This window comes from Streptomyces sp. NPDC002537 (assembly GCF_053594975.1).
In genome coordinates this window covers 1-57,671 of record NZ_JBSFWT010000046.1, presented here as the reverse complement: position 1 = coordinate 57,671, position 57,671 = coordinate 1, and the positions used below count along the sequence as shown (strand labels likewise).

Below are 57,671 nucleotides of genomic sequence, written 5' to 3'. Positions count from 1 at the left end.
GTACGCCGGGAGGATCGCACCGCCGGGAATGCCGAACACGATCTCTGCCCCTACCTCCTCCAGCGAGCGGATGAGGGACTGCGCGCCCGTGACGTGCTCGACGGTGGCGGGCTGCTGCTGCGCGCCGCTACGGGCCCGCGGCTGCGGATGATGGGCCCCGGTGGCCTGCTCGGTCATCGACATTCTCTTCTCGAAGGAGTTCGACGGTAAGGATTCGACGGTTTCGACAGCTTCGGCGGATGGGAGGGTTTGGGTGGGTCTGCGGCGATCCGGTGCAATAAAAAACCCCTCGTGCCGTGAGGCAAGCGAGGGGAGCGCGCCGGAGTGGTCAGCAGGACTTCATGAGTGGCCTGCTTCAGCCGACGCGCTTTCCAAGTACGAGAATTCGGGTGCGCATGGGACCGACCCTCCACCCGCCACCCGGGGAGTGTCAAGCGGGTGGGACGGGCGTCTCATTATTTGAGCGCAATGGAGCATGTGCGAGGGAGCCCGCGCCGCCCGCCGCGCCGGACCGGATGCCCGACGGCATGATCGCCGGGGCCGGCGGGGCACCGCCGACGAGCACGCCTCCGCCGTCGCCGGGCGGGCGTGGCACGGGGTAGGCGCCGAGATCCAGAGCGTAGCGCAGCCGGTGTTCGTCGAGGGGGCCCGCGAAGGCCTTGCCCAGGCCGTGGGTGCAGCCCATGGCGCGCAGGGCGAGGGCCTGCTCGGGTCCGTCGACGCCCTCGGCCACGGACTGCATCCCGAGGTCGGTGGCGATCCTCAGCAGCCCGGCGGTGATCTTGTGCAGCCGGGCGGACTCCACCACGCCGTCGACCAGCCCGCGGTCGAGCTTGAGCGTGTCGATGGGGAGTCTGCGCAGGGCGCTGATCGCGGCGTAGCCGCTGCCGAAGCCGTCCAGGGCGATCCGCACGCCGAGCCGGCGCAGGGCGGAGAGCCGCCGCTCCAGCCCGTCCAGCGGGACGCGGGGATCGCTGCCGGACAGCTCCAGGACGAGCGCGCCGGACGGCAGGCCGTGGTGGATCAGCAGCCCTTCGAGGTACTTGGGCGGCAGCGACTTGTCCATCAGGCGGGTGGCGGACAACTGGACGTACACCGGCGCGGCATGGCCCGCGCGGCAGCGCTGGGCGGCCTGCTCGACGGCCTTCTCCAGCGTCCAGCGGCCGAGCTCCGCGGAGCGCGCGGCCTCGTCCCCGCGCTCGCTCTCGGCGACGCGCAGATACTCGGCGGGGGTGAACAGTATCCCCTGCGCGGACCGCCAACGGGCCTGCGCGGCCACGGCGGTGACCCGCCCGGTCGCCAGCTCCACGACGGGCTGGTGCAGCAGCGCGAACTCGCCGTCGTGCAGCGCGGTGCGCAGCCGGGTGGCCAGCTCGGCGCGGCGCACCACGTCGGCCTGCATCTGGGGCGCGTAGAGCTCGACGCGGCCCTTGCCCGCCTGCTTCGCGCGGTACATCGCGAGGTCGGCGTTGCGCATCAGCACACCGGGGGTGACGCCGGGCTCGGCGAAGGCCACGCCGATGCTGGCGGCCACCCGGACCTCGGTGCCTCCTTCCACCTTGTACGGCTGGGAGAGGGTGAGCCGGAGCCGGTCGGCGATCTCGTGGATGCGGTACTCCCGGGCCGCGGGGTCGCGGGTGCCGTCGCCGATGATGAGCGCGGCGAACTCGTCTCCTCCGAAGCGGGCGGTGCTGTCGCCCGCCCGCACCGAGTCCTGGAGGCGACGGGCCGCCTGGACCAGCAGCTCGTCGCCCGCTTGATGGCCGACGGTGTCGTTCACCGCCTTGAAGCCGTCGAGGTCGATGAAGAGCACGGCGGTCCCCGCGTCGGTCGCTCTGCGGCCGGTGAGGGCCTGCTGGACCTTCTTGGTGAACAGGGCGCGGTTGGGCAGGTCGGTGAGCGGGTCGTGCTCGGCGGTGTGCTGGAGCTGGGCCTGGAGCCGGACCCGCTCGGTGACGTCCCGGCTGTTGAAGATGAGGCCGCCGTGGTGGCGGTTGACGGTGGACTCCACGTTGAGCCACTCGCCGGAGCCGGAGCGGAAGCGGCATTCGATCCGGGTGGTGGGCTCCTCGGCGGGGGGCGCCGCGAGGAAGCGGCGCACTTCGTGGACGACTCTCCCCAGGTCCTCCGGGTGGATCAGCGAGGCCAGTTCGGAGCCGACGAGCTCCTCCGCCTCACGGCCGTAGACACCCGCGGCGGCGGGGCTGACGTAGCGCAGTATCCCGGTGGGCGCGGCGATCATGATGACGTCGCTGGAACCCTGGACGAGGGACCTGAAGTGGTTCTCCTTCTGGGCGAGTTCCTGGGTGAGCGAGATGTTGTCGAGCAGCATGATGCCCTGGCGGATGACGAGCGCCAGGACGACCGCGCAGCCGGTGAAGAGCACGACCCGGTCGACGCGGTGGCCGTCGAGCACGTTGTAGAGGATGCCCAACGTGCAGACGGCGGCGGCCAGATACGGGGTGAGGGCGGCGAGCGAACCGGCGATGGGCCGGCTGGGGTGGTGCGGGTGGTGGACGGTGCGGGAGCCGCTCGCCGCGGAGTCGTCGTCCTCCTCGCGGGCCACCCAGGGCGCGTACGCCATCAGCAGATAGCCCGCGAACCAGCCCGCGTCGAGGATCTGGCCGGAGCGGTAGTGCGAGCGCAGCAGTGGCGAGGTGAACAGGGCGTCGCACAGGACGGTCAGGGCGAGGGCCGCGATGGCGGTGTTGATCGCGGAGCGGTTGGCGGTGGAGCGCCGGAAGTGCAACGCGAGGACCATCGACACCAGGGCGATGTCCAGCAGCGGATAGGCCAGCGAGAGCGCCGCGTGGGCGACGGTCTCGCCCTGGAAGTGCGCGGTGTGCGCGAGGGCCAGGCTCCAGGACAGGGTGAGCAGGGAACCGCCCGTCAGCCAGGCGTCGAGCGCGAGGCAGACCCAGCCGGCGCGGGTGACCGGGCGCCTGGCGAGGACCAGCAGGCCGATGATGGCGGGCGGCGCGAAGAGCAGGAAGCAGAAGTCGGCCGCGGACGGGGTGGGCACGCGCACGTCGAGGACGACCTCGTACCACCCCCAGACGATGTTGCCCAGGCCCGCCATGGCGGAGGAGGCCGCGAACAGCAGCCAGGCGAGCCGGAAGCGGGTCTTGTGCGTCCTGCCGTACCAGAAGCAGGACACGGCGGCGAGGGCCGCGGCCCCGCCGAGCCCGAAGTCGCCCATGGCGGAGGCCAGCTCGCTCGATCCCCAGCCGAAGGCCGCGCCCGTGGCGTAGCCGCCGCAGACGAGCGCGAGGAGGAGCTGGGACGCCGGCCCGGACCCCCCGGCCGAACGCCGGGGCAGTGCCGCTCCGGGGGCGCTCACCGCGCCGCCGTCCCGCGCGAGACCCTGAGCCAGGCGAAGTGGGACCGGAGGGCGGAGCGGTGCGGGAGGCGGGCCGGGCCGGGCCGGCGGAGCGCCGGGGGCCGGGGGCGGAGCTGCCGGGGATGCCCTGCGGGCCGCGGTGGCGGAGCCGCAGTACAACCGTGCCGTGGTCGGTGCATGAGCCGCGTCGGGTTGATCGTCCAGTGGCCGCGCATCGCCCGTCGCCCCCCTCGTGTGCCGGTACTTCGCTGCGCCGTACGGTGCCCGGCGCAGCCCCCGGTCCGGACGATACACCAGACTCGTCACTCAGGGACATAGCTCATATACATAGCGTAATCAGCAACGGGATTATGAACACTGAGTGCAGTCGAACGGTACCTCTACGTGGTAGCTAGGGGGCGGTGACTACGACATTTTGCAGGGGTGCGTCCAGGGCGAATCTGGCCAGTTGATCGCGCAGCAGCCGCTCGGCCCGGGGCAGGAAGGCCGAGGAGGGCCCGCCCACATGAGGGGTGATCAGGGTGCCGGGAGCGGTCCACAAGGGGTGGCCCGGGGGCAGCGGTTCGGGGTCGGTGACGTCGAGCGCGGCCCGTAGCCTGCCGCTCTCCAGCTCGGCGAGGAGCGCCTCGGTGTCGACCACGGCGCCGCGCGCGATGTTGACCAGCAGGGCGCCGTCCTGCATCCGCGCCAGGAACTCGGCGCCCACCAGTCCGCGGGTGTCCTCCGTGAGCGGCGTCGCCAGGATCACGACGTCGGCGTCGGGGAGAAGATCCGGGAGCGCGGCGACGGGATGCACGGGACCGCGTACGGTTTCCCGCGGGGAGCGTGCGACGCGTGCGACCCGCGCGCATTCAAAGGGCACGAGCCGGTCCTCGATGGCGGAGCCGATGGAACCGTAGCCGACGATCAGCACCGACCTGTCCGCGAGCGCGGGCCGGTACCCCTGCGTCCACTCCCCCGCGTCCTGCGCGCGCACGAAGCCGGGGATGTCGCGCAGCGCGGCGAGGGTGAGCGCGAGCGCCAGCTCGGCGGTGCTGGTGTCGTGCAGCCCGCGGGCGTTGCACAGCAGGGTGCCGCGGGGCATCAGCGGCACGGCGGGCAGCATGTGGTCGACGCCCGCGGTGAGGGTCTGCACGACCTTCAGGCCGCGCATCGCGGGCAGCGGGCGTACGCAGACGTCGCCGCTCGTCACGTAGGGCGGGACGTAGAAGGCGCAGCGGGCGGGGTCGGTGGGGTAGTCGGGTTCGCCGTTCCAGTAGGCGTAGTCCAGGGCGCCGGGGAGGCCGTCGATCTTCTCGGGCCGGATCGGCAGCCAGGCCAGGGGGCGGGCGGAACCGCTGTCATCTGCGCTCATGCCTGGAGGCTATGCGAAGCGGCCGGGCCGGCAGAGGTTAGTTTGGGGGCGAGGAACGGGAGGGAACTGGCCGGTGGAGCGCAGGACAATCGGTGCGGCGGCGCTCGAAGTGGGCGCGATCGGCCTCGGGTGCATGCCGATGCACTGGGCGTACACCGCCTCTCAGCGGAGCGGCGAGGGCGCGCTGCGCACGGTGCACGCGGCGCTCGACGCGGGAACGACCCTGCTGGACACGGCGGACATGTACGGGCCGTTCACCAATGAGCTGCTCGTGGGGCGGGTGTTGCGGGAGCGGCGCAAGGAAGCCTTTGTGTCGACCAAGTGCGGGCTGCTGGTGGGCGATCAGCACATCGTCGCCAACGGTCGGCCCGGCTATGTGAAGCGGGCCTGCGACGCCTCGCTGCGGCGGCTGCAGACCGATGTGATCGACGTCTACCAGCTGCACCGGCCGGACCCGGAGATACCGGTCGAGGAGACCTGGGGGGCGATGGCGGAACTGGTCTCCGCGGGCAAAGTCCGGGCCCTGGGGTGGTGCGCGATCGGCGCGCGGGCGCAGCGCAGGTCGCGCGCCGGGATGTACGACGCGACGATCCGGCAGCTGGAGCGGATACAGCAGGTCTTCCCGGTGAGCTGTGTGCAGGCGGAGTTGTCGGTCTGGTCGCGGGAGGCGCTGGAGAAGCTGGTTCCGTGGTGCGCGTCGCGGGGCGTGGGGATGCTGGCGGCGATGCCTCTGGGGAACGGTTTCCTCAGCGGCACGCTCACCCCGGGCCAGGGCTTCGAGCCGGAGGACGTCCGGGCGCGGCACCCCCGGTTCACCGCGGAGATGATGGCCGCCAACCAGCCGATCGTGGCCGGGCTGCGGCGGGTGGCCGGGCGGCACGGCGCCACGGCCGCGCAGGTGGCCCTGGCCTGGGTGCTGGCGCAGGGGCGGCACGTGGTGCCGGTGCCGGGCACGAAGAAGGCCGCCTGGGCGGCGCAGAACGCGGTGGCGGCCCAACTGCGCCTCACCCCGGAGGACTTCGCGGAGATAGCGGCGTTGCCCAAGGCCATGGGGTCGTGGGAGTGAGCCCCCGCGACGTGTATAAGGAACTCGTGCCGCACCACCCCCGGTGAGAGGAACGAACCATGCGACGACGCGCGACGCGCGCCCGCCTCGCCGCCGTCACGGCCGCGCTGACCGGTTCCGCGCTGCTGCTCGCGGGCTGTTCGGACGGCGGGTCGCTGCCGGGCCGGGCGGCGCCGTCGTCGTGGGCGTCGGGCGCCGGGTCCCCGGGCGCGGGCGGGCCTTCGGGCGGCCCGGCCCCCTCCGCGGCGCCCGCCGAAGGGTCGGCGAAGGTCGTCCGTACGCTCACCGCCAAGCTGACCTCGCCCTGGGGGCTCGCGCCGCTGCCCGGCGGCGATCTGCTGGTGGGCTCCCGTGACACCGGGAAGATCATCCGGGTGGCCGCGAAGGACGGCGCGCAGAGCGAGGTGGGCTCGGTGCCGGGGGTCGCGGCGGCGGGCGAGGGCGGGCTGCTGGGCCTGGCGCTCTCCCCCGGCTACGCGACCGACCACCTGCTGTACGCCTACTTCACCACCGCCTCGGACAACCGGATCGCGCGGCTGCGCTACGACGAGGCGAAGCCCGACGGGCAGCGGCTGGGGCAGCCCGACACGGTGTTCCAGGGCATCCCCAAGGGGCAGATCCACAACGGCGGGCGGATCGCGTTCGGCCCGGACGGGATGCTCTACGCGGGCACGGGCGAGGGCGGCGACCGCGGTCTCGCCCAGGATCCCAAGTCCTTCGGCGGCAAGATCCTCCGGATGACCCCGGACGGCCGCCCCGCGCCCCGCAACCCGCGGGCCGACTCGGTGATCTACTCCTCCGGGCACCGCAATGTGCAGGGGCTCGCGTGGGACGCGGACAGGCGGCTGTGGGCGTCGGAGTTCGGCCAGGACACGTGGGACGAGCTCAATCTCGTCGAGCCGGGCGGCAATTACGGCTGGCCGGTGGTCGAGGGGAAGGCCGGGCGGCCCGGCTACCGCGACCCCGTCGAGCAGTGGAGGCCGGCGGACGCCTCGCCGAGCGGGCTCGCGTACGCGAAGGGTTCGCTGTGGATGGCCGCGCTCCGGGGGGAGCGCCTCTGGCGCGTCCCCCTGCGGGGTGCCGTTCCGGTGGCCGGGCCGCGGTCCTTCCTGAAGGGCGAGTACGGCCGCCTCCGCACGGTCGTCGCGACGGACGACGGCGGTCTGTGGCTGACCACGAGCAACACGGACGGCCGTGGCCGGCCGGGAGCCGACGACGACCGCATCCTGCGGGTGGAAGTGACGTGATCTCTCCCACGTCCGGGGATTCGTACACACGTCTGCGACACTGGACGGTCCAGGTCTGCGACGGGAGTTGAGATGTTCAACGTGTTCGAGGAACTGTTCGCGCCCGGCCGGAAGCACACCGAGGAGGAGCGCAACCGCCTCGAACTGGTCCGCGACGACACGGGCGACGCCGACCCGGGCAGCGGCCCGATAGACCTCGACTCGGGCCACGTCGTCATCCGCCCTCGTCAGGGCTGACCCGTGACCGGGGCTCTGCCCCAGACCCCGCAACACGGCTTCGCCGCGTTGTCCTCGAACGCCGGACGGGCTGAATTTCGCGGACCGTGGCTCTTTGGCCTGCGGCCCGCGCATTCAGCCCGTCCGGCGTTCGAGGACCGGGGTCCGGGGCGGAGCCCCGGTTACGGGAAGGGGCGGGACAGGGGAACGAGAACCGGTGCTTCCACCGGGCGGGGTGCGGGGATCGGGACCGGCGCCGAAGGCGCCTCCGGCGCCTCGATGCTCACGCGCGGCAGGACCCGGTCCAGCCACCCCGGCAGCCACCAATTAGCGCCCCCCAGCAGATGCATCAGCGCCGGCACCAGCAGCGTCCGCAGGACGAACGCGTCCAGGGCGACCGCCGACGCCAGGCCGATGCCGAACATCGCGATGATCCGGTCGCCGCTCAGCACGAAGGCCAGGAAGACCGCGATCATGATGACCGCGGCGGAGTTGATGACGCGGCTGGTCTCGGCGAGACCGACCCGTACCGCCCGGCAGTTGTCGCGGGTGGCCAGCCACTCCTCGTACATCCTGCTGACCAGGAAGACCTGGTAGTCCATGGAGAGGCCGAAGAGCACCGAGACCATGACGACCGGCAGGAAGGGCTCGATGGGGCCCGCGGCGCCCAGCCCGAGGAGTTCGCTGCCCCAGCCCCACTGGAAGATCGCGACGACGAGGCCGAAGGAGGAGGCGACCGCGGCGATGTTCATCAGGGCGGCCTTGAGGGGGATGCCGATGCTGCGGAAGGCCAGCAGGAGCAGCAGGCAGCCGAGGCCCACGACGACGCCGACGAAGAGCGGCAGCTTGCCGAGGACGACCGCGGCGAAGTCGTCGTAGCCGGCGGTCACCCCGCCGACCCGGACCTCGGCGCCGGTGCCCGCCATGGCCTCCGGCAGGACCGTGGAGCGCAGCCGCTCGACGAGGTCGCTGGTGGCCCGGGACTGCGGTGCGGTGGTGGGCACGACGGTGATCACGCCGGTGTCGCCGCTGTGGCTGAGGGTCGAGGGGGTGACGGAGGCTATGCCCTCGGTGTGGCGGAGGGTGTCGGGGAGGCGGTTGAAGGCGAGCCGGTCGGCGGCGCTGTCGAGGGGCGCCACGAGCGTCAGCGGGCCGTTGACGCCGGGGCCGAAGCCCTTGCCGAGCATGTCGTACGCCTGCCGGGTGGTGGCCGTCGCCGGGTTGTTGCCCTGGTCGGAGGTGCCCAGGTGCAGGGAGAACACCGGCAGGGCGAGAATCAGCATCACCGCCGCCGCGAGGCCGCCCAGCAGTCTGGGGTGGCGTTCGACGAAGGCCGACCAGCGGGCGGCGATGCCGGTGAGGGCCTCCGGCAGCGGTCCGCGTTCGGCGAGCCTGCGGCGTTCGCGGCGGCTCAGCGCCCGGTGGCCGATCAGCCCGAGCAGCGCGGGCAGCAGGGTCACGGAGGCCACGACGGTGAGGACGACCGTGAGCGAGGCGGCGATGGCGACGCCGTTGAGGAAGTTCAGCCGCAGGATCAGCATGCCGAGCAGGGCGACGCAGACGGTGCCCCCGGCGAAGACGACGGCGCGCCCGGTGGTGACGACGGCCCGTTCGGCCGCCTCCTGCACGGACAGGCCCGCGCGGAGGCCCTTGCGGTGCCGGGTGACGATGAAGAGGGCGTAGTCGATGCCCACGCCGAGCCCGATGAGGGTGCCCAGCATGGGGGCGAAGTCGGCGACGGTCATCAGGTGGCCGAGCAGGACGGTGCCCATGGCGGCGGTGCCGACACTGACGAGGGCGGTGGCGATGGGCAGCAGGCTGGCGGCGAGCGAGCCGAAGACGACGAACAGCACGACCGCCGCGACGAGCACGCCGACGATCTCGCTGAGGTGGCCGCCGGACCCCTCGGTGGAGCCGATGGAGGTGCCGCCGAGCGCGACCTGGAGGTGGTCGGTCGCGGCGGCCCGCGCGGTCTCGACGACCTTCTCGACCTGTGCCTTGTCGGGGTCGCCCGCCCGGCTGTCGAAGGTCAGCGAGGCGTAGGCGGTGTGCCCGTCCTGGCTGACGCGGCCGGCGCCGTCGCCGCCGTACGGGCCGGAGACCCCGGCGACGCCCGGCAGCCCGGCGATCTCGTCGAGCACGGCGCTCATGCGCTGTTCGACGGCGGGGGCGCGGACGGTGCCGGAGTCGGTGTGCCAGACGATCGTGTCGTCCCCGGCCTGGCCGGGGAACGCCTTCTCCAGGAGGGCGGCGGCGCGGGCGGACTCGGTGCCGGGCACGCCGTAGTCGTTGGAGTAGGCGCTGCCGGAGAGGGCCGCGGCGGCGCCCGTGCCCAGCAGGACGACGAGCCACAGCACGATGACGGCGAAGCGGCGGCGCAGGCACCACCGGGCAAGTGAGGTCATGACCTGTCTTCCCGGATATCGCGTCGACCTCGCCGGGAAATGACCCGTGGTTCCGACCGCTGGGGGTACTGGACAGAGGACCCGCCGGACGCTCACCGCGTGGGAGAGGCCTCTGCCGCACCACTGTGACAGGCGAAAAAGATCCTTTGTCCGCTTTGTGGCTTAGCCCACAATGCGGCCGGGATCGTGCCGTCAGCGGAAGGAATCCCAGGTGTGGGCCACGTCGACGACGAGGTGGTTGCCCCACTGGAAGACACGGAACGGCAGCCGGGCCCGGACGCCCAGACCGATCTGGGTGTCGCCCTCGAAGCTGCTCGCGTAGCGGGTGTCCCGGAAGGTCTGGTAGCCCGAGACGTCCACCCCGCGCAGCGGCTCGCCGACCCGGCCGGGGTAGGTGCGCAGGCCCGTGGTCGGCTCGTAGCTGGGCGCGGCCACCCGGACCTCCAGCACCGCCCCGCCCGCGACCGGGATCTCGTCGCCGGAGCCGTCCTGGTGGAGCTTGTCGACATAGGCCACGCGGTAGCCGATCGGGCGCTCGCCGGCCCCCTTGACCTCGAAGACCATCCGGTCGAAGCAGTCGTGCCGCCCGGTTCTGATGTCCCTCAGCGACTTGTAGGCGCTGTCCGTGCTGACCTTGGCGAGGCTTCCCCAGCCGCCCTCGCACTGCACGGCGGGCGAGGTGCTCCCCGTCGCCCCGTCGGCCGCGGTGGCCGAAACCGTCGCCACCGTCAGTCCGGCACCCGCCAGCACGAGCGCCGTCAGCGCCCTGCTCAACCGTCGCATCACTAACCCCCAGCACAGGAAGAGCGGACACACCCTGGGCCCGCACCCCGCGATCATGCCGGACCGTTTCCACGCTTGGCGGACGTATCGAATAATTCACGCCAACTGACGTCAAGTACGGCCGAATTCGGTTATTCGGTTACTCGGCTATACGACAATGGCCGCCCCTCGCGAGGAGGGACGGCCATCGACTGCTCGAACCGAGGATCAGCCCTCGACGCCGAGCCGCTCAAGGCTGTGCTGATTATTCTTTCGCGGCAAGCCGCTCAAGGATCAGCTCACGGACGCGCGCCGCGTCCGCCTGGCCGCGGGTGGCCTTCATGACCGCGCCGACGAGCGCGCCCGCCGCCGCGACCTTGCCCGCGCGGATCTTGTCCGCGATCGCCGCGTTGGCCGCGATGGCCTCGTCGACGGCGGTGCCCAGGGCACTGTCGTCGGAGACGACCGCGAGACCGCGCCGCGCGACGACGGCGTCCGGGTCGCCCTCGCCCGCGAGCACGCCCTCGATGACCTGGCGGGCCAGCTTGTCGTTGAGGGAACCCTCGGCGACCAGCGCGCACACGCGCGCGACCTGCGCCGGGGTGATCTCCAGCGCCGTGAGCTCCGTACCGGCCTCGTTGGCCCGGCGGGCCAGCTCGCCCATCCACCACTTACGGGCGGCGGCCGAGTCGGCCCCGGCCTCGATGGTGGCGACGATCAGGTCGACCGCACTGGCGTTGAGGATCGACTGCATGTCGTGCTCGGAGACGCCCCAGTCCTCGCGGAGGCGGTTGCGGCGCACACGCGGCAGCTCGGGCAGGCCCTTGCGGAGCTCCTCCACCCACTCCCGGGCGGGAGCGACCGGCACCAGGTCCGGCTCGGGGAAGTAGCGGTAGTCCTCGGCGTTGTCCTTGATGCGGCCCGCCGTGGTGGACCCGTCCTCCTCGTGGAAGTGCCGGGTCTCCTGCACGATCGTGCCGCCGGAGGACAGCACCGCCGCGTGCCGCTGGATCTCGAAGCGGGCGGCGCGCTCGACGCTCCGCAGCGAGTTGACGTTCTTCGTCTCCGAGCGGGTGCCGAACTTCTCGGTGCCGTTGGGACGCAGCGACAGGTTGACGTCGCAGCGCATCTGGCCCATTTCCATCCGGGCCTCGGAGACGCCGAGCGCCTTGATGAGCTCGCGCAGCTCGGCGACGTACGCCTTGGCGACCTCGGGGGCCCGCTCGCCCGCGCCCTCGATCGGCTTGGTGACGATCTCGATGAGCGGGATGCCCGCGCGGTTGTAGTCGAGCAGGGAGTGCGAGGCACCGTGGATACGGCCGGTGGCACCGCCCACGTGGGTGGACTTGCCGGTGTCCTCCTCCATGTGGGCGCGCTCGATCTCCACGCGGAAGACCTCGCCGTCCTCCAGCTGGACGTCCAGATAGCCGTTGAAGGCGATCGGCTCGTCGTACTGCGAGGTCTGGAAGTTCTTCGGCATGTCCGGATAGAAGTAGTTCTTCCGGGCGAAGCGGCACCACTCGGCGATCTCGCAGTGCAGCGCGAGACCGATCTTCACCGCGGACTCGACGCCGATGGCGTTGACGACCGGCAGCGAGCCGGGCAGGCCGAGGCAGGTGGGGCAGGTCTGCGAGTTGGGCTCGGCGCCCAGCTCGGTGGAACAGCCGCAGAACATCTTGGTCTTGGTGCCGAGCTCGACATGGACCTCCAGGCCCATGACGGGGTCGTAGGACGCCAGCGCGTCCTCGTACGACACCAGTTCAGTGACGGTCACGGAAAATCAAACCTCTCAGTCCGCGAGGACGTCGTCGCTGTTCATCCGGCGCAGCTCCCGGACGAGCAGAGCGACACCGGTGACGATGGCGGCCGCGGAGACCACGGCGTCGATGAGCTGGAGCGTGTCCTGCTCACCACGGGCCTTCTTGGCCTGCTTGTAGACGCTGATCGCACCGAACGCGGTGGTGCCGATGGACAGGTAGGTGCCGGGCCGGGACTTCTTGAAGCCCTTGGCCTTCTCGAGCTTGCTCACGGACTTGCTCACAGTGCCGGTGCCTCCTCAAGCAGCGGGTGACCCCAGCGCTCGTTGAAGGCGGCCTCGACGGCCGCACCGACCTTGTACAGCCGGTCGTCCTTCATGGCGGGGGCGATGATCTGCAGACCCACCGGCAGGCCGTCCTCGGGCGCCAGGCCGCACGGGAGCGACATGGCGGAGTTTCCTGCCAGGTTGGTGGGGATGGTGCACAGGTCGGCGAGGTACATCGCCATCGGGTCGTCGGCGCGCTCGCCGATCGCGAAGGCGGTGGTCGGGGTGGTCGGCGAGACCATCACGTCGACCTGCTGGAATGCCTTCTCGAAGTCCTGCGTGATGAGGGTGCGGACCTTCTGCGCCGAGCCGTAGTACGCGTCGTAGTAGCCGGAGCTCAGCGCGTACGTACCGAGGATCACACGGCGCTTGACCTCGTCGCCGAAACCGGCCTCGCGGGTGAGCGCGGTGACGTCCTCGGCGGACTTCGTGCCGTCGTCGCCGACCCGCAGGCCGTAGCGCATGGCGTCGAAGCGGGCCAGGTTGGAGGAGCACTCCGAGGGCGCGATCAGGTAGTACGCGGCCAGGGCCAGGTCGAAGGACGGGCAGTCCACCTCGACGACCTCGGCGCCCAGCTCCTTGAGGAGCTCCACGGACTCGTCGAAGCGCTGCAGCACGCCGGCCTGGTAGCCCTCGCCGCGGAACTGCTTGACGACGCCGATGCGCATGCCCTTGACGTCGCCGTTCCGCGCGGCCTCGACGACCGGCGGGACCGGGGCGTCGATGGACGTGGAGTCGAGCGGGTCGTGGCCGGCGATGGCCTCGTGCAGCAGGGCCGCGTCCAGGACCGTACGGGCACAGGGACCGCCCTGGTCGAGGGAGGACGAGAAGGCGACCATGCCGTAGCGGGAGACGCCGCCGTAGGTCGGCTTGACGCCGACGGTGCCGGTGACGGCGGCGGGCTGGCGGATGGAACCGCCGGTGTCCGTGCCGATGGCGAGGGGGGCCTCGTACGCGGCGAGCGCCGCGCTGGAGCCGCCGCCCGAACCACCGGGGATCTTGGTGAGGTCCCAGGGGTTGCCGGTCGGCCCGTAGGCGCTGTTCTCGGTCGAGGACCCCATGGCGAACTCGTCCATGTTGGTCTTGCCGAGGATGACGACGTCCGCTTCCTTCAGCTTGCGCGTCAGGGTGGCGTCGTACGGCGGGATCCAGCCCTCGAGGATCTTGGAACCGACGGTGGTCGGGATCCCCTTGGTGGTGAAGATGTCCTTGAGCGCGAGCGGCACGCCGGCCAGCGGGCCGAGCTTCTCGCCGCGGGCCCGCTTCTCGTCGACGGCGCGGGCCTGCGCGAGGGCGCCCTCGCGGTCGACGTGCAGGAAGGCGTGCACCTTCTCGTCGACGGCCTCGATGCGCGCCAGGTGCGCCTCGGTCACCTGGACGGCGGTGACCTCGCCCGAGGCGATCTTCGCGGCGATCTCCGCCGCGGTCAGCTTGATCAGTTCAGCGGCAGTCATGGTCAGTCCTCCCCCAGGATCTGCGGCACCTTGAAACGCTGCTGCTCCTGGGCCGGGGCGCCGGAGAGCGCCTCCTGCGGGGTCAGCGACGGACGGATCTCGTCCGCGCGCATGACGTTGGTCAGCGGCAGCGGGTGGGACGTCGGGGGGACGTCCTGGTCGGCGACCTCGGAGACGCGGGCGACCGCGCCGATGATGTCGTCGAGCTGTCCGGCGAAGTGGTCGAGCTCCTCGGCCTTGAGCTCCAGACGTGCCAGCCGGGCGAGGTGTGCGACCTCCTCGCGCGTGATGCCAGGCATGCGGCGATCCTTCAGGGGTTCGTGACGGATTCTGGGCAGTTTGATGGCCCAATCCTATGGCCCGCGGAGGACCACCCGCGAAACCCTTTCTCCGGACCCCGGCCCGTAGGGGTTTCCGGGGCCGCTCACAGGGCTCTCACGGGGCCCCATAAGGGGCGCGGGGAAGCGTCGATTTGCGGCTCCGCCGCGTGGGCGCGACCAGCCACCGGACGACCCGCGGCCGCACACCGAGCCCAAGAGGCACCCCGATAGGCGCAGCAAACCCCACCGGTCAGGTGACCGGCTGATCCGCCCCCTCCGTGGAAGGCGCGACGCCCAGTCGATCCGTGGAAGGCGCGACGCCCAGCCGATCGACCTCGCGGTGCCAACCGCTCTCGCTGCGCAGCCGCAGCCACGCCGTCGTCTCGTCCGGCGGCATCGCCGCGGCCACCAGCCAGCCCTGGACCGCGTCGCAGCCGAGATCCCGCAGCCGCTCCCACGTCTCGTCGTCCTCGACGCCCTCGGCGACGACCAGCAGCCCCAGCGAGTGCGCCAGGTCGAGCGTGCAGCGGACGATCTCCGCGTCCTCGTTGTCGATGGCGAGGCGGGCCACGAACGAGCGGTCGATCTTGAGCTCGCTCACCGGGAGCCTGCGCAGGTGGACGAGGGAGGAGTAGCCGGTGCCGAAGTCGTCGAGGGACATCTTCACGCCGTGGCCGGTGAGCCCGGCCAGGGTGTCGGCGGCCCGCTGGGGGTCCTCCAGGAGGACGTGTTCCGTTATCTCCAGTTGCAGCGCGCCCGCGGGGACCCCGTGCCGGGCGAGCCGGGCCGCGACCGAACCGGCGAAGCCGGGCGTGTGGACGTCCCGGGGCGAGACGTTGACCGCGACGGGGACGTCCAGGCCCATCGCCCGCCACTTCGCGACCTGCCCGAGCGCGGTCTCCAGGACGTACTCGGTCAGCCGCGGCATCAGTCCGGAGGACTCGGCGATGGCGATGAACTCGTCCGGGGAGACCCGCCCCCGCTCGGGGTGGACCCAGCGGACGAGCGCCTCCAGCCCCGCGACGTGGCCGTCGAAGCCGACCTTCGGCTGGTAGTGGAGCTCCACGTCGCCCGCGTCCAGCGCCCGCCGGAGGTCGCCCAGCAGGCCCAGCCGGTCGAGGGTGTTGCCGTCGCGCCGGGCCTCGTAGACCTCGACGCCGCTGCGGTCGCGCTTGGCCTGGTACATCGCCACGTCGGCGCGGCGCAGCAGGTCGCCCGCGTCGAGGGCGTGGTCGGGGTAGACGGCGACGCCCGCGCTGGCCTCCAGGACGAGGGTGAGCCCCTCCAGGTTGAGGGGCGAGCCGAGGGCGGCGACCAGGGAGCGGGCCACGCGCTGGGCGCTGGTGAGCGAGTCGGCGGTGGGGAGCAGCACGGCGAACTCGTCGCCGCCGAGGCGGGCGGCCTCCGCGTCGCGCGGCAGGGCGAGCCGGAGGCGCTCCGCTATCTGCAGCAGCAGCCGGTCCCCCGCGAGGTGCCCGAGGGTGTCGTTGACGGACCGGAAGCGGTCCAGGTCTATGAGGACGAGGGCGGCCCGGGAGCCGTTGCGCTCGGCCTCGTCGAGGGCGCTCCAGGTGCGCTCCAGCAGCCACTGGCGGTTGGGGAGCCCGGTGAGGGGGTCGCGGAGCTGCTCCTCGGCGCGGGCGCGGGCGATCCAGAGGGTGGAGTCGAGGGCGATGAGGGGGACCGCGAACAGCGGCAGCAGCATGGGCGCGTGGTCGGCGACGACGGCGATGAGCGGGGCGATGCCGAGGAGGGCGCCGCCGACGAGGGCCTGGCGGACGAGCGCGGTGCGGGCGATGCTGCTGAGCCCGGTGCGGGGGGCCATCGAGTACCAGAGCAGGGCTCGGGTGACCGCGAGGTACATGAACGCGGCCAGGGCGATCTTGGGGAGGGCCGTGAGCGGCCAGGTGTCGGGCAGCCAGGGGCGTTCGACGCTGGAGACGACGCCGCACAGGAAGAGGGAGAGGGCCGCGGCCCCGATGCCCAGGATGTCGACGGCGCCGTGGAGTAACGCCTGCCGCCAGCGGTGGCGACGGGCGGTGGCGACGAGCAGCACGATGGCGATGCTGATCAGGACGGCGGGGAGCCAGCCGTAGAGCAGCAGGACGGCCAGGGTGAGCGCGGCCCCGGAGCCGGTGCCGCCCCACCAGCGGTCCCGCCCGAGGGCGACGAGGTGCGCCACGATCAGGGCGGTGAGGGAGGCGAGGGCCGCCCCGACGGTATGGCCGGGGAACAGGGTGTGGCCCTCGCCGAGCACTCGGCAGATCCCGGCGGCCAGCGCGAGGACGGCCACGGTGACACAGACCATCGGCAGTGCGGGCGGGGGAACCCGGCGCAGCCGAGATGCCGGTTCGGCGCTGTCGGTGGGTTTCATGCCCGTCCCTCTCACAGCCGGCGGTGCCCGCGCCACGGCAGGCGCACATCTCAACAGTAGGCCGCAGAAGGCTACGACGGGCAGCGATCGGCAGCGGTTGCCTGATTGGAAGCCGACCTCTTGTAGCCATCTGGTATGCGCTGTAGGGGTAATGCCCACTGCCTATGCGGGCATTACTCCGGTGGGGTGGCGGCCCGGGATCCGGTAGCGCGGGGAACCCGTGCGGGGCGCGGGCCGCCACCCGAGCCGCGGGGTGCCCCGGGGCTCCGCCCCGGACCCCGTCACTCCTGCGGGACCGCGGTCTCCCGGGCGGCGTCCGGGCCCTGTTCGAGGAGGACCGCGAAGCCGTCCTCCTCCAGCACCGGGACCTTCAGTTGCATCGCCTTGTCGAACTTGGAGCCGGGGCTGTCCCCGACGACCACGAAGTCCGTCTTCTTGGAGACCGAGCCGGTGACCTTGGCGCCCCGGCTCTGGAGCGCCTCCTTCGCGGCGTCCCGGGTGTACGAGGCGAGGGTGCCGGTGACGACGACGGTGAGGCCCTCCAGCGGCCGGGGGCCCTCCTCCTCGCCGGTGGTCTCGTCCTCGAAGCGGACGCCGGCGGCGCGCCACTTGGCCACGATCTCGCGGTGCCAGTCCTCGGCGAACCACTGCCCGAGGGAGGCCGCGATGATCCCGCCGACGCCCTCGACGGCGGCCAGCTCCTCCTCGGTGGCCTCGGCGATGCGGTCCAGGGAGCGGAACTCCCGGGCCAGCGCCTCCGCGGCGACGGGGCCGACGTGGCGGATGGAGAGGCCGGTGAGGAAGCGGGCCAGCGGGCGCTCCTTGGCGGCCTTGATGTTCTCCAGCATCGCGAGGGCGTTCTTCTTCGGCTCACCCTTTTGATTCGCGAAGAAGGTGACGACCTTCGGCTCGCCGGTCTTGGGGTCGCGCTTGGGCAGGCCGGAGTCCATGTCGAGGACGTAGGACTTGATGGGCAGCAGCTCCTCGATCGTCAGGTCGAAGAGGTCGCCCTCGTCCTTCAGCGGCGGGGTGGCCGGCTCCAGGGGCTGGGTGAGGGCGGTGGCCGCCACATAGCCGAAGTTCTCGATGTCGAGGCACTTGCGGCCGGCCAGGTAGTAGAGCCGCTCGCGGATCTGGGCGGGGCAGGCGCGGGCGTTGGGGCAGCGGAGGTCGATGTCGCCCTCCTTCATCGGCTGGAGGGCGCTGCCGCACTCCGGGCACGCGTCGGGCATCACGAACTCCCGCTCGCTGCCGTCCCGCAGGCCGACGACCGGCCCGAGGATCTCGGGGATCACGTCACCGGCCTTGCGGAGCACCACGGTGTCGCCGATGAACACGCCCTTGGCCTTGACGACGTCCTGGTTGTGCAGGGTGGCGAACTCGACCTCGGACCCGGCGACGGTGACGGGCTCGACCACCGCGTACGGGGTGACCCGGCCGGTGCGGCCGACGCCCACCCGGATGTCCACCAGCTTGGTGTTGACCTCCTCGGGGGCGTACTTCCAGGCGATGGCCCAGCGGGGCGCGCGCGAAGTGGAGCCGAGCCGCCCCTGGAGGGGGATCTCGTCGAGCTTGACGACGACGCCGTCGATCTCGTGCTCCATCGAGTGCCGCACCTTGGGGTCGCCGTAGTGCGCGATGAACTTCCGGACGCCGTCCAGGGAGTCCACGACCTTGTTGTGCTTCGCGGTGGGCAGGCCCCACTCGCGCAGCAGGTCGTACGCCTGCGACTGGCGGTCGATGGCGAAGCCGTCGCGGGCGCCGATGCCGTGGACCACCATGTGCAGCGGGCGGGTGGCGGTGACCCTGGGGTCCTTCTGGCGCAGCGAACCGGCCGCCGCGTTGCGCGGGTTGGCGAACGGCGCCTTGCCGTCGGCGACGAGACGGGCGTTGAGCTCCTCGAACTTCTCCATCGGGAAGAAGACCTCGCCGCGGATCTCGACCAGCTCGGGGACGCGTTCGCCCTGGAGCCGGTCCGGGATCTCGGCGATCGTCCGGACGTTGGGCGTGATGTCCTCGCCGGTGCGGCCGTCGCCGCGGGTGGCGGCGCGGGTGAGGCGGCCGTGCTCGTAGGTCAGGTTGACGGCGAGGCCGTCGACCTTGAGCTCGCACAGGAAGTGGTACGGCGTGCCGTCGCCGATCTCCTTGGCGATCCGCTCCGCCCAGGCGGCCAGCTCCTCGTCGTCGAAGGCGTTGTCGAGGGAGAGCATGCGCTCGCGGTGCTCGACCGCGGTGAACTCCGTCTCGTACGCCCCGGCGACCTTCTGGGTGGGCGAGTCGGGGGTGCGCAGCTCGGGGTGCCGCTCCTCAAGTGCCTCCAGCGCGCGCAGCAGCCGGTCGAACTCGGCGTCGCTGATGACCGGGTGGTCCTTCACGTAGTACCGGAAGCGGTGCTCCTCGACCTGCTCGGCGAGGAGCGCGTGCCGCTCCCGTGCCTCCGCCGGTGTCACGGCAGGCGCAGCCCCCGCCGCGAGCTTCTCGTCGCCGTGCTGTCCGCCAGCCACCTTCTCGTCCTCCTGTTGGTCCATGGGCGTGCCCATGAGCGCCGTCACTCAGGGTTGTCCGCGAGTGATCTCGCCGCCCTGACGCAGTGGGCGAGCACCGCACGGGCATATGCGGGCGAAGCGCCCGCGAGCCCGCACGAGGGGGTGACCACCACGGACTCCGCGAGGGTCCCCGGTGACAGCCCCAGCCTGCGCCACAGCGTCCTGACACCCATGACGCTACCGGCAGGGTCCGACAATGGGCCGTCCACGCTCGGCACCACGCCCACAAGGAGCTTGGTACCCGCCTCGACGGCCTCGCCGAGCGCCTCCTCCTCACGCTCGGTGAAGAGCGAGAAGTCGAAGGAGATACCGTCGGCCCCGGCCCGGCGCAGCAGCGCGAACGGCACGCCGGGGGCGCAGGAATGGACGACGGGCGCGCTGCCCGTGGCCTCCCGGGCGACCGTCACCAGGTCGCGCAGGGCGTCCTCGACGACGGCGCGGTCGACGGCCCGGTAGGTGCGGTAGCCGCTGGCGGTGCGCACCGTCCCGGTGAGCACGGCGGTCAGCGAGGGCTCGTCGAGCTGGAGCACCACGCGGGCGCCGGGCACCCGGCGGCGTACCTCGGCGAGGTGCGCCCGTACGCCCTCGGCCAGCGAGGCGGTGAGGTCCCGGCAGGCGCCGGGGTCGCCGAGGGCGGCCTCGCCGCCGCGCAGCTCCAGCGCGGCCGCGAGGGTCCAGGGCCCGACGACCGAGACCTTGAGCGCGCCCTCGTACCCCTGGGTGTGCTCCTCCAGGGCGTCGAGGTCCTCGCCCAGCCAGGAGCGGGCGCGCTTGGTGTCGCGCCCCGGCCGGTCGCCGATCCGCCAACCGCTCGGCTCCACGCGGGCGTAGACCTCGACCAGCATCCCGGCGGTCCGCCCGATCATGTCCGCACCCGGTCCGCGGGCGGGCAGTTCCGGCAGGTACGGCAGGGCCTCCAGGGACCCCGTGACGGTCTTCGCGGCCTCCCGCGCGTCGCCACCGGGCATCGACCCGACCCCGGTGGCGACCCCGGCACCCCAGCTCAGCTTGCTTTTCTCAGTCACCCAGGAAGCGTAAGGGGCAGGCGCGGGCTCAGCGGCCGGGGCGGACCGTCAGGTCGTTGATCTCCGCATCGCGCGGCAGGTCGACCGCCAGCAGGATGGTCCTGGCGACCGAGTCCGGGTCGATCCACTTCGCCGGGTCGTACTCCTTGCCCTCCTGCTGGTGCACCTTCGCCTGCATCGAGGTCGCCGTGCGGCCCGGGTAGACGCTGGTGACCCGTACGCCGTTGGCGTGCTCCTCGGCGCGCAGCGAGTCGGCGAGCGCCTTCAGTCCGTGCTTGCTGGCCGCGTACGCGCCCCAGGTGGCATGGGCGTTGAGCCCGGAGCCCGAGTTGACGAAGACGACGTGCCCCTGGGCGACCCGCAGCTGCGGGAGGAAGAGGCGGGTGAGCTCGGCGGGGGAGACGAGGTTGGCGGCGAGCGTGTGGTTCCAGGTGCGGGTGGTCAGCTCGCCGACGGTGCCGAGTTCGCAGACGCCCGCGATGTGCAGCAGGGAGTCGACGCGCTCGGGCAGCGTCTGGTGGTCGAGCGCCCAGGAGATCCGGTCGGGATTGGCGAGGTCGGCGACGAGGGTACGGGCGCCGGGGAACCGGGCGGCCAGTTCCTTGGCCCGCCCGGCGTCGCGCGCGAACAGGTACAGCTCGTCGCCGCGCGCGAGCAGCCGCTCCGCGACGGCCGCTCCGATGCCCGAACCGGCTCCGGTGATCAGGTGTGTTGCCATGGCCCCACCTTGCCCTACCGGGGCCCTCCGGGGCACGGCCGGGTCCGGGTTCAGCCCTGGGCGACGGCCTCCCGGCGCGCCGCGCGCTCGGTGGCCGCGATCGTCGCCGAGCCGACCACGCGCGTGCCGTCGTAGAGGACGATCGCCTGGCCGGGGGCGACGCCGCGGACGGGCTCCGCGAAGGAGACCCGCAGCTCCGAGCCGTCCACCAGCTCCGCGGTCACCTCGGTCTCGCCGCCGTGGGCGCGCAGCTGGGCGGTGTACGTGCCGGGGCCGGCCGGGGCCGTGCCGCACCAGCGGGGCTTGATGGCGGTGAGGGCGGTGACGTCCAGCGCCTCGACGGGGCCCACGGTGACGGTGTTGTCCACCGGGGAGATGTCCAGGACGTAGCGGGGCTTGCCGTCCGGCGCGGGGTGGCCGATGCGCAGGCCCTTGCGCTGGCCGATGGTGTAGCCGAACGCGCCCTCGTGGGTGCCCAGCTTGGTGCCGGACTCGTCGACGATGTCGCCCTCGGCCTTGCCGAGGCGGGCGGCCAGGAAGCCCTGGGTGTCGCCGTCGGCGATGAAGCAGATGTCGTGGCTGTCGGGCTTCTTCGCGACGGCCAGGCCGCGCCGCTCCGCCTCCGCCCGGATCTCTTCCTTGGTGGTCAGGGTGTCGCCCAGCGGGAACATCGCGTGGGCGAGCTGCTTCTCGTCCAGCACGCCGAGGACGTAGCTCTGGTCCTTGGCCATGTCGCTGGCGCGGTGCAGCTCGCGGGTGCCGTCGTCCTTCAGGACGACCGTCGCGTAGTGGCCGGTGCACACCGCGTCGAAGCCGAGGGCGAGGGCCTTGTCCAGCAGGGCCGCGAACTTGATCTTCTCGTTGCAGCGCAGGCAGGGGTTGGGCGTGCGCCCCGCCTGGTACTCGGCGACGAAGTCCTCGACGACGTCCTCGCGGAAGCGCTCGGCGAGGTCCCAGACGTAGAAGGGGATGCCGATGACGTCGGCGGCGCGGCGGGCGTCGCGCGAGTCCTCGATCGTGCAGCAGCCGCGCGCGCCCGTGCGGAAGGACTGCGGGTTCGCGGACAGCGCGAGGTGCACGCCGGTGACGTCGTGGCCGGCCTCGGCGGCCCGCGCGGCGGCCACGGCGGAGTCGACGCCGCCGGACATGGCGGCGAGTACGCGGAGGCGACTACCGTCGCGGGGGCCGGAAGGTGCACCAGGGAAGTCAGTCATAACCCTTCCAGGGTACGGGGCGCCTGCGGCGGGCTTGGCGGGTGATCTCGCCCACTGGGGTGGGAGGTGAGCTCTGCCTGCGTCTGCGGGTCGTTCGTGGCTGATCGCGCAGTTCCCCGCGCCCCTTATCGGGGCACGTGCCTGCGCCCCGTCAGGGGCGCGGGGAACTGCGCGACAAGCCCCCACCGGCCCGCGGACGGACGAACCGGGGTCAGCTCAGGCCTGCGGTCCGGGCGCGTTCGACGACCGGGCCGATGGCGGACGCGACCGCCGCCACGTCGGCAGACGTCGACGTGTGGCCCAGAGAGAACCGCAACGTCCCCCGCGCCAGATCCGGATCCGTCCCAGTGGCGAGAACGACATGGCTGGGCTGGGCCACCCCGGCCGTGCAGGCCGAGCCGGTGGAGCACTCGATGCCCTGGGCGTCCAGGAGGAGGAGCAGGGAGTCGCCCTCGCAGCCGGGGAAGGAGAAGTGCGCGTTGGCGGGCAGTCTGCCCGCCGGGTCGGGGTCGCCGCCGAGGACCGCGTCCGGCACGGCCGCGCGGACGGCCGCGATCAGCTCGTCGCGGAGCGCGCCGATCTCGCGCGCGTGGTCCGGGCGCCGCTCGGCGGCGAGCGTCCCGGCGACGGCGAACGCGGCGACGGCGGGCACGTCCAGCGTCCCGGAGCGCACGTGCCGCTCCTGTCCGCCGCCGTGCAGCAGGGGCACGGGCGCGTACTGCCGCCCGAGCAGCAGGGCGCCGATGCCGTACGGGCCGCCGATCTTGTGGCCGCTGACGGTCATCGCGGCCAGCCCCGACGCGGCGAAGTCCACGTCGAGCTGGCCGAACGCCTGGACCGCGTCGGCGTGCAGGGGTATGCCGAACTCGGCGGCGACGGCGGCCAGTTCACGGACCGGCATGATGGTGCCGATCTCGTTGTTGGCCCACATCACGGTGGCGAGGGCGACGTCGTCGGGGTTGCGGGCGATGGCCTCGCGCAGCGCGTCCGGGTGCACCCGGCCGTGAGGGTCCACGGGGAGGTACTCGACGGTCGCGCCCTCGTGGGTGCCGAGCCAGTCGACGGCGTCGAGCACGGCGTGGTGCTCGACGGGGCTGGCGAGGACGCGCGTACGGGCCGGGTCGGCGGCGCGGCGGGCCCAGTACAGCCCCTTGACGGCGAGGTTGTCCGCTTCGGTGCCGCCCGCGGTGAACACCACTTCGCTGGGGCGCGCGCCGAGGGCCGCCGCGAGGGACTCGCGGGACTCCTCGACGGTGCGGCGCGCGCGCCGCCCGGCGGCGTGCAGCGAGGAGGCGTTGCCCGTGCGGGCGAGCTGGGCGGTCATCGCCTGCACCGCCTCCGGGAGCATCGGAGTGGTGGCGGCGTGGTCGAGGTAGGCCATGGTGGGCACGATTCTACGAGCGGGGCCGGCGTCCCCGGGAGCCGAGGGTTTGTTCCCCGCTCCGGGGCCCCTGACACCCCGGGCCGCGCCCCGCCCCCTGAAGGTCCGGGATCCGGTTCAGGACCCGCGCGGGACCAGGGCCAGTTGGCGGGACTGGGCGACCAGGAAGTCCTCGCTGTCCCACACCTCGGCGTCCTCCTCCAGGTATCCGCCCGCGAGGTTCCGTGTCGTGATGGAGACGCGGAGCGGGCCCGGGGCGGGGCGGCGGCGGATGTGGGTGGTGAGCTCGACGGTGGGGACCCAGCCGCTGAGCCCCATCTCGAAGGCGGTCGGGGGCAGCGCGTCCACGGCCAGCAGCAGCGACAGCGCGTCGGCGGGCCGTCCGTCCGCCAGCGCGAACCAGGCCCGCATCTCGCCCCGCCCGCTCGGCGCGCCGACCGCCCAGCCCGCGGTCGCGGGGTCGAGCCGGATGTCGAGCCGGCCGGAGATCTCGGGGACGGGGGCGGACGCCGGGGCGTCCTCCGGACCCGGGCAGTGCTCGTACGGCGGTATGGCGGGCGGCTTGGCGGTCGTCCGCACGTCGTCGGTGACGGCGTCGAGGTCGCCGTAGGTGGCGAGGACGCGGATGCGCTCGACCTCGGTGCCGTGCTCGTCGCGCTGGAACAGCGACGCCTGGCCGGTGGAAAGGTTGCGGCCGGTGCGGACGAGCTCCGTGCGGACGACGGCGGGGCCGGGGCGCGAGGCGGACAGGTAGTGCGCGGTGACCGAGAAGGGGTCCGGGTGCGGCAGGGCGTCACCGAGCGCGCGGCAGACCAGGGCGAGGAGGTAGCCGCCGTTGGCGGCGCCGAAGATGGTCCACCCCGCGGAGAGGTCCACGTCGTAGGCGCCGCGGGCGCCGTCCCGCTCGCGCGGGCGGATCGCGGTGTCGCGGTCGAATTCGCTGGTGCCGATGGTCGCCTGTGCCATGGTCCGACGCTACACCCGGATGTTACTGATGGGTAGGTCAAAAGGTACGGCGTTCACTCACACTTCTTCGGCCGCGGCGCTCCGGCGGTGCCACGCGCGCGGCGCGCGCCAGTGGAAGCGCATGGCGAGCAGCCGCAGCACGAAGGCGGTCAGGGCGGCCAGCGCGCTGGTGGTGGCGTTGAGCTCGTGGAAACGGATCAGCAGGGCGGCCATCGTCGCGCCGACCATCGCGGGTACGGCGTAGAGGTCGCGGTCCCAGCGCAGCAGCGAGGGCACCTCGTGGGCGAGGATGTCGCGCAGCACACCGCCGCCGACGGCCGTGGCCAGTCCGAGGGTGGCGGCGAAGGTGAGACCGAGCCCGTGCGCGTACGCCTTCATGGTGCCCGTGACACAGAACAGCCCGAGCCCGGCGGCGTCGAACACCCCCACGGCCTTGGTGATCCGCTCGACCTCGGGGTGCAGGAAGAAGACGATCAGCGTGGCGAGCAGCGGGGTGAGGAAGTAGCCGAGGTCGGTGAAGGCCGCGGGCGGCACCGCCCCGATGATCAGGTCCCGGAACAGCCCGCCGCCCAGCGCGGTGACCTCGGCGAGCACCGCCATGCCGAAGACGTCGAAGTTCTTGCGTACGGCGAGCAGCGCACCCGAGATCGCGAAGACGAAGATCCCGGCGAGATCCAGCGAGTGCTGGACGGAGGGGCTGAACAGATCGGTGAGCACGCGACATTCTTACTCGTCGCATACATGCATCCGGACATCCATCCGAAAAACTCGGAGAACACGACGCCCGGCCGCGCCCTAGGAGGGCGCGTTCTCCGGGTGGTGGCACGCCACCCGGTGGCCGGGCGCGAGCTCCACCAGGGGCGGTTCCTGCGCGGCGCACACCTCCGTCGCCTTCCAGCAGCGGGTGTGGAAGCGGCACCCCGAGGGCGGGGCGATCGGGGAGGGCACGTCCCCCTTGAGAAGAATCCGCTCGCGTTTCGCGCGCCGTTTGGGATCCGGCACCGGCACCGCGGAGAGCAGTGCCTTGGTGTACGGGTGCATCGGCTTCTCGTAGAGGGAGGTGCGGTCGGTGAGCTCCACGAGCTTGCCGAGGTACATCACGGCGATCCGGTCGGAGACATGGCGGATGACCGACAGATCGTGGGCGATGATGACGTAGGTCAGCCCCAGCTCGTCCTGGAGGTCGTCCAGGAGGTTGACCACCTGCGCCTGGATGGACACGTCCAGCGCGGAGACCGGCTCGTCGGCGACCACCAGCTTCGGCTTGAGCGCGAGCGCGCGGGCGATGCCGATGCGCTGCCGCTGGCCGCCGGAGAACTCGTGCGGGTAGCGGTTGTAGTGCTCGGGGTTGAGGCCGACGAGCTCCAGCAGCCGCTGGACCTCCCGCTTCACCCCGCCCTCGGGTGTGATGCCCTGGAGCCTGAAGGGGGCGCCGACGATGGTGCCGACGGTGTGCCGGGGGTTCAGCGAGGAGTACGGGTCCTGGAAGATCATCTGCACGTCGCGGCGCATCGGGCGCATGCCCGAGGTCCCGAGGTGGGTGATGTCCCGGCCCTGGAACTCGACGGTGCCACCGGTGGGTTCCAGCAGCCGGGTGATCAGCCGGCCCATGGTCGACTTGCCGCAGCCGGACTCCCCCACCACGCCGAGGGTCTCCCCGGCGCGCACGTCGAAGCTGATGCCGTCCACGGCCCGTACCGCGCCGACCTGCCGGCGCAGCAGGCCCTTGGTGATGGGGAAGTGCTTGACCAGGTCCGTCACCTTGAGGAGGGTGTCCGGTCCGTCGGGCGCCGTCGGCTGCGGGGGGATGGTCGCGTCTCGGTCGGGCACGGTGTCGTCCTTCACAGCTTGGGCGCAATCTCTTCGGTCCAGATACGGGTCCGCTCCTCCTGGGTCATATGGCAGGCGGACCAGTGCCGGTTCCCGCCCTCGCCGGAGACCAGCCGCAGCTCGGGCCGCTCGGTGCGGGTGATGCCGCCCTCGGGGATGTCGGCGTAGGGGCAGCGGGGGTTGAAGGCGCAGCCGGGCGGCACGTTGATCAGGCTGGGCGGGGAGCCCTTGACGGGGATGAGCCGCTCGGTCTGCTCGCGGTCGATCCTCGGCATCGAGCCGAGCAGCCCCCAGGTGTAGGGGTGCCGGGGCTGGGAGAAGACCTTCTCCGCGGGGCCGCGCTCGATGCAGCGGCCGCCGTACATCACCAGGATGTCGTCGGCCAGTTCGGCGACGACGCCGAGGTCGTGGGTGATGATGATGACCGCCGAGCCGAACTCCTTCTGGAGGTCGCGGATCAGGTCGAGGATCTGGGCCTGGACGGTCACGTCGAGGGCGGTCGTCGGCTCGTCCGCGATCAGCAGTTCGGGGTTGTTGACGAGCGCCATCGCGATCATCGCGCGCTGCCGCATGCCGCCGGAGAACTGGTGGGGGTAGTCGCCGACGCGGCGGTGCGGCTCGGGGATGCCGACGCGGTCGAGCATCTCGACGGCCCGTTTCCGCGCGGTCCTCCGGTCGGTCCGGTGGTGCACGCGGTACGCCTCGGCGATCTGGGCGCCGATGGTGAAGTAGGGGTGCATGGCCGACAGCGGGTCCTGGAAGATCATGGCCATCTTCCGGCCGCGCAGGGTCCGTACACGGTCGGGGTCGGCGGAGATGAGCTCCTCGCCGTCCAGCCGGACCTCGCCGGAGATCCGGGCCTTCGCCGTGCGGTGCAGGCCCATGACGCCCAGGGAGGTGACGGACTTCCCGGAGCCCGACTCGCCGACGATGCCCAGGGTCTTCCCGGCCCCGACGTCGAAGCTCACGCCGTCGACGGACTTCACCAGACCGTCGTCGGTGTCGAAGTGGATGCGCAGGTCGCGTACGGAGAGGAAGACGTCCGGGGCGTCCGCCGGCGGGGTGGCCACGGGTTCGCCCGCGGCCGCGTCCCGGGTCACGCGCTGTTCCTTGCCGGGCTCGCTCACGAGTACCTCACCCTGGGGTCGATGGCCGCGTAGACCAGGTCCACCAGCAGATTGCAGATGACGATGAAGAAGGCGGCGACCAGGGTCACGCCCATCACGATGGGCAGGTCGTTGTCCTGGATGCCCTTGACCGCGTACTCGCCGATGCCCTTGAACGAGAAGACCGTCTCGGTGATGACCGCGCCGCCGAGCAGCAGGCCGAAGTCCATACCGAAGATGGTGACGATCGGGGTGAGGGCGGAGCGCAGGCCGTGCTTGGCGACGACCTTGCTCTCCTTGAGCCCCTTGGCGCGGGCCGTGCGGATGTAGTCCTCGCTCATGGTCTCCAGCATTCCCGCGCGGGTGAGCCGGGCGTAGAGCGCGGAATAGAGGAAGGCGAGACTGCACCAGGGGACGAGGAGGTTCCACGCCCATTGGCCGGGGTTGTCGGTGAAACTCACGTAGTTGATGCCGTCGCCCCACACCGGCCATTGGACGGTGAGGAGGCTCAGGGCCAGCATGCCGGTGAAGAAGATCGGCAGCGAGACGCCGGCCAGGGCCACGCCCATGAAGAAGCGGTCGAAGACCGTGCCCCGCTTGAGCGCGGAGAGCACGCCCACGGCCACGCCCGAGATCAGCCAGATCACGGCGGCGCCGATGGCCAGGGAGAGGGTGACCGGGATGCGCGAGGTCAGCTGGGGCCACACCTCGACATGGCTCTTGAAGGAGTAGCCGAAGCACGGCGCGGCGCAGTGCGAGGCGTCCGGGCCGAACTTGTAGTCGGCCCCCACCACGATGGCCTTGATGAAGTGCCAGTACTGGGTGTACAGGGGCTGGTCGAAGCCGAGGTTCTTCTTGACGGCGGCGACGGCGCCGGCGTTGGCGTCCTTGCCGACGTACTGGGTGGCAAGTTGGTCGACCGTCTGCCCGGCGATCCGGGGGACGAGGAAGAAGATCGCGAAGGTGACTGCGCTGACCACCAGCAGCAGTAGGACCGCGGCGAACAGGCGTCGGATGATGTACGCAGCCACAGCTGTGCGGCACCGGCGTCCGCGGGACGGAGTGTCCCGGCCCGGCGGACGCCGGCACCTTCACCTGCCTTTCGAAAGTCTTCGGCGGGCTGGCCCGCTGCTACTTGGAGGAGCCCATCAGCAGGTAGTCGTACATGCCGAGGTAGGCCTGGGTGACCGTGACGTTGGTCGCGGACTCGGGCCGGAAGAGCAGGTTCTTGCGGTAGACCAGCGGTACGGCGGAAGCGTTCTCGGCGACCATCTTGTCGATGTCGCCCCACGCCTTGGCGCGGGCGGCGGCATCGGTGTTGGCGATCGCGTCGTTCAACGCCTTGTTGATCTGCGGGTCGTTCAGCTCGGAGACGTTGTTGCCGCCGGAGGGCTTGATCGCCGAGCCGTTGACGATCTGGTCGAGGAAACCGAAGCCGGTCGGCCAGTCGGCACCCCAGGCGGTCATGATCATGCCGAGGTTGTGGCTGTGGACGTAGTCCGGCACACCCGCGAAGTTGGTGAAGTACTTGCCGGTCGGGAAGGTCTTGATGTTCGCCGTGATGCCGATCTTCTTCATCGACGCCTGGACGGCGGTGGCCGCCGCCATCTCGGCGGGCCGGTCGGAGCGGGCCGTCAGATTGGTCTCGAAGCCGTTCGGCTGACCGCACTGCTTGAGCTCGTCCTTGGCCTTGTTGATGTCACCGGCGCTGTTCGGGGTCTCGTACAGGCTGAACTTCGCGTAGCCGTTGACGGTCGGCGGCAGCAGGGTCGAGGCGACGTCACCCTTCGGGTCGCCGCCCTGGGCCTGCTGGATCGACGCCTTGTCCATGCCCCACTGGACCGCCTTGCGGCAGTGGATGTTGTCGAACGGCTTCACGTTCACGTTCAGGCCGAGGTACGAAGTGGCGCCGGCGTACGGCATGTCGGTCTGCTTCTTGTACTTGCCGCCCAGCACCTTCGACTGGGTCTGCGGGCCGACGCCGGTGCCGTACGCGTCGGCGGTCACGCTGTCGTTGAGCAGGCCGTTGTCGACCGTCGTCTGGAGGATCTTGAATTTGAACGAGTACTTGTCCGGCAGGGCCTTGCGGATCGGGTCCGTCTTCGGGTCCCACTGGGGGTTGCGCTCCAGCGTCGCACTCTTGCCCTCCTCGTACGAGGAGAACTTGTACGGGCCCGTGGAGACGATGTGCTTCACGTACTCGGCGCCCTTGTCCGCCTTCTGCGGCACGGGGGCGGTCTGCGAGAAGGTCGCGAGATAGTCGAAGTCGGCGAAGGCGTCCTTGAGATGGAAGACGATCGTCTGGTCGTCGGGCGTCTCGATGGACTTGATCCCCTCGGGGGACTTGTCCTTGTACGGGCCCTGGTACTTGTCACCGCCCTCCAGGTGCGCCTTGAAGTACGTCGGTCCGTTGGACAGCGCGTCGGGCGCGAAGTTGCTGCGCTCGACGGCGTACTTGACGTCCTTCGAGGTGACCGGCGTGCCGTCCTCGAACTTCACCCCGGTGCGCAGCTTGTACGTCCAGGTCTTGGCGTCCGGGCTCGGCTTGCCCAGGGACTCGGCGAGGTCCGGGACGACCTCCAGGCCGTCCTTGCCCGCGGCGGGCTTGAAAGTGGTGAGCGAGCGGCTGTAGAGGCGGGAGAAGTTCTGCACCCAGCCGTAGTAGGTGTTGCCCGGGTCGAGGGAGTCGGGGACGTCCGTCGCCTCGTAGGTGACCGTGCCCCCCTTCTTGTCCGTCTTGTTGACGATCGAGGAGAGGGCCGCGTCCGCGGTCACGTTCTTGTTCCCGCTGCCGCTGCCGCTGCTGTCGTCGCTCTTCGAGCTGCTGCACGCGGTGGCCCCCAGCGCCAGCACCACGGTCGTGGCGAGCACAGCCGTCGCTTTTCTTGTGTTCACCTTGAGGAAAGCCCCCTCTGTCGATGGATGGTGGCGCGGTGGACGGGAGGTCGCCGCGGTCACTTGCTGCGCGGGTCGAGGGCGTCACGCAGCCCGTCGCCCAGCAGGTTGAAGGCCAGCACCGTGATGAAGATGGCGAGACCTGGCACGAACATGTACTGCGGATCGGCCTGGTAGAGGTCCGTCGCGCTGGTGAGCATGCCGCCCCAGGATGCCTGCGGCGGGGCGATGCCCACGCCCAGGAAGCTCAGCGCGGCCTCGAAGAGGATGTTCGTCGGGATCAGCAGGGTCGAGTAGACGAGGATCGGCGCCACCAGGTTGGGCAGCAGCTCCCGGAAGAGGATGAACGGCCCGCGCGCGCCGAGGCTCCGGGAGGCCTCGACGAATTCCCGCTCCCGCAGGGAGAGCGTCTGCGCCCGGACGATCCGGCCCATGTAGGGCCAGTTGAAGAAGCCGATCACGAAGATCAGCACACAGATCCGCAGCGGCAGGCCCGAGAGCCCGAACGCGCCGTCCTGCAGCGCCGCCGAGATGGAGATCGCGAACAGCAGCAGCGGGAAGGCGAGGAAGGTGTCCATCATCCGGCTGATGACGCTGTCCACCCAGCCGCCGTAGAAGCCCGCGACGACGCCGAGCACGGCGCCGAGCACCACGGAGAGCAGCGTGGCGCCGGTGGCGACGATCAGGGAGACCCAGGAGCCCTCGATGATGCGGGCCAGGATGTCGCGCCCGTACTGCGGGTCCACACCCAGCGGATGGTCCCAGCTCATACCGCCGAACCCGCCCTTGGGGGCGAGCCGTTCGGGGTCGACGAGGTTCTGGTGGAACTGGTTGGGATCCAGCCCGAAGACGGATTCGATGGGCTTGGCCAGCACGGCGAGCAGGATCAGCAGGATCACCACGACACCGCCCGCGACGGCCACCTTGTCGCGCTTGAAGCGGATCCAGGCGATCTGGGTGAGCGAACGCCCCTCGATCTGGCTCTTGTTGGCCCCGGCGAGAACGGCCTCGGGCTGCGCCCCGGCGGCTCCTCCGGTGGTCTCGATAGGTGCGGTCACAGTGCCTTTGACCCCTCTCGGGCCGGGGGTGACCGGCCCACGCCCGCCGTGGAAGGCGGCTTCGAACTCACAGGTACACGTGCAAACTGATGCAGTTGGTACTGATGGAGCGGAAGGTCACAGAAAAGGACTCGTACGCAGGAGCGACGTCCCTTGGAGCGGGAGTCTTCAACGCGGCCGCGATCACCCGCCAGCCCCGGCCGGGAATGGATGCGCAACCGTGATGTGGCCAGTGGGCTTCCGTTATCCGAACGCCGGGGGCGGCTCAGCGGATGCCTGTCGGCCGGGTGTCAACTTGTGCTGCTTACCAGCATATTGGGGACACAGCGGATCCGACCCCTGCCGGACCGGGCCCCGATGGATCAGTTCGGACGGGTCGGTTCGGTACGGATCCGTTCAGTACGGATCCGTTCAGTAAGGCTGTGGAGCCGCGCCCTGCGGGGCCGCGCCGCCGGGCCAGCCGGCCGGAGGGTAGCCGTAGCCGCCGGACGGGGGCGGCACGGCCGGGCCGCCGTAGCCGTCGCGGTCGAAGAACGGGCGCGCGTGGGCGCGCATCCACATCGCGACCGGGTCGTGCTCGTCCGACATCGCGACCGTGGACACCGGCAGCCCCTCGGGCACCGCGCCGAGCGACTGCCGCATCATCGACCGCACCGTGTCCACGGCGGCCCGCGAGGTGTCGTACAGATCGAGGCCGATCGCCAGATAGGGGGTGCCCAGCGCGGGCTGCACCCAGGCGCGGCGCAGCGCCCGCACCGCGGGCGTGTGCCGGGCCTGCTGCCCGAGCAGGGCGTAGAACTGCGGGATGTCCAGGGCGGGCTCGCTCAGTTGGAGCGGTCCGGCGGGCAGCCGGTCGAGGCCGCCCGCGATCCGCCGCAGGTCGAGCCAGGGCACGCCGACACCACCGCCGGGGGCGTGCGGATTGAGCCACAGGCCCCAGCGGTCGGGGTAGAGCGCGCCGGCGACGGCACGGCCCGGGACGACGACGTGGGCGCGGTTCCAGCCACTGGCGGCGAGCTCCTGCGCGGAGGTCACGCACGGGGCGTAGCCGAGGCCGTCGACCTCCATGTTGCCGTACTGCGCGTCGGGCGAACCGGCCTGGCCGTGCCAGAGCAGCATCCAGACGCCGCCCTCGGCCAGCGCCTGGAGGAGGGCCTCATAGGCGTCGTACCGGCCGGGCGCCACCTGGCGCAGCATCTGCTCCACGCCGCTCCCCGCGCCCGCGCTCACCTGGTTCCGCCCCTTCTCTCGGCCGCCCCCGGCCGCTTTCTCCAGTGCCCCGGGGCGCGGCAGCGCGCCCGGTCCGGTCATACCGACAGCTTACGAGCCCGCGGCGGCGGGCACGGGAGGAGTCACAGGTCACGGTCGTAGAACGGACGGACCTGAGCCAGCATCCAGTCGGCCACCGGGTCCCGCGCCACGTCCAGGAAGACCAGCTGTACGGGCCAGACGACGGGCGCCGTGCCGAGCGCCCTGCCGAGGGCGTCCATGACGGCGGTGCGGCTGCCGGGGTCGGGCAGGTCGAGCTCGACGCCGACGAAGAGCGCGGGGTCGGCCCCCTCGACGCTGGCGAGGGCGCGGCGCGCGGTCCGTACGCACTGGGCGGCGGCGAACTCCAGCCCGGCGGCGGCGAGGAAGCCGGTGGGCTCCTGCTGCCAGTCGGGCTGGAAGAGGCGGACCCGGCCGCCGGTGGCGTCGCCGTCGAGGAGGGTGCGCCCGGCGCGGCAGAGCTCGGCGACGGCGGGCGGCGGGAGGGGCGCGCCGACGGCGCCCTCGGGGTTGACGGCGAGGCCGACCTGCGGGGGCAGGCCGCGGGCGAATTCGACGGCCGGTGCCACGGCGAAGGGCATCCGGTCGCCGACGACGCGGAGGAACTCCGCCTCGGAGCTGAACACCGGTACGTAGGCGGCGCCGTCGAGCTCCATGGTGGGGAGGTCGAGGTCGGGGCTGTCGGGCCCGCCGCCGCCCGGCAGGGGCACCCAGAGGTGGCTGCGCCCGAGCACCTCGACGATGCGGGCGCCCGCGCCGGGCACGCCCAGGGAGGCGGTGAGCACCGCTTCGAGTTCATTGGCGGGCCAGCCCTGGGGGAGGCCGCCCACGGGGGCGCCGGCCGGGGCCGCGGGCCGACCGTACTGCTCGGGGATGCTCATCTCGTCCAACCGCCGTCTCTACAAAGCCGCACCCGAACCCTAACGGTTGGGCCGACGCCGCCGCCTGCGGCCTGCGGAATTGCCCACCGGCGAGGGGCGGGCGACCGCGCTCCCGGGACAACCGGCCCGTTCGGCGGCCGAGGAGACCTCGCGTCAGCGCGCCCGGCTCCGGGGAGACCCGTCAGCGCCCCTGCGAACCACCCGTGGGGGTGCACCCGCGGAGCCGGTGAAGGTGATCCGCCGCAGCGCGTCGGCCGCCGGACGGTCCATCAGCACCACCGATCCCACGCCCCCCGGCATCCTCCCGGCCACCGCGTCGGCGACCAGCCGGGCCGCCGCCCCCCGGTGGCGGCGGAACGCGCGCGCGGAGACCGTGCGCCCGCGCGCCGCCTGGCCCGCCAGCGCGAGGCCGGGGCCGACGTCGAGCAGCAGCAGGTGGACGGTGCCGCCCCGGCGGCGGGCCTCACGGACCAGCCACCGCCGCACCCAGCCGCGCTCGCCGCAGTCGTGCACCACCCCGCTCGCCCCGGAGCGCAGGGCCCGCCGGAGGGCGGCGTAGTGGACGAGCCGCACCAGCGGCCGGTACACGGCGTACGGCAGCCAGCCCGGGGTGCGGCGCTCCAGCCGCTCGCGGGAGTCCTGGGAGTCGACGCGGCGGACGGCCGCGCCCCGCTCGTCGAGCGCGGGCACGGCCCGCCGTATCAGGGTCGTCTTCCCGCTGCCGGGCAGTCCGGAGACGACGACGAGGTCGCCCGGGGCGCAGCGCAGCTCGGCGCGGCCGCCGCCGCGCAGGTCGAGGACGCCCGGCCGCACCCGGCACTCCCCCGCCGCCGGGCCGCGCGGCGCCCGCTCCGGCGGCGCGGCCTCCGTCCGCTCCCCGTCCGTGTCCCGCGTGCGCACGATGACCGCCTTCCCCCGTACCGGGCCCCGCCCGGTCACCATCCGACTACCCACAGAACGTAAAGGAAAGGTAATGCAATTGAGAGGACGGCGGGCGGTCCGTCGCGCGCCCGTCCGTGCAATGATGTGCGCGCCAACTGCGTACCCAAACTGCATACCGGCCGCTCGAATCCACGCGGGAGAGTTCCAGCCATTGAGTGCTGGGCGCCGAAGGAGCAAGTTCCTCCCTTGAATCTCTCAGGCCCCGTACCGCGTGGGCGAGGCAGATCTGAAAAGCGGGCCGTCCTGCGCGGCGGCCCCACCGAAGGTGCAAGCCGACAGCGCGTTCGTCGCTCGCGGTGAACCTCTCAGGTTCCGATGACAGATGGGGAGGACGTCCTCATTGCCATGCCTGGGAGCCCACACCATGACTGATGCCCCTCGCCGAACCGCTCTCGACGCGCTGCACCGCGCGCTCGGTGCCACGATGACCGACTTCGCCGGCTGGGACATGCCCCTGCGGTACGGAAGCGAGCGCGACGAGCACGTCGCGGTGCGCACCCACGCGGGCCTCTTCGACCTCTCCCACATGGGCGAGATCACCCTCACCGGCCCGCAGGCCGGGCAGGCGCTCGACCACGCGCTGGTGGGCAATCTCTCCGCGCTGGCGGTCGGCCGCGCCCGCTACACCATGATCTGCGACGCCGCGGGCGGCATCCTGGACGACCTGATCGTCTACCGCCTGGCCGACCAGGAGTACATGGTCGTCGCCAACGCCTCCAACGCCCAGGTGGTGCTGGACGCGCTGACCGAGCGCGCGGCGGACTTCGCCACCGAGGTGCGGGACGACCGCGACAACTACGCGCTGCTCGCGGTCCAGGGCCCCGAGTCCCCCGGCATTCTCAAGTCCCTCACGGACGCGGACCTGGACGGCCTCAAGTACTACGCGGGCCTGCCGGGCACCGTCGCGGGCGTGCCCGCGCTGATCGCCCGCACCGGCTACACCGGCGAGGACGGCTTCGAGCTGTTCGTCGCCCCGGCCGACGCCGAGAAGCTCTGGCAGGCGCTGACCGACGCGGGCGCCGCCGTCGGTCTCGTGCCCTGTGGCCTCTCCTGCCGCGACACGCTGCGCCTGGAGGCGGGCATGCCGCTGTACGGGCACGAGCTGACGACCGCCACCACGCCGTTCGACGCGGGCCTCGGCCGGGTCGTGAAGTTCGACAAGGAGGGCGACTTCGTGGGGCGCGAGGCGCTCGCGGCCGCCGCGGAGCGCGCGGAGGGCAACCCGCCGCGCAAGCTGGTCGGCCTGATCGCCGAGGGCCGCCGGGTGCCGCGCGCCGGATTCGCGGTGGTCTCCGGCGGCGAGGTCGTCGGCGAGGTCACGTCCGGCGCCCCCTCCCCCACGCTCGGCAAGCCGATCGCCATCGCGTACATCGACGCCGCCCACTCCGCACCCGGTACAAAGGGTGTGTCCGTGGACATTCGCGGCAGCCATGAGCCCTACGAGGTCGTGGCCCTGCCCTTCTACAAGCGGCAGCGCTGATCTCTTCCCGTCTCACCTGTCAATACCCGTTGCACAAGCACCCACGCGCATCCAGGAGAATCAAGCCATGAGCAACCCCCAGCAGCTGCGCTACAGCAAGGAGCACGAGTGGCTGTCGGCCGCCGAGGACGGTGTGGCGACGGTCGGCATCACCGAGTTCGCCGCCAACGCGCTCGGTGACGTCGTCTACGCCCAGCTCCCGGCGGTCGGCGACTCGGTCACCGCGGGTGAGTCCTGTGGCGAGCTGGAGTCGACCAAGTCGGTCAGCGACCTGTACTCCCCGGTGACCGGCGAGGTCGTCGCGGCCAACCAGGACGTCGTGGACGACCCCGCGCTGGTGAACTCCGCCCCCTTCGCGGGCGGCTGGCTGTTCAAGGTCAAGATCGCGGACGAGCCGGCGGACCTGATGTCCGCCGACGAGTACACCGCCTTCGCCGGCTGACCCCGCCCCGCCCTCCCCGCCCCAGGAAGTCCAGGAAGAACTCATGTCGCTTCTGAACAGCTCCCTCCATGAGCTCGACCCCGACGTCGCCGCCGCTGTCGACGCCGAACTCCACCGCCAGCAGTCCACCCTCGAGATGATCGCGTCGGAGAACTTCGCTCCGGTCGCCGTCATGGAGGCCCAGGGCTCGGTCCTCACCAACAAGTACGCCGAGGGCTACCCGGGCCGCCGCTACTACGGCGGCTGCGAGCACGTCGACGTCGTCGAGCAGATCGCGATCGACCGGATCAAGGCGCTCTTCGGTGCCGAGCACGCGAACGTCCAGCCGCACTCCGGTGCGCAGGCCAACGCGGCCGCGATGTTCGCGCTGCTCAACCCCGGCGACACCATCCTGGGCCTGAACCTCGCCCACGGCGGTCACCTGACCCACGGCATGAAGATCAACTTCTCCGGGAAGCTCTACAACGTGGTCGCCTACCACGTCGACGAGCAGACCAACCTGGTCGACATGGACGAGGTCGAGCGCCTCGCCAAGGAGCACCGCCCGAAGCTGATCGTCGCCGGCTGGTCGGCGTACCCGCGCCAGCTGGACTTCGCGGCCTTCCGCCGGATCGCCGACGAGGTCGGCGCGTACCTGATGGTCGACATGGCCCACTTCGCGGGCCTGGTCGCCGCCGGGCTGCACCCCTCCCCGGTGCCGCACGCGCACGTCGTCACCACGACCACGCACAAGACGCTGGGCGGCCCGCGCGGTGGTGTGATCCTCTCCACGGCCGAACTGGCCAAGAAGATCAACTCCGCCGTCTTCCCCGGTCAGCAGGGTGGTCCGCTGGAGCACGTGATCGCGGCGAAGGCCGTCTCCTTCAAGGTCGCGGCCAGCGAGGAGTTCAAGGAGCGCCAGGAGCGTACGCTGGAAGGCGCGAAGATCCTGGCGGAGCGCCTGGTTCAGCCCGATGTGACCGAGGTGGGCGTCTCCGTCCTCTCCGGTGGCACGGACGTGCACCTGGTGCTGGTCGATCTCCGCAACTCCGAGCTGGACGGCCAGCAGGCCGAGGACCGCCTCCACGAGGTCGGGATCACGGTCAACCGGAACGCCATCCCGAACGACCCGCGGCCCCCGATGGTCACCTCGGGCCTGCGGATCGGCACCCCGGCGCTGGCCACCCGTGGCTTCCAGGCCGATGACTTCCGTGAGGTCGCGGACATCATCGCCGCGGCCCTGAAGCCGTCCTACGACGTGGCGTCGCTGTCGGCCCGCGTCACGGCCCTGGCCGACAAGTACCCGCTGTACCCCGGACTGAAGTAGTCCGGCAGCACCTGATTCACCCGTAGGTGCGGGGCACCAGGCACACTGAAAAGGTGGGCCCGGTGCCCCTCACCGCGTAAGCCCTGTACCACCGACCCGAGGGAGCAGCCACCGTGGCCATCTCCGTTTTCGATCTCTTCTCGATCGGCATAGGCCCGTCCAGCTCCCACACGGTCGGCCCGATGCGGGCCGCGCTGATGTTCACGCGCCGCCTGAAGAACGAGGGCCTGCTGGCCCACACCACCTCCGTCCGCGCCGAGCTCTTCGGCTCGCTCGGGGCCACCGGCCACGGCCACGGCACCCCCAAGGCCGTGCTGCTCGGCCTGGAGGGCCACTCGCCCCGCACGGTCGACGTCGAGACGGCGGACGACGAGGTCGAGCGCATCCGCACCTCGAAGCGGCTGAGACTGCTCGGCGCGGAGATCGGCTCGGCGCACGAGATCGACTTCGACGAGTCGACCCAGCTGATCCTGCACCGCCGCCGCTCCCTGCCGTACCACGCCAACGGCATGACCCTCTTCGCGTACGACGAGGCGGGCGCGCCCCTGCTGGAGAAGACCTACTACTCCGTCGGCGGCGGCTTCGTCGTGGACGAGGACGCGGTCGGCGAGGACCGGATCGTCCTGGACGACACCGTGCTGAAGTACCCCTTCCGCACGGGTGACGAGCTGCTGCGGCTCTCCCGCGAGACGGGTCTGTCGATCTCCGCCCTGATGCTGGAGAACGAGAAGGCCTGGCGCACCGAGACGGAGATCCGCGAGGGCCTGCTGGAGATCTGGCGCGTCATGCAGGCGTGCGTCTCGCGCGGCATGGCCCGCGAGGGCATCCTCCCCGGCGGCCTCAAGGTCCGCCGCCGCGCCGCCAACTCGGCGCGCCAGCTGCGCGCCGAGGGCGACGCGCAGGCCCGCGCGATGGAGTGGATCACGATCTACGCCATGGCGGTCAACGAGGAGAACGCGGCGGGCGGCCGGGTCGTCACCGCCCCCACCAACGGCGCCGCGGGCATCATCCCCGCCGTGCTGCACTACTACATGAACTTCGTGCCCGGCGCGGACGAGGACGGCATCGTCCGCTTCCTGCTCGCCGCGGGCGCGATCGGCATGCTCTTCAAGGAGAACGCCTCGATCTCCGGCGCCGAGGTCGGCTGCCAGGGCGAGGTCGGCTCCGCCTGCTCGATGGCCTCGGGCGGCCTCGCCGAGGTCCTCGGCGGCACCCCGGAGCAGGTCGAGAACGCCGCCGAGATCGGCATGGAGCACAACCTCGGCCTCACCTGCGACCCGGTGGGCGGCCTGGTCCAGATCCCGTGCATCGAGCGCAACGGCATGGCCGCCGCCAAGGCCGTCACCGCCGCCCGCATGGCCCTCCGCGGCGACGGCCGCCACCACGTCTCCCTCGACAAGGTCATCAAGACCATGAAGGAGACGGGCGCCGACATGAAGGTCAAGTACAAGGAGACCGCCCGCGGCGGGCTCGCGGTGAACGTCATCGAGTGCTGACGCGCTGACGGCTCTTTCCTGACGGCCGCCTTCCCCCCGACACGGCGAGGGGAGGCGGCCGTCGGGGTTTCCGGGGCCCCGGCCGGGGTTGGAGATCATGACCGGAAACCGCGTGTCAGTGTGCGAATCCCGTGAGTAATGTCGGCGCCCTCGTACCGTCCCCGTCACGAGGAGTCCCCGCCATGCGCCTTCCCGTCCGTGCCGCTGTCGCGATCCTCGGCGCCGTCGCCGCCGTCTCCGGGCTCGCCGCCCCCGCCGCCGTCGCCGCTCCGGAGCCCGCGCCCGACGCCGCCGTGCGGATTCACAACGGCGCGTACGGGGGGTGCCTGACGGCGGAGGGGACCGGGTACCGCGATCCGCGGGGGACGGGGCGGCCGTGGCTCGTGGCGCTGCAGCCGTGTGCCGCGGGGGCGCCGGCCGACCAGTCGTGGGTGTACAGCCCCGCCACGCACCAGTACTGGTCGGTGGCCCAGCCGTACCGCTGCATCGACCGGAAGGGGCCGTTGCTGGTCACGGCGTTGTGCGACGCAGACTCGGCCGCGCAGCGGTTCCGCAGCGCGCCCGCCGCGGACGGCGGGCGCAAGATCGTGTCCGAGGCCGACGGCCGTATCTGGGACCAGGACTCGCACCGCGCGGGTGCGGCGCGGGCGGCGACGGGCGAGGGTGTCCGGGAGGCCCGCGACGTGGCGTCCGTCCCGGCCGACCGCAGGTGGACGCTGACGGCCGCCTGAGCGGACTCATTTGGAGCGTCCGGCGTTGTCAGTGGTACCGCGTACGCTCTCGGCATGAGTTACGCAGACCTGCGCGAACTCCAGAGCGCGCTCAACACCGCCTCGGACATCGCCTTCTCCCTCGACGCCGCGCCGGCCCCCCATGAGGCCGACCAGCTTCTCGACGCCCTGCGCAGAGCGCTGGCCGCGGCCGGTGCCCTGGGGGCCGGAGTGGGGGCGACGGGGTGCGCGGAGCATCCGAAGGGGCCCGTCGACCCGCTGTACGGCGACAAGGACGACCCGCTGCCGCCGGGCTGGGGCCGGTGCCTGCTGTGCAACGACCGGCGGCGGCGGGCCAGTGCGCAGCGGCGGGGCTGGCGCTGACCGGAGCCGTACGGCGGTGCGGCGGTGCGGTCAGCCGCCGTCGGCCACCAGGGACAGATAGCGGTCCCAGTCCCAGTACGGCCCGGGGTCGGTGTGGGTCGAGCCGGGCACTTCGACGTGGCCGATGATGTGTTCCCGGGTCGGGGGGATGCCGTGCCGGGCGCAGACGGCGGCGGTGAGCCGGGCCGAGGAGCGGTACATCGCGTCGGTGAAGTACGCGGGGCGGTCGATCCAGCCCTCGTGCTCGATGCCGATGCTGCGGGTGTTGTAGTCCCAGTTCCCGGCGTGCCAGGCGATGTCCTTCTCGCGGACGAACTGACCGATGTAGCCGTCGGCGGAGGCCACCATGTAGTGCGCCGAGACCTTCGACTGCGGGTCCTGGAAGATCCTCATCGCGTCGTGGAAGGTCTCCTGCGTCACATGGATCACGACGAGTTCGACGGGATAGGCGTCGGGTCGGCTGGAGACCGTGTAGTCGGCGCCGTCGGCCGGTATCCAGTGGGTGGGTGGATAGGGGGCGGTCGAGGGGCGTTCTTCCATGGGGGCTCCCGAGTCGGGGCAGCGACGGGGACATGACACAGCAGAACGGTCCAGGCCGCAAGCACCGACAGGAAGTCCGCATAAAAATAGGGGTTACCGCTGGTTCATTCATGGAATGTAAGGCAGGTGTTACAGCTCACCTTTGATTACCGAGCGGTCTTTACCTGATTGTCCAGATCTGACCAGATAGCCGCTTTGGCTGGAAGGCGGCCATCTGCCATAGTCGGTGTCACGACCCCCATTGACCCGGGCCAGGTCGTCGACACGGCCGTGGAACACACCCCGATTCTCCACGGCCCTACGAAGAGGCCCCCGGCCCGTCGCATACCGACGGATGGGGGCCTCTTCGTTTTCCGCGCCGTTCGTCCGCGCCGTTCGTCCGTGCCGTTCGTCCGTGCCGTTCGTCCGCGCCGTTCGTCCGTGCCGTTCGTCCGCGCCGTTCAGCGGTCGGCGACCCTCATCTCGAACCACGTCGTCTTGCCACGCGCCAGCAGATCCACGCCCCAGCGGTCCGAGAGCTTGTCGACCAGGAACAGCCCCCGCCCGCTGACGTCGAGCTCGTGCACCGGCATCAGGCACGGCAGCCCGCGGGACGGGTCGCGCACCTCTATCCGCAGCCAGCCGCGACGGCGCAGCATCCGCAGCCCGAAGGAGCGCGCGCCCGTATGCCGGACGGCGTTGCCCACGAGCTCGGAGACCAACAGGACGGCGTGCTCGGCGAGCTGAGCGGAAAGCCCCCAGTGCCGAAGCACGACGGACTGGGTCAGCCGACGCGCGGCGGCCGCCGATTCCGGACGGGAGGGCAGCTGAACTTCGCCGAGCGTGGGGTCGCCGAACAGATCGAGCGCCTTGAGCGCCAGTTCATCCTCTACGGTCGGCAGCCAGCGCACAGCGGCCGTGCCACTCCGCTGACGCGACTGCTCCGTTCCTTCCAGGCCCGCCATGACCCCCATCATGGCCGCCGTAAAGACCCCGTGGGCCGGAAAGAAGGGATTCGGTGTACCGGAATCCACGCCTCCAACACGCCGCCGCGACATATGCCATGGGCAGCCAGTCACTCGGAAAATACCGACTGACCTGCGGTGACCCCGGGTGCACAGATGATCGCTCAGCGCATGGAACAAGGTCATTTCGAGGCGTTCGCACAGGGCGGGGAATTCCCCCACAAGGGGCAACGGCCGGGCTGTCGGCGGGCCTTCGGGAACGCGCGGGGGCGGGAAAGCCGGCCCCGGCTTTCCCGCCCCTACACGCCTCAACCCACCTATTTTCAGACGAACTTGGCCTTGCCCGGCCCGTCCTCGACAAAGCTGCGCATCCCGATCTCACGGTCCTCGGTCGCGAACAGCCCCGCGAACCAGTTGCGTTCGATGGCGAGCCCGGTGTCGATGTCGGTCTCCAGGCCGGCGTCCACCGCCTCCTTGGCGGCGCGCAGCGCCAGTGCGGGACCGGCGGCCAGCCGCGCGGCCCACGCGTGCGCCTGCTCGTACACCTCGGCGGCCGGGACGACCCGGTCGACGAGACCGAGTGCCAGCGCCTCGGGCGCCTTCACCTGACGGCCCGTGAAGATGAGGTCCTTGGCCTTGGAGGGGCCGATCAGCCGGGACAGCCGCTGGGTGCCGCCCGCGCCCGGGATCAGCCCGAGCAGGATCTCGGGCTGACCCAGCTTGGCGTTGTCCGCGGCGATACGGAAGTCGGCGCAGAGCGCGAGTTCGCAGCCGCCGCCGAGCGCATAGCCGGTGACGGCGGCGACGACGGGCTTGGGGATGCGGGCGACGGCGGTGAAGGAGTCCTGGAGGCCACGGGACCGGGCCACCATGGCGGCGTGGTCCATCTTCTGCATCTCCTTGATGTCCGCGCCCGCCGCGAACACCTTCTCCCCGCCCCACAGCACGAGGGCCCGTACGTCGGCGCGGTGGGTCACCTCCTCCGCGAGCGCGCGGAGCCGGTCCTGGGTCGCGATGTCCAGTGCGTTCATGGGCGGACGGTCCAGGCGGATGGTTCCGACACCCTCGGCAACCTCAAGATGCACAGTCATGCCAGCAGGTTAGCTTCAGGGGGTCCGGGGGTCTGCCCCGCGCGGGCGCGGTACGCGAAGCGGCCCGGTGCACTTGGTCACAGTGCGCCGGGCCGCTGTCGGGCCGTCACGAGGGGGGAGACGGAGGGGGAGACGGGAAGCGGGGAGCGTCAGCTCCCGGCGGTCCACTCCGACCAGGACATGTTCCAGCCGTTGAGCCCGTTGTCCGGCTGGATCGTTTTGTCAGGGGAGTTCTTGACGATGACGACGTCGCCGAGGAGCGAGTTGTTGTAGAACCAGGAGGCCGGGGTGGACGGGTCGCCGCCGCCCCGCTGGTCGAACAGGCCGACGCAGCCGTGGCTGAGGTTCTCGGAGCCGAAGGCCCCTTCGCCGGACCAGTAGTTGCCGTGCAGGAAGGTGCCGGAGCTGGAGAGGCGCATCGCGTGCGGCACGTCCGGGATGTCGTACTCGCCGCCGAAGCCGACGGTACGGCCGTCCATCCGCGTCACGTCGTACTTCTCGCTGATGACCATCTGGCCGTTGTACGTCGAGTGGCCCGGGGCACCGGCGGATATCGGGATGGTCTTGAACTGCTTGCCGTCCCGCTCGACCACCATCTGGTGGCTGGCGGCGTCGACGGTGCTCACCTGGCTGCGGCCGACGGTGAACTTCACGGTCTTGTTCTGGGTGCCGTAGACGCCCTCACGGCCTTCCACGCCGTCGAGGTTCATCTCGAGGGTCACCTTGGTGCCTGCGGCCCAGTACTTCTCGGGGCGGAAGTCGAGGCGGTCGTTGCCGAACCAGTGGCCCTTGACGGGCACCGAGGGCTCGGCGGTCACCTTCACGGCCTTCTCGACGGCCTTGGTGTCGGTGATGCCGCGGCTGAAAGTGAGCGACACGGGCATGCCGACGCCGACCGTGCTGCCGTCCTCCGGCGTGAAATAGCCGACGAACGTGTTCTGCGGGGTGAGGGTGGTGAAGGTCGCGTGCTTCGCGGACGTACGGCCGTCCTTGTCCTTCGCCAGGGCGTCCACCGTGTACTTCGTGGCGGCGGACAGGTGGGCGGTCGGCTCCCAGGCCGCACCGCCGTCGGTTATCTTGCCGTCCACCGCGCCGCCCTTGGCGTCGGCCACCTTGACGGAGGTCAGGGTGCCCTGGTCCACGGTGACCTTGAGCGCGCCGTTCGTCGCGACGTCGGGCGCGCCGTCCTTGGGCGCGATCGTCACGACTGCCCTGGAGGGCTTGCCGTCGTCCTTCTTGGCGTCGTCCTTCTTGTTATCGCCGTCGCCGCCACAGGCGGTGACCAGCATCAACAGCGCACCGAGCAGCAGCGCCAGCAGACCGCGACTGCGGCCGGCACGCCCTCTCGATATCAGCTGTACGTTCACTACGGTTGTCTCCCCTCGCACGGCCCGCGGCCACGCGGCGCCCCCTGAGCGCGTCAACACGCGCATGGCGATAGATAACCACATGCCACCGACAGTGCATGGCTCGGGAATGTCACCGTTCCGCAGCAAATGGGAACGGTGGTGCGAGACGTACGTCTGAGGAGTGGCCGATGGCCGAATCGAGGCATCTTAAACCGGCCAGCTGCCCGTCGTTGACCACCGGGGGCCCGGACGCCGGGGCCCCCGCCGGCCCACGGCCGGCCACGCCTCCGGCCCGCCGCCGGGTCCGATCATCCGGGTGAGCGTGCCCGTGGATCTGGGCAGAACTGGGGGAAGGACGAACCGCCGCCGCCCGGCACGGGAAGCCGGGCGGCCGGCGCGCCGGTCGAGAGCCGCCGGAGGCGACAACGTGTCGAGCGCACCCGAGCAAGAGGCGGAGCGGGACGGCCGGTTCGGGCCCGTCCCCGCCCGCCCCTGTACCGACGGCTGTACCGACGGCGGTGCGACGGCCCCCGCCGTGACCGGCGTCAACGGCCACCAGCGGGCGGAGCGCCCCGTTCCGTCCGTCCCTGTGGTGTGGCCGGGCAGCTCGGAGCCGCTGGGGGCCCGGTTCCGGGTGGGCCCCGACGGGGTGGCGGGGACCAACTTCGCCCTGTGGGCCGGTGGCGCGGAGGCCGTCGAGCTGTGCCTGTTCGACGACGGGCCCGGCGCGGACGCCGACGAGGGGCCCGAGGGCGAGATCCGGCTCCCCCTGGAGGAGTTGACCCATGAGATATGGCACGGCTTCGTGCCGGGCGTGCTGCCGGGCCGCCGCTACGGCTATCGCGTCCACGGCCGCTGGGACCCGTGGACCGGCTCCCGCTGGAACCCCGCCAAACTGCTGCTGGACCCCTACGCCCGCGCCATAGACGGCGATTTCACCCTTCCGCCCGAGGTATACGGACATGTCCGTGACTGGCCGCAGCAGTACGTCGCCGACACCGTCCGCGACGACCGGGACTCCGCCCCGTACGTCCCCAAGGGAGTCGTCGTGGCGGACGGCGACGACTGGGCGGACGACCGCAGGCCGAAGACGCCCTGGGCCGACTCGGTCATCTACGAGCTGCACGTGCGCGGCTTCACCATGCGCCACCCCGGCATACCGGCGCGGCTGCGCGGCACCTACGCGGGGCTCGCGCACCCGGCTGCCGTCGAGCACCTGGTCCGCCTCGGGGTGACCGCCGTCGAGCTGCTGCCGGTGCACCAGTTCGCGCACGAGGACCACCTGCTGCGGCGCGGGCTGCGCAACTACTGGGGCTACAACTCCATCGGCTACTTCGCGCCGCATGCCGCCTACGCGGCCACCGGCACGCGCGGCCGGCAGGTGGGCGAGTTCAAACGGATGGTGCGGGCGCTGCACGCGGCGGGCATCGAGGTCATCCTCGACGTGGTCTACAACCACACGGCGGAGGGCGGCGAGCTGGGGCCGACGCTCTCCCTGCGCGGCATCGACAATCGGCGCTACTACCGCCTCCAGGACGACGCGCGCCGCTACGCCGACTACACGGGCTGCGGCAACACCCTCCACGTCGTGCAGCCGAACGTCCTCCGTCTGATCACCGACTCGCTGCGCTACTGGGTGACGGAGATGGGCGTCGACGGCTTCCGCTTCGACCTGGCGGCGGCGCTGGCCCGCTCCATGCACGACGTCGACATGCTCTCGCCGTTCCTCGCGGTCATCGCCCAGGACCCGGTGCTGCGCCGGGTCAAGCTCATCGCCGAGCCCTGGGACGTGGGCTCCGGCGGCTACCAGGTGGGCGCCTTCCCCCCGCTCTGGACGGAGTGGAACGACCGCTACCGCGACGCGGTGCGCGACTTCTGGCGGGGCGCGCTGCCGGACGTACGGGACCTCGGCTACCGGCTGTCCGGCTCCAGCGACCTCTACGCGTGGGGCGGCCGCAGGCCGTACGCCTCCGTCAACTTCGTCACCGCCCACGACGGCTACACCCTGCGCGACCTCGTCAGCTACGAACAGAAGCACAACGAGGGCAACGGCGAGGGCAATCGCGACGGCACCTCCGACAACCGCTCCTGGAACTGCGGCGCCGAGGGCCCCACCGACGACCCGGCCGTCCTGGCGCTGCGGCGGCGGCAGTTACGGAACCTCCTGACGACCCTGCTGCTGTCCACGGGCGTGCCGATGCTGGTGGCGGGCGACGAGATGGGCCGCACGCAGGGCGGCAACAACAACGCGTACTGCCAGGACAACGCGACCAGTTGGGTCGACTGGTCCCTGCTGGAGGACCCCGGCTGGCGGGCCCTCGCCGAGCTCTCCGCCCGGCTGCTCGCGCTGCGCCGCGCCCATCCCGTGCTGCGCAGCCGGTCCTTCTTCTCCGGACGCCCACAAGGGGCGGACGGGCTGCGGGACCTCGCCTGGTTCACCGCGTCCGGCACGGAGATGACGGAGGCGGACTGGTACGCGCCCGCGGCGACGCTCGGCATGTACCTCTCCGGCCGGGACATCCCCCGGCGGGGCGCGGAGGGGGAGGCGGTCACGGACGACAGCTTCCTGACGGTGTTCCACGCGGGGGCGGGGCCGGTGCGGTTCACTCTGCCGGGGGCACCGTGGGCTTCTGCGTATGAACTCCTGGTCAATACGGCCTTGGAGGCGCAGGGGGTCGCGCCGTCCACGATGCGGCCCGGTGGCTCCCCCATAGCGGTGCGGCCCCGCTCGGTGCTCCTTCTGCGGGCCGTCCCGGCGAGTTCTTCCCCACCCCGCCCCTTCCCGTAACTGGGGGCAAGCCCCCAGACCCCCGAACCACGCTTCGCGCGGTGTCCTCAAACGCCGGACGGGCTGAATTCAGCGGGCTGGGGAGGAAAACCGCGTGAGCCGTGTCAGTGGTGAACCGTACGCTCGCTCATGATGGTTGACAGCCGAGCAAACCCGCGCTCCCCCGTCAGATCGCTGCTGCGCCTCTGGCCCTACGTCAGACCCGTCCGCGCCGCGATGTCCGGTGCCGCCGCCACGGCGGTCACCGCCTCGTGCGTGGGTCTCGTGATCCCTCTCGTACTGAAGTGGATGGTCGACGGCCCGGTCGCCGACCGTGACCCGTCCGGTGTCTGGCTGGGCGGCGGGCTGCTGCTGGCGCTCGGCGCTGCGGAGGCGACGCTGTTCTGGTTGCGGCGCAGGCTGACCGCCCGGCCGCTGGCGCGCGTCGAGGCGGACCTGCGGGCGGAGCTCTACGCCCACCTCCAGCGGCTGCCCGTGGCGTTCCACGACCGCTGGCCCTCGGGGCAGTTGCTCTCGCGTGCCACCGGCGATCTGCTGATGCTGCGGATCTTCCTGTCGTTCCCGCTGACCTTCCTGCTGGTCAACGGGGTCACCATCGTCGTCGGGTTCGTCATTCTGCTGATGCAGCAGTGGACGCTGGGGCTGGTGCTACTGGCGCCGGTGGTGCCGGTGGTGGCGCTCTGCTGGATGTTCGAGGAGCGCTACTCGCAGGCGGCGCGCACCGCGCAGGACCAGGTCGGCGATCTCACGACGGTCGTCGAGGAGAGCGTCCTCGGCATCCGCGTCGTCAAGGGCTTCGGGCGGCACCGCCGTCAGGAGCGCGCCTTCGCGGCGCTGTCCGGGCAGTTGCGGTCCACGGAGCTGCGCAAGGCGGGCCTGCTGGGGACGCTCTGGGCGCTGATGATGATCCTGCCGGAGCTGGCGATCGGTGCGGCGCTGGTGCTCGGCGTGGTGCGGGTCGCCGACGGCGGGCTGTCCGCGGGCACGCTGGTGGCGTTCCTGTCGACGGCGCTGGCGCTGCGCTGGCCGGTGGAGTCGATCGGTTTCCTGCTGGCGCTGACCAACGAGTCGGCGACGGCGGCGGACCGCTTCTTCGAGGTCCTGGACGCGCGGGCCCCCGTGGAGGAGCCGCGGGCCACCGGGGTCGCGCCCGTGCGCCGCGCCGCCGACGGACTGCGGCTGGAGGGCGTCGAGTTCCGCTATCCCGACGCGCCCGAGGGCTCCCCTTCCGTACTGCGCGGTGTCGACCTGCACATCCGGCCCGGGGAGACCATGGCGCTCGTCGGCACCACCGGCAGCGGCAAGACCACGCTCACCGCGCTGATCCCCCGCCTCCACGACCCCACCGCCGGGCGGATCACCCTCGACGGCCAGGACATCGCGGCGCTCCCCCGCGAGCGGCTGCGCGAGCTCGTGTCCGTCGCCTTCGAGGACCCCATGCTGTTCTCCGCCACGGTCGCCGAGAACGTCCTGATGGGTGCCGCGGGCGCACGGGAGGCGGATCTCGTACGGGCCTTGTCGGTCGCCCAGGCGGACTTCGTGCACGCCCTCCCCGAGGGGCCCCGCACCGAGGTCGGCGAGCAGGGGCTGAGCCTCTCCGGGGGCCAGCGGCAGCGGCTCGCGCTGGCCCGCGCGGTCGTCGGCTCGCCCCGGTTCCTCGTCCTCGACGATCCGCTGTCGGCGCTCGACGTCCACACCGAGGCCCTGGTCGAGGCGGCGCTGCGGGAGGTGCTCGCGACCACCACGGCCCTCGTGGTCGCCCACCGCCCGTCGACCGTCCTGCTGGCCGACCGGGTCGCGCTGCTCTCCGAGGGGCGGATCGCCGCGGTCGGCACCCATCACGAACTGCTGCACGGCAGCGAGGAGTACGCGTCGCTCATGTCCGGCGTATCCGCTACGTCCGGTGCGTCCGGTGCATCCGCCGTGTCCGGCCAGGACGTTCACGCCCGTCAAAGGGGAGGCACACCGCGATGACCACCACCGCCCCGGCCCCTTCCGGCGATCCCGTCGACGACCCCGTGGACGCCCCCGCCGGCGACCCCTTCGACAAGGACGTCCTGCCCGCGCCCAAGGGCGCCTCCCGCGCGCTGCTGCGCTCGCTGCTCGCCCCCGCGCGGGGGGCGGTCCGCGGCACCGTCGCCCTCCTGCTGCTCCAGCAGGCGGCCGTCCAGGCGGGGCCGCTGCTCGTCGCGTACGCCATCGACCGCGGGGTGCCCGCCGTGCGCCGCGGCGACCACGGGCCGCTCGTGGCCGTCGCCGTCGCGTACGCGGTGTGCGCGGCGGCCTCCGGCCTGCTCCAACTGGCCGTCGTCCGGCTGGTCGCCCGGATCGGCCAGGGCGTGCTGCTGGACCTGCGGAGCCGGATCTTCCACCACGCCCGGTCGCTCAGCGTCGACTTCCACGAGCGCTACACCTCCGGCCGGCTGATCTCCCGCGCGACGACCGACGTGGAGTCGCTGCGCGAGCTGCTCAACGACGGCCTCCAGGAGCTGATCGGCGTCTGCCTGTCGGTGGTGTACGTCTCGGTGATGCTGCTGTACTTCGACTGGGGCATCGGCGGGCTCGCCGTGCTCTCCCTGGTGCCGCTCGCCGCGTTCGTCCGCTCCTACCGGCTCCGCTCGGCGGTCGTCTACCGCGAGCGGTCCACCAGGATGGCCGCGGTCATCGTGAAGTTCACCGAGACGATGAACGGCATCCGGCCGGTGCAGGCGTTCCGTCGCGAGCGCGTCAACGAGCGGGAGTTCGCCGAGCTCAACACCCGCCATCGGGAGCTGACTTGCGCGACGACGACGGAGATGGCCCGCTACATCTTCCGGTCCCGGCTGACGGCCAACACCGCCCTCGCCGCGATCACGCTGTGGGGCGCGTACCGGGTGGCGTCGGGCGGGCTGGCGCTCGGCGTGCTCGCCGCCTCGGTGCTGTACCTGCGGCGGCTGTACGACCCGCTCGACCGGCTCGGCATGTTCCTCAACTCCTACCAGTCCGCCGCCGCTTCCCTGGACAAGGTCGCCGGGCTGCTCGCCCAGCGCCCCTCCGTCCCCGAGCCCGGACGGCCCGTGGCCCTGCCCGAGCGGCCCGCGGGCAGCCCCGGCCGCGAGGTCGTCTTCGACGGGGTGCGCTTCGCCTACCGCACGGGCGGCGAGGTGCTGCCCCGCTTCGACCTGACGCTGGCCGCCGGGCGGACGGTGGCGGTCGTCGGCTCGACCGGCGCCGGGAAGTCCACCCTGGCCAAGCTGCTCGCCCGGTTCTACGACCCGACCGAGGGCGAGGTCCGGCTCGACGGCGTCCCGCTGCGCGAGCTGGCCGGGCCGGAGCTGCGCCGCGGGGTCGTCATGGTCACCCAGGAGTCCTTCCTGTTCTCCGGCACGGTCGCCGACAACATCGCCATCGGCCGCCCCGGCGCGACGCGCGAGGAGATGGAGCGGGCGGCGAAGGCCATCGGCGCGCACGACTTCATCACCGCGCTGCCGGACGGCTACGACACGGACGTCCGCAAGCGGGGCGGGCGGATCTCCGCCGGGCAGCGCCAGCTCGTCGCCTTCGCACGGGCCCTGCTGGCCGACCCCGCGGTCCTCGTCCTCGACGAGGCCACGTCCTCGCTGGACGTCCCCGGCGAGCGGGCTGTCCAGGAGGCCATGCGGACGGTGCTGCGCGGCCGCACGGCCGTGGTGATCGCGCACCGGCTGTCCACGGTCGAGATCGCGGACCGGGTGCTGGTCATGTCCGAGGGCCGCGTCGTGGAGGACGGCTCCCCCGCCGAACTCACCGCGGGCACGGGCCGCTTCGCGGACCTCCACCGCGCGTGGCGCGACAGCCTGGTCTGAGGGGCCGGTCCGGTCCCGTCGGGCTAGGAAGCCCGCCGCGCTCGGCAGGTCAGGTCCTCGGCCGGGAGTCCGCCCGTGGTCAGGTAGGCCGTGGCGGCCTTGTCCGCACAGGAGTTGCCGCCGGGCGCGTAGAGGACACCGTGGCCCTCACCGCCGGCGACGGTGAGCATCCGGGAGCCGCGCAGGGCCCGGTGCATGGCCTGGCCGCCGGAGAGGGGTGTCAGGGGATCCCACTCGTTCTGCGTGATCAGTGCGGGGGCCTTGTTGTCCACCGTGGTCTGTGGCTCGCTGCCCGGCTTCCAGAAGGCGCACGGCGTGATGGTGGACGCGAAGTCGCCGTACAGCGGGTACCTGGCCTTGTCGCGGATCGCGTCGCGGCGGTACTGCTCGGGGTCGTGCGACCAGGTGCGGGTGTCGGCGCACATGACGGACCAGGCGCTGGAAGCGTAGTTGTCGTCGCCCTCCTCGGCCTGACCGGGCGTGCCGGACGGGTCGGGGGTCCCGCCCCCGGCCGCGTTCTTCAGTCCGGCGATCCATTCGGCGGCTTTCCGGACGTGGAAGAACGTGCGGCCCTGGGCACGGATGCCATCACCCGTGAGGGTTTGCCCCTCGAAAGGGACGGGCTTGCGGTCGGCCTGTGCGACCAGGTCCCAGAAGGTCCTGCGGACCTCGGCCGGGGTATCGCCCAGTCCGTAGGTCTTGTGTCGCGCGGCGGTCCATTCGGCCCATCGCGTGAAAGCCTGCTCGTCCGCCTTCGCCTGGTCCTGGAACATTCCCCGGTAGATCCGCGTGGGGTCGATCGCGCTGTCCAGGACGAACCGGTCGGCTCGCCGGGGGAACATCTGCAGGTAGACGGCGCCGAGGTAGGTGCCGTAGGAGACCCCCAGGTAGGAGATCGTCTTCTCGCCCGACGCCGCGCGGATGACATCCATGTCGCGAGCCGCGTTGCGGGTGGTGAGGTGCGGCAGCCTGTCACCGGCCTTGGCCAGGCACTTCCCGGCGACCGTACGTGCCCGCTCCACGTCCTTCGCGAAAGTCCCGGCCTTGTACGGGTTGTCGGTGCTCTGTTCGTCTTCGGTCAGGCCGCAGCTGACAGGAGAGCTCCGCCCGGTGCCCCTCGGGTCGAAGCCGATGAGGTCGTACTGCCGCTTCACTTCCTCGGGGATCTTCATGAGCGGGTCGACGGGAAGATTCAGCCCCGGCCCGCCGGGGCCGCCGGGATTGAGCAGCAGGACGCCGCGACGTTCCTTCGCGCTGCTCGCCTTCAGCCGGGATATCGCGATGTCGATCTTCTTGCCGCCGGGATCGCCGTAGTCCAGCGGCACTTCGAGAGTCGCGCACTGAAAGGCGGCGGGGCTGTTCGCGTCACAGCGCTGCCAGTTGAGCTTCTGCTGTGTGTACTGCCGCATGGGGTCCTTGGCGGCAGAGGCATCGGATGCGGCAAAGGCCGTTGCGGGCGTCAGTGCCGAAAGGGAAGCCGCCGCGATACCGGCGGCGAGAAGGGGCACTGTCCGGGTGTTTCTGTTTCGCACGATGATGCTCGTCCTTAGCGGGGAGGAATGGGCAGCCGGTCAGTTTCCGGTGAGGTGCTGGCGGACGCACTGCGTGTATTGGTGGAAGCTGTCGGGCCGGTAGCACTCCTGCGTCTTGTTCGCGTACCAGACCATGAAGACGACGACCAGGCCCGACACCACGATGGCGAGGGACGACGTCACCACGGCGGTGACGGCCTTGTGCCGGCCGGCGCCGGTCCGCCCGGCCGTCATCAGGGCGGCGATGCCCAGGATCAGGCCGATGACGGCGAGCGGGCCGCCGATGACGACGACCGAGGTGAGCAGGCCGGTGATGCCCAGCGCCATGGCGGCCGTGGCCAGGCCGTCGCCGTTCTTCGATGTCTGTGTCTCTTGCGCGTTCATCGGCCGTTCTCCCGTCGACTGGTCAGGAGGCGATTCTGATTTCCGGGGCCCGTGTGCACATCGCGGTAAGGCGGGAGAATCGGCTCCCCCGATCGGGGGAGGTCGCCGACGGGCTTTCCGGCGATACTGACCCGATCATGTTCAGAGGAATCCGGCCGCTGCTGCGCGGCTCCACGTATTCGGGTGCGCTGTTCGCCTATTGCGGCGCGCTGGCAAGCCTTCCGCTGCTGCCTTTCGCCATGTTTCCGGCGCTGGTGTGGCCGTCCGCTCCCTACGGGGTGCTGGTCGTTCTGGCCCTGCTGGTCTGGGCGGCGCTGATCGCCGCGATCGGGTTGCCGCGCGCCGCGCGGCGGGCGCTGATCGCGTGCGCCCGTCGGATGCTGAGGGTGCCGCTGCCGGACCCGCCGGCCACCGCTCCACCGGCCACCGCTCCGCCGACCGCCGCCGTGCCGTCCGGCACCGGCCGTTGGCGGACCCCGGTCTGGCTGCTGCTGCACGTGGCATTGGGGTGGACGGGGGCGCTGCTGAGCGGCGTGCTGGTCGTCGCGGGCCTGACCCTGCCGGGGAACCTGCTCGGCGCCGAGGCGGAGCTGAGTCTGTTCGGCCGGTCGGTGCGACTGACGGGTGGCTGGGGCAACTGGGCGGCGGCGCTCGGCTGTCTGCTGCTGGCGGCGGCTGTGTGCGTGGGGGTGACGAACACCCTGCGGTGGTCGGCGCCGCGGCTGCTGGGGCCGTCGGCGGCCGAGCGGCTCGCGCTGGCGGCCGAGCGGGAACTGCGGCTGGCCGAACGCAACCGGCTGGCCCACGAGTTGCACGACTCGATCGGGCACACGCTGACGGCGGCCACGATCCAGGCGGCGGTGGCGGGCGAGGTGCTCTCCGCCGACCCGGTGGCGGCGCGGGCCGCCCTGCGCAGCATCGAGGAGTCGGCTCGGGCCGCGCTGGAGGACCTGGACTACGTGCTGGGCGTGCTGCGCGAGGAGGAGGCGACGGAGACGGCGCCGGCCCGGACCCTGGCCGACCTCCCCGAGCTGCTGGACCGGTTGCGGCACGCGGGCGCGGTGGTGGAGCCGGAGCTGTCGGGCGAGTTGGCGCAGGTGCAGGGGACGCTCTCCCGGGCGGCGTACCGCATCCTGCAGGAGGGGCTGACGAACGCGCTGCGGCACGGGGCGGGCGGCCCGGTCGAGGTCCGGGTGGCGGTCGCGTCGGACGGGCTGGAGCTCGGCGTGGTCAACCGGACCGGGGCGGGCGCGGGCGCGGGCAGGGGCCCGGATGCCTTCCCGACGTCCGGGCACGGCCTGCCCGGACTGGCCGAGCGCGTACGGCTGCTGCACGGTGAGATCGAGGCCGGCCCGGACGGGCCACTGCACTGGCGGTTGACGGTCCGGCTGCCGATACGGTTGTCGGCATGATCGGCTCTGACGCAGGCGTGGCCGTCACGACCGGCCCTGACGCGGGCGCAGCCGTCACGTCCGACGTCGCCGCCGGTATCGGCCCCGCCACCGCCGGCCCCACGGGCACCCCCGTCACACTCCTGATCGCGGACGACGACGAGGTGACCCGTAGCGGTCTGCGCACCTTGCTCGCGGCGCAGCCGGGGATCTCGGTGGTCGGGGAGGCCGCCGACGGCGTCGAGGCGGTCGAGCGGGCGCGGCGGCTGCGGCCGGACGTGGTGCTGATGGATGTGCGGATGCCGCGTCTCAACGGGATCGAGGCCACCCGGCAGTTGCTGGCCGGGCCGGCCGGACCGCCGAAGGTCGTGGTGATCACCACCTTCGAGAACGACGGCTATGTCACTGCCGCGCTCAGCGCGGGGGCCAGCGGGTTCATGCTCAAACGGCTTCCGGTCCGGCAGATCGCGGAGGCGGTGCGGGTGGTGGCGGCGGGTGAGGCGGTCCTCTTCCCGGCGGCACTGCGCCGGATGGTCGCCGCCCGCCCGCTGGGCTCCGCCGAGGCCTTGCCGAAGGCGACACTGACGGGGCGGGAGGAGGAGGTGCTGCGGCTGATGGCCACCGGCCTGTCCAACCCGGAGATCGCGGAGTCGCTCACGGTGAGCCTGGAGACGGTGAAGACCCACGTCGGGAACGTGCTGACCAAGCTCGGCGCGCAGAACCGGACCCACGCGGTGGTGATCGCGTACGAGTCCGGTCTGGTGGTGCCGGGGTTCGCGGGCTGACGCGCCGGGGTCCCGGCCGTCATTGGACTCGACCATTTCCGGTCGGAATCCCGGACCCGACCGCTCCAACCCCCGGACGGAGCGCGCGAGTTCACCTGCCCGACCGTGTCGCACCGCTATGCGGACCGCGCTCTTTCGTCAACGGACACAAACAGGCCAACTTCTTGTCGCGCTCCTGACATACACGGGGCGGCGGTGGCACTCTTCCCTCCACCGACGCACGGATTCCCCCCCACGACCACGAAACGGCCGGGCGTCCTCCGGATCTCTCCGTCGTCCCCCACACGTACATGTTCTGCCTCGCTCTGCCCATCGAGTGACCTTCGCAGAAGGAGTCAGTGTGAGACCCACCCCCCATAGGCGAGCAGTCGCCACCGGCGCACTGGTCGCTGTCACCGCCATGCTCGCCGTCGGCACGCAGACCGGTGCCGCCACCGCGAAGTCCGAGCACACGGCCGAGGGCCGGAAGGTCGTCGCCAAGGCCGACCCCGGCGCCCTCCCCGCCAAGCTCACCCCCTCGCAGCGTGCGGAGCTGATCCGCGAGGCCAACGCGACCAAGGCGGACACGGCCCGGACGCTCGGGCTCGGCGCCAAGGAGCGGCTGGTCGTGAAGGACGTCGTCAAGGACGTCAACGGCACCAGCCACACCCGTTACGAGCGCACCTACGAGGGCCTGCCGGTGCTCGGCGGGGACCTCGTGGTCGACGCGACCAAGGGCGGTACGGTCAGGACCGTCGCCAAGGCCACCAAGGCCCGGGTGGCGGTGGCCACCACCACGCCGGGCCTCGCCGCGGCCGCCGCCGAGAAGGACGCGCTGAAGGCGGCGAACGCGAAGGGGTCGAAGGCCACCAAGGCCGACCAGGCGCCGCGCAAGGTGATCTGGGCGGCGAGCGGCACGCCCGTCCTCGCGTACGAGACGGTCGTCGGCGGCCTCCAGGAGGACGGCACGCCCAACCAGCTGCACGTCATCACGGACGCGCGGACCGGCAAGAAGCTCTTCGAGTTCCAGGGCGTCAAGACCGGCACCGGCAACACCCAGTACAGCGGCCAGGTCACCCTCGGCACGACCCAGTCCGGCGGCTCGTACCAGCTCAACGACGGGACGCGCGGCGGCCACAAGACGTACGACCTGAACCACGGGTCGTCCGGCACCGGCTCGCTGTTCACCAGCTCGAACGACGTCTTCGGCAACGGCACCACCGGCGACCCGGCGACCGCCGGCGCCGACGCGCACTACGGGGCCCAGCTCACGTGGGACTACTACAAGAACGTCCACGGGCGCAGCGGCATCCGCGGTGACGGCAAGGGCGCGTACAGCCGGGTCCACTACGGCAACAGCTACGTCAACGCGTTCTGGGACGACAGCTGCTTCTGCATGACGTACGGCGACGGGTCGGGCAACGCCAAGCCGCTGACGTCGATCGACGTGGCCGCGCACGAGATGACGCACGGTGTCACCTCCGCCACCGCCAACCTCACCTACAGCGGGGAGTCCGGCGGGCTGAACGAGGCCACGTCCGACATCATGGCGACGGCCGTCAAGTGGTGGGCCGGGAACCCCAACGACTCCGGCGACTACATGATCGGCAAGAAGATCGACATCAACGGCAACGGGACGCCGTTGCGTTACATGGACAAGCCGAGCAAGGACGGCCGGTCCAAGGACTCGTGGTACTCCGGTCTCGGCGGCATCGACGTGCACTACTCGTCGGGCCCGGCCAACCACTGGTTCTACCTGGCGTCCGAGGGCAGCGGCCCGAAGGACATCAACGGCGTGCACTACGACAGCCCCACCGCCGACGGGCAGCCGGTCACCGGCATCGGCCGGGACAACGCCGCGAAGATCTGGTACAAGGCGCTGAGCCAGCGCATGCAGTCCAACACCAACTACGCGGGCGCGCGGGACGCGACGCTGTGGGCCGCCGGCGAGCTGTTCGGCGTCGGCAGCGAGACGTACAACAACGCGGCCAACGCGTGGGCGGGCATCGGCGTCGGCAGCCGGGCCTCGACCGGGGTGACGGTCACCTCGCCCGGCGACCAGACCAGCATCGTGAACACCGCGGTGCAGTTGCAGATCAAGGCGACGGGCTCCACGTCGGGCGCGCTGTCCTACGCGGCGTCCGGCCTGCCCGCCGGGCTGTCGATCAACGCGTCGACCGGGCTGATCTCCGGCACCCCGACCACCACCGGCACCAGCACGGTGACCGTGACGGTGAAGGACTCCGCCGGGAAGACGGGCACCGCGACCTTCAAGTGGACCGTGAACACCACGGGCGGCGGCAGCGTCTTCGAGAACAACACCCCGGTGGCGATCCCGGACGCGGGCGACCCGATCACCTCGCCGATCGTGGTGACGCGGAGCGGCAGCGGCTCGTCGGCGCTGAAGGTCGACGTGAACATCACGCACACGTACCGGGGCGACCTCCAGATCGACCTGCTGGCCCCGGACGGGAAGACGTGGCGGCTGAAGGACTCCGACCCGTGGGACTCGGCGGCGGACGTGAAGGAGACGTACACGGTGGACGCGTCCGCCTCGTCGGCGACGGGCACCTGGAAACTTCAGGTCCAGGACGTGGCCGCGGGTGACGTCGGAACGCTCCAGAGCTGGCGGCTCACCTTCTAGTACGGCCCGCTGATCAGACGCCGTCCGGGGTGAGGGTTGCTCCCCCGGGCGGCGTCTCACTTTTCCCCCTCAAACGCCGGACGGGCTGAAAAACCAGCCCGTCCGGCGTTTGAGGTCGCGCCCGCCGGGGGCGGGGGGGGGGGGGGGGTT

The 57,671-nt window shown here is 71.7% G+C and carries 46 protein-coding genes and 2 riboswitches (1 of these 48 running past the window's edge); of the genes, 15 read left to right on the top strand and 31 right to left on the bottom strand.

Annotated features, from left to right (window positions below; genetic code table 11):
- The 3 genes from ACWD4A_RS21155 to ACWD4A_RS21145 all read right to left on the bottom strand — a co-directional run.
- Nucleotides 1–183: the start of an acetolactate synthase large subunit gene (locus tag ACWD4A_RS21155; protein WP_451195965.1), read on the bottom strand. It extends 1,704 nt beyond the left edge of the window; the window shows 183 of its 1,887 coding nt (coding positions 1–183); it begins with the start codon at nt 181–183; the stop codon falls past the left edge of the window.
- A gap of 247 nt (nt 184–430) precedes the next feature.
- Nucleotides 431–3,340: a putative bifunctional diguanylate cyclase/phosphodiesterase gene (locus tag ACWD4A_RS21150; protein ID WP_451195964.1), complete on the bottom strand. Its 2,910-nt coding sequence runs from the start codon at nt 3,338–3,340 to the stop codon at nt 431–433.
- A 391-nt stretch (nt 3,341–3,731) separates the two neighbouring features.
- A complete protein-coding gene (locus tag ACWD4A_RS21145) occupies nt 3,732–4,694 on the bottom strand; it encodes a 2-hydroxyacid dehydrogenase (protein ID WP_451195963.1) in 963 nt (320 codons plus the stop codon).
- A 73-nt stretch (nt 4,695–4,767) separates the two neighbouring features.
- Here ACWD4A_RS21145 and ACWD4A_RS21140 point away from each other — a divergent pair, with 73 nt between their 5' ends.
- From ACWD4A_RS21140 to ACWD4A_RS21130, 3 genes are all read left to right on the top strand, one after another.
- Nucleotides 4,768–5,760, top strand: a complete 993-nt coding sequence (locus ACWD4A_RS21140; RefSeq protein ID WP_451195961.1) for an aldo/keto reductase — start codon at nt 4,768–4,770, stop codon at nt 5,758–5,760.
- 59 nt (nt 5,761–5,819) lie between these two features.
- On the top strand, nt 5,820–7,007 hold the full coding sequence (locus ACWD4A_RS21135) for a PQQ-dependent sugar dehydrogenase (RefSeq protein ID WP_451195959.1): 1,188 nt from the start codon (nt 5,820–5,822) through the stop codon (nt 7,005–7,007).
- A 72-nt stretch (nt 7,008–7,079) separates the two neighbouring features.
- On the top strand, nt 7,080–7,244 hold the full coding sequence (locus ACWD4A_RS21130) for a DUF6191 domain-containing protein (RefSeq protein ID WP_451195957.1): 165 nt from the start codon (nt 7,080–7,082) through the stop codon (nt 7,242–7,244).
- 161 nt (nt 7,245–7,405) lie between these two features.
- On the opposite strand, the gene ACWD4A_RS21125 is transcribed toward ACWD4A_RS21130, so the two are convergent.
- The 22 genes from ACWD4A_RS21125 to ACWD4A_RS21020 all read right to left on the bottom strand — a co-directional run bounded on the left by ACWD4A_RS21125 (nt 7,406) and on the right by ACWD4A_RS21020 (nt 34,413).
- Nucleotides 7,406–9,628 carry an MMPL family transporter gene (locus ACWD4A_RS21125; RefSeq protein ID WP_451195956.1) on the bottom strand — a complete coding sequence of 741 codons (2,223 nt, stop codon included), beginning with the start codon at nt 9,626–9,628 and terminating at the stop codon, nt 7,406–7,408.
- 192 nt (nt 9,629–9,820) lie between these two features.
- Nucleotides 9,821–10,411 carry an AMIN-like domain-containing (lipo)protein gene (locus ACWD4A_RS21120; RefSeq protein WP_451195954.1) on the bottom strand — a complete coding sequence of 197 codons (591 nt, stop codon included), beginning with the start codon at nt 10,409–10,411 and terminating at the stop codon, nt 9,821–9,823.
- 244 nt (nt 10,412–10,655) lie between these two features.
- Complete coding sequence (gatB, locus tag ACWD4A_RS21115) at nt 10,656–12,164, bottom strand: Asp-tRNA(Asn)/Glu-tRNA(Gln) amidotransferase subunit GatB (protein ID WP_451195952.1); 1,509 nt, start codon at nt 12,162–12,164, stop codon at nt 10,656–10,658.
- A 15-nt stretch (nt 12,165–12,179) separates the two neighbouring features.
- A complete protein-coding gene (locus ACWD4A_RS21110; RefSeq protein ID WP_451195982.1) occupies nt 12,180–12,419 on the bottom strand; it encodes a hypothetical protein in 240 nt (79 codons plus the stop codon).
- A gap of 8 nt (nt 12,420–12,427) precedes the next feature.
- On the bottom strand, nt 12,428–13,927 hold the full coding sequence (gatA, locus tag ACWD4A_RS21105) for an Asp-tRNA(Asn)/Glu-tRNA(Gln) amidotransferase subunit GatA (RefSeq protein ID WP_451195950.1): 1,500 nt from the start codon (nt 13,925–13,927) through the stop codon (nt 12,428–12,430).
- A gap of 2 nt (nt 13,928–13,929) precedes the next feature.
- Complete coding sequence (gene gatC, locus ACWD4A_RS21100) at nt 13,930–14,226, bottom strand: Asp-tRNA(Asn)/Glu-tRNA(Gln) amidotransferase subunit GatC (RefSeq protein ID WP_451195948.1); 297 nt, start codon at nt 14,224–14,226, stop codon at nt 13,930–13,932.
- A 271-nt stretch (nt 14,227–14,497) separates the two neighbouring features.
- A complete protein-coding gene (locus tag ACWD4A_RS21095; RefSeq protein ID WP_451195947.1) occupies nt 14,498–16,621 on the bottom strand; it encodes a putative bifunctional diguanylate cyclase/phosphodiesterase in 2,124 nt (707 codons plus the stop codon).
- 281 nt (nt 16,622–16,902) lie between these two features.
- Entirely contained in the window at nt 16,903–19,149 is a 2,247-nt protein-coding gene (gene ligA / locus ACWD4A_RS21090) for an NAD-dependent DNA ligase LigA (RefSeq protein ID WP_451195945.1), read from the bottom strand.
- 20 nt (nt 19,150–19,169) lie between these two features.
- Complete coding sequence (locus ACWD4A_RS21085) at nt 19,170–20,192, bottom strand: methionine synthase (protein WP_451195943.1); 1,023 nt, start codon at nt 20,190–20,192, stop codon at nt 19,170–19,172.
- Nucleotides 20,193–20,220: 28 nt separating this feature from the next.
- Nucleotides 20,221–20,910, bottom strand: a complete 690-nt coding sequence (locus ACWD4A_RS21080; protein WP_451195941.1) for an SDR family oxidoreductase — start codon at nt 20,908–20,910, stop codon at nt 20,221–20,223.
- Between the two features lie 50 nt (nt 20,911–20,960).
- Nucleotides 20,961–22,124, bottom strand: a complete 1,164-nt coding sequence (mnmA, locus tag ACWD4A_RS21075; protein WP_451195939.1) for a tRNA 2-thiouridine(34) synthase MnmA — start codon at nt 22,122–22,124, stop codon at nt 20,961–20,963.
- A 211-nt stretch (nt 22,125–22,335) separates the two neighbouring features.
- Complete coding sequence (locus tag ACWD4A_RS21070) at nt 22,336–23,505, bottom strand: cysteine desulfurase family protein (RefSeq protein WP_451195937.1); 1,170 nt, start codon at nt 23,503–23,505, stop codon at nt 22,336–22,338.
- Between the two features lie 117 nt (nt 23,506–23,622).
- Nucleotides 23,623–24,471: a thioesterase family protein gene (locus tag ACWD4A_RS21065; RefSeq protein ID WP_451195935.1), complete on the bottom strand. Its 849-nt coding sequence runs from the start codon at nt 24,469–24,471 to the stop codon at nt 23,623–23,625.
- A gap of 57 nt (nt 24,472–24,528) precedes the next feature.
- The gene (locus tag ACWD4A_RS21060; protein ID WP_451195933.1) at nt 24,529–25,188 is read right to left on the bottom strand and encodes a trimeric intracellular cation channel family protein; all 660 of its coding nucleotides are present in this window, start codon (nt 25,186–25,188) and stop codon (nt 24,529–24,531) included.
- Between the two features lie 78 nt (nt 25,189–25,266).
- Nucleotides 25,267–26,301 (bottom strand): ABC transporter ATP-binding protein, encoded by a 1,035-nt coding sequence (locus ACWD4A_RS21055; protein WP_451195931.1) that lies wholly within the window; start codon nt 26,299–26,301, stop codon nt 25,267–25,269.
- An 11-nt stretch (nt 26,302–26,312) separates the two neighbouring features.
- Nucleotides 26,313–27,401, bottom strand: a complete 1,089-nt coding sequence (locus tag ACWD4A_RS21050; protein ID WP_451195980.1) for an ABC transporter ATP-binding protein — start codon at nt 27,399–27,401, stop codon at nt 26,313–26,315.
- 23 nt (nt 27,402–27,424) lie between these two features.
- Nucleotides 27,425–28,438: an ABC transporter permease gene (locus ACWD4A_RS21045; RefSeq protein ID WP_451195929.1), complete on the bottom strand. Its 1,014-nt coding sequence runs from the start codon at nt 28,436–28,438 to the stop codon at nt 27,425–27,427.
- Nucleotides 28,439–28,538: 100 nt separating this feature from the next.
- Complete coding sequence (locus tag ACWD4A_RS21040; RefSeq protein WP_451195927.1) at nt 28,539–30,302, bottom strand: ABC transporter substrate-binding protein; 1,764 nt, start codon at nt 30,300–30,302, stop codon at nt 28,539–28,541.
- A 59-nt stretch (nt 30,303–30,361) separates the two neighbouring features.
- The gene (locus ACWD4A_RS21035; protein WP_451195925.1) at nt 30,362–31,360 is read right to left on the bottom strand and encodes an ABC transporter permease; all 999 of its coding nucleotides are present in this window, start codon (nt 31,358–31,360) and stop codon (nt 30,362–30,364) included.
- 411 nt (nt 31,361–31,771) lie between these two features.
- Entirely contained in the window at nt 31,772–32,557 is a 786-nt protein-coding gene (locus ACWD4A_RS21030; protein WP_451195978.1) for an enhanced serine sensitivity protein SseB C-terminal domain-containing protein, read from the bottom strand.
- A gap of 155 nt (nt 32,558–32,712) precedes the next feature.
- Nucleotides 32,713–33,510, bottom strand: coding sequence for an enhanced serine sensitivity protein SseB (locus ACWD4A_RS21025; protein ID WP_451195976.1), 798 nt, complete (start codon nt 33,508–33,510; stop codon nt 32,713–32,715).
- A gap of 153 nt (nt 33,511–33,663) precedes the next feature.
- Nucleotides 33,664–34,413 carry an AAA family ATPase gene (locus ACWD4A_RS21020; protein WP_451195974.1) on the bottom strand — a complete coding sequence of 250 codons (750 nt, stop codon included), beginning with the start codon at nt 34,411–34,413 and terminating at the stop codon, nt 33,664–33,666.
- A 163-nt stretch (nt 34,414–34,576) separates the two neighbouring features.
- A riboswitch (glycine riboswitch) is annotated at nt 34,577–34,672 on the top strand.
- Nucleotides 34,673–34,784: riboswitch (glycine riboswitch) on the top strand. It begins immediately after the preceding riboswitch.
- Between the two features lie 32 nt (nt 34,785–34,816).
- On the opposite strand from ACWD4A_RS21020, the gene gcvT reads away from it, so the two are divergent.
- The 6 genes from gcvT to ACWD4A_RS20990 all read left to right on the top strand — a co-directional run bounded on the left by gcvT (nt 34,817) and on the right by ACWD4A_RS20990 (nt 40,270).
- Nucleotides 34,817–35,932, top strand: coding sequence for a glycine cleavage system aminomethyltransferase GcvT (gene gcvT / locus ACWD4A_RS21015; RefSeq protein ID WP_451195923.1), 1,116 nt, complete (start codon nt 34,817–34,819; stop codon nt 35,930–35,932).
- Nucleotides 35,933–35,999: 67 nt separating this feature from the next.
- Nucleotides 36,000–36,374, top strand: coding sequence for a glycine cleavage system protein GcvH (gene gcvH, locus ACWD4A_RS21010; RefSeq protein WP_451195921.1), 375 nt, complete (start codon nt 36,000–36,002; stop codon nt 36,372–36,374).
- Nucleotides 36,375–36,417: 43 nt separating this feature from the next.
- On the top strand, nt 36,418–37,680 hold the full coding sequence (gene glyA, locus ACWD4A_RS21005) for a serine hydroxymethyltransferase (protein WP_451195919.1): 1,263 nt from the start codon (nt 36,418–36,420) through the stop codon (nt 37,678–37,680).
- Between the two features lie 113 nt (nt 37,681–37,793).
- A complete protein-coding gene (locus tag ACWD4A_RS21000) occupies nt 37,794–39,176 on the top strand; it encodes an L-serine ammonia-lyase (protein WP_451195917.1) in 1,383 nt (460 codons plus the stop codon).
- A gap of 182 nt (nt 39,177–39,358) precedes the next feature.
- Nucleotides 39,359–39,907, top strand: coding sequence for an RICIN domain-containing protein (locus ACWD4A_RS20995; RefSeq protein ID WP_451195915.1), 549 nt, complete (start codon nt 39,359–39,361; stop codon nt 39,905–39,907).
- A gap of 54 nt (nt 39,908–39,961) precedes the next feature.
- Nucleotides 39,962–40,270, top strand: coding sequence for a hypothetical protein (locus ACWD4A_RS20990; RefSeq protein ID WP_451195913.1), 309 nt, complete (start codon nt 39,962–39,964; stop codon nt 40,268–40,270).
- Between the two features lie 30 nt (nt 40,271–40,300).
- On the opposite strand, the gene ACWD4A_RS20985 is transcribed toward ACWD4A_RS20990, so the two are convergent.
- The 4 genes from ACWD4A_RS20985 to ACWD4A_RS20970 all read right to left on the bottom strand — a co-directional run bounded on the left by ACWD4A_RS20985 (nt 40,301) and on the right by ACWD4A_RS20970 (nt 44,134).
- A complete protein-coding gene (locus ACWD4A_RS20985; RefSeq protein ID WP_451195912.1) occupies nt 40,301–40,810 on the bottom strand; it encodes an N-acetylmuramoyl-L-alanine amidase in 510 nt (169 codons plus the stop codon).
- Nucleotides 40,811–41,250: 440 nt separating this feature from the next.
- Nucleotides 41,251–41,754 (bottom strand): ATP-binding protein, encoded by a 504-nt coding sequence (locus ACWD4A_RS20980; protein WP_451195910.1) that lies wholly within the window; start codon nt 41,752–41,754, stop codon nt 41,251–41,253.
- A gap of 323 nt (nt 41,755–42,077) precedes the next feature.
- Nucleotides 42,078–42,845 carry an enoyl-CoA hydratase/isomerase family protein gene (locus ACWD4A_RS20975; protein ID WP_451195909.1) on the bottom strand — a complete coding sequence of 256 codons (768 nt, stop codon included), beginning with the start codon at nt 42,843–42,845 and terminating at the stop codon, nt 42,078–42,080.
- A gap of 149 nt (nt 42,846–42,994) precedes the next feature.
- Nucleotides 42,995–44,134, bottom strand: coding sequence for a L,D-transpeptidase (locus ACWD4A_RS20970; protein ID WP_451195972.1), 1,140 nt, complete (start codon nt 44,132–44,134; stop codon nt 42,995–42,997).
- A gap of 487 nt (nt 44,135–44,621) precedes the next feature.
- On the opposite strand from ACWD4A_RS20970, the gene glgX reads away from it, so the two are divergent.
- The 3 genes from glgX (at nt 44,622) to ACWD4A_RS20955 (ending at nt 50,806) form a co-directional block, all read left to right on the top strand.
- Nucleotides 44,622–46,982, top strand: coding sequence for a glycogen debranching protein GlgX (gene glgX / locus ACWD4A_RS20965; protein ID WP_451195907.1), 2,361 nt, complete (start codon nt 44,622–44,624; stop codon nt 46,980–46,982).
- 132 nt (nt 46,983–47,114) lie between these two features.
- A complete protein-coding gene (locus tag ACWD4A_RS20960) occupies nt 47,115–48,956 on the top strand; it encodes an ABC transporter ATP-binding protein (protein ID WP_451195970.1) in 1,842 nt (613 codons plus the stop codon).
- Entirely contained in the window at nt 48,953–50,806 is a 1,854-nt protein-coding gene (locus tag ACWD4A_RS20955; RefSeq protein ID WP_451195905.1) for an ABC transporter ATP-binding protein, read from the top strand. The genes ACWD4A_RS20960 and ACWD4A_RS20955 overlap by 4 nt, the downstream gene beginning before the upstream one ends.
- Nucleotides 50,807–50,829: 23 nt before the next feature.
- On the opposite strand, the gene ACWD4A_RS20950 is transcribed toward ACWD4A_RS20955, so the two are convergent.
- Nucleotides 50,830–52,215: an alpha/beta hydrolase gene (locus ACWD4A_RS20950; RefSeq protein WP_451195903.1), complete on the bottom strand. Its 1,386-nt coding sequence runs from the start codon at nt 52,213–52,215 to the stop codon at nt 50,830–50,832.
- Nucleotides 52,216–52,377: 162 nt separating this feature from the next.
- The gene (locus tag ACWD4A_RS20945; RefSeq protein WP_451195901.1) at nt 52,378–52,722 is read right to left on the bottom strand and encodes a DUF4190 domain-containing protein; all 345 of its coding nucleotides are present in this window, start codon (nt 52,720–52,722) and stop codon (nt 52,378–52,380) included.
- Nucleotides 52,723–52,859: 137 nt separating this feature from the next.
- On the opposite strand from ACWD4A_RS20945, the gene ACWD4A_RS20940 reads away from it, so the two are divergent.
- From ACWD4A_RS20940 to ACWD4A_RS20930, 3 genes are all read left to right on the top strand, one after another.
- Nucleotides 52,860–54,134 (top strand): sensor histidine kinase, encoded by a 1,275-nt coding sequence (locus ACWD4A_RS20940; protein ID WP_451195899.1) that lies wholly within the window; start codon nt 52,860–52,862, stop codon nt 54,132–54,134.
- The gene (locus tag ACWD4A_RS20935) at nt 54,131–54,898 is read left to right on the top strand and encodes a response regulator (RefSeq protein ID WP_451195897.1); all 768 of its coding nucleotides are present in this window, start codon (nt 54,131–54,133) and stop codon (nt 54,896–54,898) included. The genes ACWD4A_RS20940 and ACWD4A_RS20935 overlap by 4 nt, the downstream gene beginning before the upstream one ends.
- 340 nt (nt 54,899–55,238) lie before the next feature.
- A complete protein-coding gene (locus ACWD4A_RS20930; protein ID WP_451195895.1) occupies nt 55,239–57,521 on the top strand; it encodes a M4 family metallopeptidase in 2,283 nt (760 codons plus the stop codon).
- Nucleotides 57,522–57,671 lie beyond the last annotated feature (150 nt).

Excerpts from the sequence above, each read along its gene's own strand:
- ACWD4A_RS21145 (WP_451195963.1), bottom strand. The coding sequence starts at position 4,694 with ATGAGCGCAGATGACAGCGGTTCCGCCCGCCCCCTGGCCTGGCTGCCG.
- ACWD4A_RS21135 (WP_451195959.1), top strand. The coding sequence starts at position 5,820 with ATGCGACGACGCGCGACGCGCGCCCGCCTCGCCGCCGTCACGGCCGCG.
- ACWD4A_RS21130 (WP_451195957.1), top strand. The coding sequence starts at position 7,080 with ATGTTCAACGTGTTCGAGGAACTGTTCGCGCCCGGCCGGAAGCACACC.
- ACWD4A_RS21125 (WP_451195956.1), bottom strand. The coding sequence starts at position 9,628 with ATGACCTCACTTGCCCGGTGGTGCCTGCGCCGCCGCTTCGCCGTCATC.
- ACWD4A_RS21120 (WP_451195954.1), bottom strand. The coding sequence starts at position 10,411 with ATGCGACGGTTGAGCAGGGCGCTGACGGCGCTCGTGCTGGCGGGTGCC.
- gatA (WP_451195950.1), bottom strand. The coding sequence starts at position 13,927 with ATGACTGCCGCTGAACTGATCAAGCTGACCGCGGCGGAGATCGCCGCG.
- gatC (WP_451195948.1), bottom strand. The coding sequence starts at position 14,226 with ATGCCTGGCATCACGCGCGAGGAGGTCGCACACCTCGCCCGGCTGGCA.
- ACWD4A_RS21095 (WP_451195947.1), bottom strand. The coding sequence starts at position 16,621 with ATGAAACCCACCGACAGCGCCGAACCGGCATCTCGGCTGCGCCGGGTT.
- ligA (WP_451195945.1), bottom strand. The coding sequence starts at position 19,149 with ATGGACCAACAGGAGGACGAGAAGGTGGCTGGCGGACAGCACGGCGAC.
- ACWD4A_RS21080 (WP_451195941.1), bottom strand. The coding sequence starts at position 20,910 with ATGGCAACACACCTGATCACCGGAGCCGGTTCGGGCATCGGAGCGGCC.
- mnmA (WP_451195939.1), bottom strand. The coding sequence starts at position 22,124 with ATGACTGACTTCCCTGGTGCACCTTCCGGCCCCCGCGACGGTAGTCGC.
- ACWD4A_RS21070 (WP_451195937.1), bottom strand. The coding sequence starts at position 23,505 with ATGGCCTACCTCGACCACGCCGCCACCACTCCGATGCTCCCGGAGGCG.
- ACWD4A_RS21065 (WP_451195935.1), bottom strand. The coding sequence starts at position 24,471 with ATGGCACAGGCGACCATCGGCACCAGCGAATTCGACCGCGACACCGCG.
- ACWD4A_RS21030 (WP_451195978.1), bottom strand. The coding sequence starts at position 32,557 with ATGCTGCGCCAGGTGGCGCCCGGCCGGTACGACGCCTATGAGGCCCTC.
- ACWD4A_RS21025 (WP_451195976.1), bottom strand. The coding sequence starts at position 33,510 with ATGAGCATCCCCGAGCAGTACGGTCGGCCCGCGGCCCCGGCCGGCGCC.
- gcvT (WP_451195923.1), top strand. The coding sequence starts at position 34,817 with ATGACTGATGCCCCTCGCCGAACCGCTCTCGACGCGCTGCACCGCGCG.
- gcvH (WP_451195921.1), top strand. The coding sequence starts at position 36,000 with ATGAGCAACCCCCAGCAGCTGCGCTACAGCAAGGAGCACGAGTGGCTG.
- glyA (WP_451195919.1), top strand. The coding sequence starts at position 36,418 with ATGTCGCTTCTGAACAGCTCCCTCCATGAGCTCGACCCCGACGTCGCC.
- ACWD4A_RS20995 (WP_451195915.1), top strand. The coding sequence starts at position 39,359 with ATGCGCCTTCCCGTCCGTGCCGCTGTCGCGATCCTCGGCGCCGTCGCC.
- ACWD4A_RS20990 (WP_451195913.1), top strand. The coding sequence starts at position 39,962 with ATGAGTTACGCAGACCTGCGCGAACTCCAGAGCGCGCTCAACACCGCC.
- ACWD4A_RS20985 (WP_451195912.1), bottom strand. The coding sequence starts at position 40,810 with ATGGAAGAACGCCCCTCGACCGCCCCCTATCCACCCACCCACTGGATA.
- ACWD4A_RS20980 (WP_451195910.1), bottom strand. The coding sequence starts at position 41,754 with ATGGCGGGCCTGGAAGGAACGGAGCAGTCGCGTCAGCGGAGTGGCACG.
- ACWD4A_RS20975 (WP_451195909.1), bottom strand. The coding sequence starts at position 42,845 with ATGACTGTGCATCTTGAGGTTGCCGAGGGTGTCGGAACCATCCGCCTG.
- ACWD4A_RS20970 (WP_451195972.1), bottom strand. The coding sequence starts at position 44,134 with ATGCTGGTCACCGCCTGTGGCGGCGACGGCGATAACAAGAAGGACGAC.
- ACWD4A_RS20960 (WP_451195970.1), top strand. The coding sequence starts at position 47,115 with ATGGTTGACAGCCGAGCAAACCCGCGCTCCCCCGTCAGATCGCTGCTG.
- ACWD4A_RS20955 (WP_451195905.1), top strand. The coding sequence starts at position 48,953 with ATGACCACCACCGCCCCGGCCCCTTCCGGCGATCCCGTCGACGACCCC.
- ACWD4A_RS20950 (WP_451195903.1), bottom strand. The coding sequence starts at position 52,215 with ATGCGGCAGTACACACAGCAGAAGCTCAACTGGCAGCGCTGTGACGCG.
- ACWD4A_RS20945 (WP_451195901.1), bottom strand. The coding sequence starts at position 52,722 with ATGAACGCGCAAGAGACACAGACATCGAAGAACGGCGACGGCCTGGCC.
- ACWD4A_RS20940 (WP_451195899.1), top strand. The coding sequence starts at position 52,860 with ATGTTCAGAGGAATCCGGCCGCTGCTGCGCGGCTCCACGTATTCGGGT.
- ACWD4A_RS20935 (WP_451195897.1), top strand. The coding sequence starts at position 54,131 with ATGATCGGCTCTGACGCAGGCGTGGCCGTCACGACCGGCCCTGACGCG.